Source organism: Streptomyces sp. UF-297, from assembly GCF_058245575.1.
Genome location: NZ_JBSIBZ010000003.1, coordinates 113,777 through 169,713, shown reverse-complemented (window position 1 = coordinate 169,713; position 55,937 = coordinate 113,777). Strand labels below are relative to the sequence as shown.

The window sequence follows — 55,937 nt, the reverse complement described above, 5'->3', positions numbered from 1 at the left end:
CTGCGTCTTGCCCATGCCCAGTGCGTACGCCGCCTCCTTCTGGCCGCGCTCCACGGAGTTGATGCCGGTACGGAAGACCTCGGCCAGCACCGAGCCGTTGTAGAGCGTGAGCCCGGCGACCAGGGCGTACAGCGGCTCGGCCTTCAGCGCCACATAGATGAAGAAGATCATGACCAGCACGGGCATCGCGCGGAAGAACTCCACCAGCAGCGTGCACACCCAGCGCACCGGCCGGTGATCGGAGAGCCGCCCGGCCGCCAGCACCGCGCCGAGCGCGAGCGAGAGCACCGCCGCGTACGCGAATGCCTTGAGCGTGTTGCCCAGTCCCCTGAGCAGCAGCTCCTGAATTCCCTTGTATTCGAAGGGAGTCCACTTCTGCGCGGTGAACTGGCCGGTGTCGAACAGGAGATAGACGATCCAGCCGACGATCGCGAGAATCGCGACACTCGCCGCGATCCCGTAGAGCCGGTGCCGCCGCCTGGTCCGCGGCCCCGGAATGTCATAGAGGGCAGTACCTGAAGTGCTCATGCTCCGGCCTCGCTACGCTCGGACGGGCATGCGCACCGTGCGCGCCTTCTACTGATTCGCTCGCTTCGCTCACTCATCGGGCCACTCCCCAGCGCTTCTCCAGCACGTTGAAAATCGCGCTGATGGTCAACGTCACGATCAGGTAGCCCACGGCGATCCAGATGAAGGACCAGATGATGCTGTAGCCCAGCTCGTTGAGCGTCTTGTAGGTGCCCAGCAGTTCCACGACGCTGAAGGAGCCGGCGATCGCGGAGTTCTTGGCGAGCGCGATCAGCGTGGAGCCGATGGGCGGGATCACCGAGCGGAAGGCCTGTGGCAGCACCACGTCGCCGAGGGTCTGGGCGAAGGTCATCCCCAGGCTCCGGGCCGCCTCGCCCTGCCCCACCGGCACGGTGTTGATGCCGCTGCGCACCGCCTCGCAGATGAAGGCGGAGGTGTAGCAGCCCAGCGCCAGGACGGCGAAGACCTGGAAGGGCAGAACGAGCCCGAAGCGCGGCAGCCCCAGCAGCACCGCGAAGAACAGCAGCGTCAGGGGCGTATTGCGCAGCACCGTCACCCATACGGTGCCGAAGACCCGCAGCGAGCCGACGGGCGCGACGCGGAAGGCCGCCATCAGGATCCCGAGGACGAGCGCGAGCAGCGAGGCGAGGACGGTGAGCTCGACGGTGCCGAGCAGTCCTTTGCCGTAGAGGGAGAAGTTGTCGAGGAGAACGTTCATCGCGGGCTTGTGACTCCTCAGCTCGCCGGGTAGCGGTCGATCGCGGGCGGCTGCGGGGCCGGTTCGCCGGACAGGCCCAGCGTCGCGTCGTAGGCCTTCTTCCAGTCGCCGTTCTTCTCGTGGGCGGCCAGGGCTTCGTCCAGGGCGAAGCGCAGCGCGTTGTCACCGCGCGGGACGCCGATGCCGTAGGGCTCCTTGGAGAAGGGCTTGCCCACCAGCTTCAGCTCGTCGGGCACCTTGGCCGCGTAGCCCAGCAGGATCGCGTCGTCGGTGGTGACCGCGTCGACCTGGTAGGTGAGGAGGTTGTCCACGCACACCGAGTAGGTGTCGTAGGCGACCAGGACGGCCTTGGGGTAGTCGGCCTTGATGCGCTGGTAGGGGGTGGATCCCGCGGCCGAGCAGACCCGCTTGCCGTCCAGGTCCTGGGGGCCCTTGATGTCGTCCTCGTCGTGCCGTACGAGCAGGCCCTGGCCCGCCATGTAGTACGGGCCGCCGAAGCCGACCAGCTTCTTGCGCTTGTCGTTGATGGTGTAGGTGCCGACGTAGTAGTCGATCTGGCCGTTCTGCAGGGCCGTCTCGCGGTTGGCGGACGCGATGGTCTTGAACGCGATGGTCTTCGGGTCGAAGCCGAGGGAGGCCGACATCATCTTGGCGATCTCGATGTCGAAGCCGGAGTAGGTGCCGGTGGCGGGGTCCTTCTCGCCCAGGTAGGGCTGGTCCTCCTTGGCGCCGACGACCAGCCGGCCGCGGCTCTTGGCCCGCTTCCACGTGCCGGAGTCGGGCAGTTCGAAGCCGGTGGCGACCTCGTACCTGGGGAGCTGGCTGCCCTTGGGGCCCTTGGCGGGCGGGCTGCCCTCCTTGCCGCAGGCGGCGGCGAGCAGGGCCAGACAGGTGACGGCGAGGGCCGCGAGGGAGCGTCGGGTCGTGTTCATGGCACCCCCTCAGTGCTTGAGGATCTTGGAGAGGAAGTCCTTGGCGCGGTCGCTCTCGGGCGCGGTGAAGAACTCCTCGGGGGTGCGGTCCTCCACGATGCGGCCGTCCGCCATGAAGACGACGCGGTTGGCGGCCGAGCGCGCGAAACCCATCTCGTGGGTGACCACGACCATCGTCATGCCGTCCCGGGCGAGCTGCTGCATGACCTCCAGCACCTCATTGATCATCTCCGGGTCGAGGGCCGAGGTGGGCTCGTCGAAGAGCAGTGCCAGGGGGTCCATGGCCAGGGCGCGGGCGATGGCCACCCGCTGCTGCTGACCGCCGGAGAGCTGGGCGGGGTACTTCTCCGCCTGGGAGGCCAGCCCCACCCGGTCCAGCAGTTCGCGGGCCCGCTGCTCGGCGTCCTCCTTCTTGCGCTTGCGCACCTTGACGGGCGCCAGCATCACGTTGGCCAGCACGGTCTTGTGCGCGAAGAGGTTGAAGGACTGGAAGACCATGCCCACTTCGGCCCGCAGCCTGGCCAGCGCGCGCCCCTCCTCGGGCAGCGGCCGGCCGTCCAGCGTGATGGTCCCCGACTCGATCGGCTCCAGGCGGTTGATGGTCCGGCACAGGGTGGATTTCCCGGAACCGGAGGGGCCGATGACCACTACCACCTCCCCGCGGCCGACGGTGAGGTCGATGTCCTGGAGGACATGCAGTTTCCCGTAGTGCTTGTTGACCCCGCGCAGTTCAATCAGCGCTTCACCGGCCATATGCAGCCCTGCCCACTCTCATCCGTACAGCGGAGAGTCCGCAAACTACCGGCGCGAAAGCGGCATTTCACCATTGACACGCGCAATAGCGACCTAAGCCGCTCTGGGCCTTGAGTGGCGGCGACATACGCACGTTCGATGGACCGTCAGATGTCCTAGGTACACAGAGAACGCCTGCGTACCTAGCCTGTCGGGCATGGGTGACAACAGGCCTGTCTTCCAGCGCATCGCCGACGATCTGCGCCGCCAGATCGACGAAGGGGCCCTCGCGGTGGGCTCACGGATCCCCTCCCGGTCCGAGCTGAAGCGGGCGTACGAGGCCAGCGACCAGACCGTGGACCGGGCGGTGCGGGTCCTGAAGGCCGCAGGCTACGCGGAAGGGCAGTTCGGGCGCGGGGTGTTCGTGACCGACCGGGCGCCGATCGGGACGCTGCTGCGCTCCACCGGCGCGGTGGACTCCCCCTTCGCCGCGCGTATCACCCTGGAGGGGTCGCCCGACGGTACGCCGCTGACGTGGGAGGCCTCCTCGGCCACCGAAGCGGCGCCGGAGCGGGTGGCCAAGCGGCTGGGCATCGCGCCGGGGGCGAGCGTGGTGTGCTCCAGCTACGAATATCTGGCCAACCGTCAGCCCGTACAACTGGCGACGAGTTGGGAGCCGCTGGTCATCACCGAGGGGACCGATGTCGTCTTCCCCGAGTGCGGGCCCTATGCCCGCAGGGGGGTGCGCGGGCGGATGGCCGCCATCGGAATCCGGGTGGTCAGGGCCGAGGAGCGGGTGGGGTCCCGGCCCGCTTCCAGCCCCGAGGCCGAGACGCTGGGCTGTTCGCCGGGGCAGTGCGTCACGGTCGTGGAGCGCACGCACTTCGACGCCGACGGGCGGGCCGTGGAGACTTCGGACATCGTCGTACGCGCCGACCGCTGGCGGCTGGAGTACGACATCGCGTTCGTCTAGCCCGCCGCGGCGGCGGGCCCCTGGGTCACTTCTCGGCGGCCTCCGCGTAGAGCTGGGAGAGTTCGGGGGCGCCGTTCTCCGCCCACTCGTGGCCCGCCGCCACCACATCGACCCGCCGGCCGGAGGCCAGCTTCACCACCGGCTGCCCGCCGGGCCACACCTGCCAGCGGGCCCCGGGAACCGTACGGACCAGGACCGTGCCCAGATACAGGCCGGCGTCGTTACCGAGCCACGGGAGGACCTCCTGGTCCTCGCGCCAGGCGGGCAGCAACTGGTCCAGCGCCTCCAACGACCGTACGGAGTCGTCCAGTTCCACTCCGGCGGTCTCGGCCTGGGCACGCAGCAGCTCGCACTCGGAGAGCAGTTCGGCGGTGCTCTCGTGGTCCTCGTCCAGGGGATTGGCACAACTCGCGGAAGGGCTGGATTCCGGGCGCTTGCGCCACTTGTCCAGGAAAGACAGGTTCATGTGGCGTAGCGTCCCATCCGGGTGGGGGCCCCTGCCACAGGCGCGCGGCGCAACCGTGACCCGCTTGTCGTCTTGACGCCCCCCGCCCGTCTCCCTACTTTCATGGCGCTTCGGTCGGATCGCAGTACTTCGCCCGATCCATGCTGATCTCCTGCCCGTTGACGCCATCGGAGGGAATCACCCATGCGTGTCAGCCCCTGGGCCACGGCCCTTGCCCTCACCCTCGCCGGCGCGGCCGTCCCCGCCGCCCCGGCACTCGCCGCACCCGTCCAACTCACCGGCGAACCCGTGCCGTTGGACAGACACTTCGACAACACCGCGGTCAGCGACGACTCCAGACCCGGCGAGGCGGACTTCGACGGCGCGGGCCGCTCGCTGTCCGCGCGGGACCTCGCTGCGGCCGGCTGGACGCCGGGGCGCGTTCTGGCCATCGACGCGGCGCGGCTGACCTGGCCGCGCCGGGCGGCCGGTGAAGCGGACAACGTACGGGCCAACGGCCAGGCCGTACGGGTCGGCGGGCGCGGCGAGGCGCTCTCCTTCCTGGTGGCGGGCACCGGAGGCCAGGCCTCGGGAGCGGGCACGGTGCGCTACCGGGACGGGTCGCACAGCAGCTTCACCCTGAGCGCGCCGGACTGGCGCACGGGACCGGCGGCCACCAGGGCCGTGACGCTGCCGCACATCAACACGCCCGGCGGGCAGCAGGCGGGGCGGGCCCGGCTGTACGCGGTCGGGGTGCCGCTGGTGGCGGGGCGGGAGGTGGCGTCCGTGGTCCTGCCCAGGGACCCGGGCCCGGGCGTCGATCTGCATGTCTTCGCGGTGGCGGTACGCAGCGCCGCGCCCGGCCGCACCGGCAGCTGGGCGGCCAGCACCTCGGGCTATACGGCGGTGGGGCCGTGGCGGGACCAGACGCTGCGGCTGGTGGTGCACTCCGGCGCCGGCGGTCCGCGCGCCCGCATCCGGCTGGAGAACACCTTCGCGGCGGCACCCGTCCGCATCGGGGCGGCGAGCCTGGCCGTCCAGGGACAGGGCGCGCGGGCTGCGGCCAAGCCGGTGCCGCTGACCTTCGGCGGCCGGGCGGGGACAACGATCCCCGCCGGGGCGCAGGCCTTCAGCGACCCGTCCGGCTTCACCGTGCCCGCCGGCACCAACCTGCTGGTGAGCATCCACCTGCCGGGCACGGTCACGGCCGCGCCGGTGCACAAGGAGGCCATCCAGCGCTCGTACCTGAGCGCGCCGGGCAGCGGGAACCGTACGGGTGAGCAGGGCGCCGCGGCCTACCCCGGGACACTGGGCACCTGGCCGCTGCTGACCGGGATCGACGTCCAGGGCGGGCCCGGGACGGTGGTGGCGCTCGGCGACTCGATCACCGACGGGGTCAAGTCCACCGTCGGCGCCAACCGCCGCTGGCCCGATCTGCTGGCCCGCCGCTTCCAGACCCAGCGCGCCCTGCCCCGCTACGGGGTGGTCAACCAGGGCATCTCCGCCAACCGCGTGGCCAGCGACCGCTATCCGGGCGAGGGCGTCAGCACGGACCTGGGCGGGGTGAGCGCCCAGCACCGTCTGGAGCGGGACGTTCTGGCGCAGACCGCGGCCCGTACGGTCGTGGTCTTCGAAGGCATCAACGACGTGCGCTGGGGCACCTCGGCGCAGGAGGTCGTCGCGGGGCTGCGGGCCATCGCGCGCCGGGCGCACGCGTACGGGCTGCGGGCGGTCGCCGCGACCATCGCGCCCTGCGAGGGCTACGGCGACTGCACGGCGGTGGCGCAGGAGCGGCGCGAGGCGGTGAACGCCTATCTGCGGTCCGGCGGCAGGCGGGACTTCGACGCCGTACTGGACTTCGACGCCGTACTGCGCGACCCGGCCCGCCCGCAGCGCATCCGGCCCGCCTACGACAGCGGCGACCACCTGCACCCCGGCGACGCGGGGCTGCGGGCGGTCGCCGCATCCATCGATCTGCGCAAGCTCGTACCGGCGCGGCACTGACCTCGGGGCCGGCCGGCCCTGATCCGCCGGGCAGGCCCCAAGCCCGCGCGGTCACACCTCCAGGTCGACGACCACCGGCGCGTGGTCCGAGGCGCCCTTGCCCTTGCGCTCCTCGCGGTCGACGTAGGAGTCGGTGACCGCCTTGGTGAAGGGCTCGTTGCCGTAGACCAGGTCGATGCGCATTCCGCGGTTCTTCGGGAAGCCGAGGTTGCGGTAGTCCCAGAAGGTGAAGGGCACGTCGTACTTCAGCGCCCGGGGGTACACCTCCGTCAGGCCCGTCTCCTGCAGGGCCGCGAGGGCGGCGCGCTCGGCCGGGGTGACATGGGTGGCGCCCTCGAACAGGGTGATGTCCCAGACGTCCTGGTCGGTGGGCGCGACGTTGTAGTCGCCGAGGACGGCGAAGGGGCGCGAGCCCTTGGCGTCCTCGGCGATCGCCGCCTTCAGCGCCTGGAACCACTGCAGCTTGTAGGCGTAGTGGGCGTGGTCGGGCTCGCGGCCGTTGGGCACGTACACCGACCAGAGGCGCACGCCGCCGCAGGTCGCCGAGACGGCCCGGGGCTCCTGGGCGCCGTCGTACTCCGGGCCGCCGGGCAGGCCCGCGACGACGTCCTCGAGGCCCACCTTGGACAGCAGCGCCACGCCGTTCCACCTGCCGGTGGCGTTCACCGCCGCCTCATAGCCCAGCTCGCGCAGCTCCTCGAAGGGGAACTGCTCCTGGGAGCACTTGGTCTCCTGGATGCACAGCACGTCCGTGCCGGTGCTCTCCAGCCAGGTCAGGAGCCTGGGAAGGCGGGCGGTGATCGAGTTGACGTTCCAGGTCGCGATGCGCATGCCGGTAAACCTACCGAACACCACTGACAGTCGGCCCACTCACCGCCGGTCCGGCCGCTCAGCCCAGCGTCGTGCCGGAGCCGGGGGCCAGCCGGCTGTGGTCGGTGCCGCCGAGGTTGCCGATCATGGTGTCGTAGAGGGGGCGGGCGTGGTCCTGGAGGAGGCTGTCGTGGATGTCGACGGCCCGGCGCGGCTTGACCTCGCGCAGGTAGTCGATGATCTCGCTGACCTTGTTCCAGGGGGCGTGGACGGGCAGCAGCAGGGTGTCGACGGCGCGGCCCTCGGGGACGGTCAGCGCGTCGCCGGGGTGGAAGACCGTACCGTCCACGAAATAGCCGACGTTGGTGATCCGCGGGATGTCGGGGTGGATGACGGCGTGCAGCTGGCCGTGCACCTCCACCTCGAAGCCGGCGGCGGTGAAGGTGTCGCCCTCGCCGACGGTGTGCACCCGGCCGGGGAAGGCCGCGGAGATCTGCTCGGCGACGGCGGCCAGCGTCCAGATCTCGGCGCCGGGGTTGGCCTCCATCCCGGCGCGCAGCCGGTCCTCGTGGAAGTGGTCGGCGTGCTCGTGGGTGACCAGGATCGCGTCCGCGCCGACGGCCGCGTCCTGCTCGCTGAAGACGCCCGGATCGATGACGAGCACCCGCCCGTCCTTCTCCATCCGGACACAGGCGTGGGTCTTCTTGGTGAGTTCCATGGGGCTCATCTTGCCGCCGCCCGGCGGCGTACACCCGGCCGGCCCGGCTACCCCTCCGGGGTCGTCTCCTCCTGGATGACGCGCTGGGCGACGGTGAAGGCGGAGCCGGCCGCGGGGACGCCGCAGTACACGGCCGTGTGCAGCAGCAGTTCCTTGATCTCGGCGGGGGTCAGGCCGTTGCGCAGCGCCGCCCGGGTGTGCAGGGCGACCTCCTCGCTGTGGCCGCGGGCGACCAGCGCGGTCAGCGTGATGATGCTGCGGGTACGGCGGTCGAGGCCGGGCCGGTTCCACAGCTCGCCCCACGCGTAGCGAGTGATGAACTCCTGGAAGTCGCCGGTGAAGTCGTCGGTGCCGGCCTCGACGCGGTCCACATGGGCGTCGCCCAGAACCTCGCGGCGGACCTTGATGCCCTGCTCGTAGGTGCCGTTGCGCACCATCTCCGGCTGGGCCGCGCCGGACTCTATGGCCGGGGGCGCGGCGGGCGGCGGGGGCGGCGCGGGCGCCAGCACCGGCTTGGGCGCCGCGGCGTTGATCGCGGCCGGTCCCGCGGCGCCGGGCTTGTCCTGCCAGGAGGTGGAGAAGTGCCGGATCAGCAGCTCGGTGACGGCGGCGGGCTGCTCCACGGGCGCGAGATGGGAGGTGCCGGGCACCATCGCGAGGCCCGCGTCGGGAATCCCCGCGACCAGGGCGCGGGCGTCGGTGGTCGGGGTGACCTGGTCCTCGGAGCCGACGACGACCAGGGTCGGGACCCCGATGCGGCCGAGCGAGGAGCGCGCGTCGAAGGCGGCCATCGCCTCGCAGGCGGCGATGTAGCAGCCGGGGTCGGTGGTGCGCACCATCTGGACGGCCCACTCGACGATGGCGGGCTGGGCTCCGGCGAAGCCCGGCGTGAACCAGCGCTCGGGCGCGGTGCGGGCGATCGGGTCGAGTCCGTTGGTACGGATGACCACACCGCGCTGGCGCCAGGTGTCGGCGGTGCCGTACCGGGGCGAGGAGGAGATCAGGGCGAGCGAGGTGACGCGCCCGGGGCGGGTGAGCGCGAGCTGGGCGCCGATCGCGCCGCCGATGTTGCAGCCCGCGTAGCCGAAGGTGTCCACGCCCAGCGCGTCCAGGGTGGCCACCAGGCGGTCGGCCAGCTCGGCGACGGAGGAGGCCGGGTGCGCGGGGGAACCGCCGTGGCCGGGCAGGTCGAAGCGGATGACGCGCCAGTGGCGGGTCAGCTCGGGTATCTGCCGATCCCACATGTGCCACGTCGTTCCGAGCGAGGCGCCCAGTACGAGTACGGGGGCGTCGTCGGGGCCGTCGATCCGGTGCTGCAGGGTCTTCTCGCTCACCCGGGCCACGCTACCGACCGAAGGGCCCGTTCCTGACACCCGGGTCAGGAGGAGCGGGGCCCGATGCCCGACTTGTTGAAACGTGTCAGACCTTGGCCGTGCCCCATTTCACAGATCAACTTCTCGGGCCGGCCGGTCGGTGCGCGCCTACTCTCAGAACGTGACGGTCGAGACGACATAGACCACGGGGTGGCCCGGTTCGTCGAAGTTGACGGTGATGTTCTGGGAGGGCTGCGGGGGCTTCTGCCGGTGGGTGGTGCCCGCCCAGCTGCCGCCGCTGGTGAAGTCCCAGCCGACCTGGGCGGCCTGGGACCGGGTGATGGTGACCTCGCCCTGCTTGAGCGCCGCGGGCGACTGGCCGTAGGTCTGCAGGAAGTGGTTCAGGCCCCAGTCGTTGGTCCTGAACTGCACGAACAGCGAGCTGGTCTTCCAGGAGTTGGTCTCGAAGTAGTACACCGGCGTCGACCCCTCGGGGACCGGGACGTTGTACGTGCGCATCTGGAGCTTGGAGGGGAAGTCGTTGTAGAGCCCGGTGGACGCGGCCTCCTCCTCCTTGTTCTGGCCGCCCTCGCGGCTCTGCTGGGCGGAGATGACGATGTAGCCGGCCGGGATCGCGATCAGCAGGAAGACGATGACCGCGGTGAGCCAGCGGCGCTTCTTGGACGCGGCGGGCCTGCCCGCGGCGGGCGAGGGGCGGGGGGTGCGGTCGTCGGTCACGTGCGGGGTTTCCAGATCGGTCATCGGCGGCCCGACCGCTCGTAGCGCTCATAGCGCTCGACGCGGCGGCGGTTGGCGCGGCGGAAGCGGCGGGCGACCAGGCGTGCCAGATCGGCGGCGCCGACCATCCCGGCCTCCGGGCCCAGCTGGGCCTTGGCGATACGGGCCTCGGGGCGGTAGCCGCGGCCGGTCAGGGTGCGGCGGAAGGCGTCCCTGGCGGGCCCGATCAGCAGGTCGTCGGCGGCGCTGACGCCACCGCCGATGACGAAGCAGGAGGGGTCCAGGGCGGCGGCGAGATTGGCGATGCCCACGCCGAGCCACTGGCCGATGTCCTGGAGGAGTTCGACGCACATCGCGTCGCCCTCCCGGGCCAGCTCGGTGATCAGCGGTCCGGTGATGTCGGGGATGCGGCCGCCGACCCGGTCGATGATGTTGTACGCGACCGGGGAGTCGGCCGCGGCCAGCTCCTTGGCCTCGCGCACCAGCGCGTTGCCCGAGCTGTACTGCTCCCAGCAGCCGCGGTTGCCGCACGGGCAGCGGTGGCCGCCCGGCACGACCTGCATATGGCCGAACTCGCCGGCCACGCCGTACTTGCCGCGCTTGACCGCGCCGTCCTCCAGGATGGCGCCGCCGATGCCCGTACCGAGCGTGATCATGACGAGGTGGTCCTCGCCGCGGCCCGCGCCGAAGCGCCACTCCGCCCAGGCGGCGGTGTTGGCGTCGTTGTCGACCATGACGGGGACGGCGAGGCGGCCCGCCAAGCGGTCCCGCAGCGGTTCGTTGCGCCAGTTCAGGTGGGGGGCGAACAGCACCCGGCTGCGGTCGGCGTCCACCCAGCCGGCCGCGCCGATGCCCACCGCGTGCACATCGTGCCGGTCGGAGAGGTCCAGCACCAGCTCGGTGATGGTGTCCTCGACGACCTTGGGGCTCTTGGACTTGTCGGGCGTCTCGGTGCGGAGCTTTTCCAGGATGGTGCCGTCCGCGTCGACGACGCCCGCCATGACCTTGGTGCCGCCGATGTCGATGCCGACGGTGGGGACGCGGGGGGCGGTCAGGTGCGAGCGGCGCTCGCGGGTGCCGACGGTGCGCAGCACGGTGGCTCTTGCCGAGCCACGATGCACCCGTTCGCGGTATGTGCTCATCGGTGTGCCCTCTCGCCGTGGCCGGCGCTGCGTGCGCGCAAGAGTCGTCTCGTCCCTGCGGGTCTCGGGAGGCCGGTGGCCTCGGCGTACGTGGTCGGGGTGCGGGCGCGGCCCGCCGTGCGATTGTGCATCACCCGCGCCGGGGCGCGCACCGCGGCACGGGGCGGCGCGACGCGGTGCGGGCTCCCGCTCAGCGGGTGGGGTGGCCGCCCAGGTGGTCGGGGGCGGGGGCGGCGGCCAGCTCGTGGCTGAGCTGTTCCAGCTCGCTGCCGCCCGCCATCTGGCGCGTCAGCTCCTCCAGGGTGATCTCGGACTTGGTGTGGCTGCCGGCCATCGCGCCGCGCTTGAGCAGGACGAAGCGGTTGCCGACCAGGTAGGCGTGGTGCGGGTTGTGCGTGATCAGGACCACGCCGAGCCCGGCGTCGCGGGCGGCGGCCACGTACTTCAGGACGACGCCGGACTGCTTGACGCCGAGCGCCGCGGTCGGCTCGTCCAGGACGAGGACCTTGGCGCCGAAGTAGACGGCGCGGGCGATGGCCACGCACTGGCGCTCGCCGCCGGAGAGGGTGCCGATGGGCTGGTCGACGTCGCGCAGGTCGATGCCCATGCGCAGCAGCTCGCTGCGGGTGGTCTCGCGCATCAGCTGGACGTCCAGGCGCTTGAAGGGGCCTGCGCCCTTGGTCGGCTCGGAGCCGAGGAAGAAGTTGCGCCAGACCGGCATGAGGGGGACGACGGCCAGGTCCTGGTAGACGGTGGCGATGCCGCGGGTCAGGGCCTCGCGCGGGGAGCCGAGGCGGGTGTCCTCGCCCTCGATGCGGAAGGTGCCCGCGTCGTGCTGGTGCAGCCCCGCGATGATCTTGATGAGGGTGGACTTGCCCGCGCCGTTGTCGCCCAGCACGCAGCTGATCTCCCCGGCGTGCACCTGGAGGGAGACGCCTTCCAGGGCGCGGATGTTGCCGTAGTACTTGCTGACGTCGTCCAGCTCGACCAGGGGTGCGTTCACCTGCTCGTCTCCGCCCTTGCCGGGGTGCTCCTCGCTCGTACGGTGCTGCTCGCTCACTTGCTGGCCTCCGCCCTCTTGCGGACCCAGGCGTTGAGCAGGGTGGCCAGCAGCAGCATCGCGCCGAGGAAGAACTTGAACCAGTCCGGGTTCCACTGGGCGTAGACGATGCCCTTGCTGGTCATGCCGAAGATGAACGCGCCGACCGCGGCGCCGATCGCCGAGCCGTAGCCGCCGGTCATCAGGCAGCCGCCGACGACGGCCGCGATGATGTAGAGGAGTTCGTTGCCCACGCCGTCGCCGGACTGGATGGCGTCGTAGGAGAACAGCAGGTGCTGGCCCGAGACCCAGGCGGCGAAGGCGACGCCCATGTAGAGGCCGATCTTGGTCTTCCGTACGGGGACGCCGACCGCGCGCGAGGCGTCCGCGTTGCCGCCCACCGCGAAGATCCAGTTGCCCGCGCGGGTGCGCAGCAGGATCCAGGTGGCCAGCGCCACCAGGGCGATCCACCACAGGATGGTGACCTGGACGTCCACCCCGCCGATGGTCAGGTGGGAGGCGAAGAGCACCCGGGCCGAGCCGAAGCCCTCCATGTCTGCGATGGTCTTGGTGGAGACCGTGCCGCTGATCAGCTTGGTGAAGCCGAGGTTCAGGCCCGTCAGCATGAAGAAGGTGGCCAGCGTGATGATGAAGCTGGGCAGCTTCGTGCGCGTCACCAGGAAGCCGTTGAAGAAGCCGATGGCGAGGGTGACCAGGAAGGACACCCCGACGCCGACCCAGGCGTTGGCCGTCATCTGGTAGCTGAACATCGAGGAGATCAGCGCCGAGCTGATCACCATGACGCCGGCCGAGAGGTCGAACTCGCCGCCGATCATCAGCAGCGCCACCGGCACGGCCATGATGCCGATGGTCGAGGCGGAGTACAGCACGGTGGACAGGCTCGCCGCGCGCAGGAACGGCTCGGCGACGATCGCGAAGAAGACGAAGACGGCGGCGGCGCCGACCACGGCGCCCAGTTCGGGGCGGCCCATCAGGCGGCGCACCACCGAGCGGTGCAGCAGCCGTTCGTCGGGCTCTTCCTCGGGTTTCTTGTCGATCGCGGGGGCGTTGGCGGTGCTCATCGGGTCCCCCGCTTCGTGTACGCCTCCAGGGCCGTGGCGTCCTTCTTGGTGATCACCTGGGGTCCGGTGAGCACGGGCCGGCCGCCGCCGAGCACATCGGCGTTGTACTTGTAGAGCCACAGCAGGTCCACGGCCTGGTAGCCCTGCAGGTAGGGCTGCTGGTCCACGGCGAAGCCGAGCGAGTCGTCCTTCAGGCCCCGGGCGACCTTGGCGTTGAGGTCGAAGGTGTCGATCTCGGCGTCGCTGCCCGCCTGCTCCTTGGCCTTGACGGCGGTGGGGGCGAAGGGCGCGCCGAGGGTGACGACGGCGTCGATGCTCTTGTCCGTCTGGAGCTTGGACTCGATGGTGGACTGGACCTCGGGCATGTTGGTGCCCTCCACGTACAGCTTCTGCATATCGCCCTTGAACGTCTTCTTCGCGCCGTCGCAGCGCTGCTCGTGGCCGACGTTGCCCTGCTCGTGCAGGACGCACAGCGCCTTCTTCTTGCCGCGCCGGTTCAGCTCGTCGCCGACGGCCTCGCCGGCGATCGTCTCGTCCTGGCCGATGTGGGTCAGCGCGCCGAAGTCCTTGGAGACCTCGGAGCCGGAGTTGACGGTGATCACCGGGATGCCGGCCTTCTCGGCCTTGGCGACGACGTCCTTGAGGGCGTCGGGCTTGGCGAGGGTGACGATCAGCCCGTCGACCTTGGCGTCGATGTAGGACTGCACCAGCTGGCTCTGCCGCTGGGCCTCCTTGTCATGGCCGTACACGAACTTGATGTTGTCCTTGGCGGCGGCCTGTTTCGCGCCGTTCTGGACGATGTCCCAGAACGTGTCGCCGTCGCCCGAGTGGGTGACCATCGCGAAGGTCCACCGGGGGGTGTCGACGGCGGCCTTCCCGCCGGCGGCCTTGGCGGCGCGCTCCTCCTCGGCGCGCTTGCCGCCCGTGCTGCTGCACCCCGCCAGGGACGCGCCGAGCAGAACTGCCAGCACGGCGCTCACGGCGCGTACCCCTGTCCGAACCCTTGCCACGAGGTCTTGCCCTTCTCGTTGCTGTCATGTGTGCACTCTGTGCTGCTTTGGCACGTACGGGCCGAAAATGATCGGTCCCGAACGCCCCAGTATCCGTCACGCCTGATCGTCGCGGACTCATCGGGTCCCGCGTCCGGTGTACTGCTCCAGCTCGGGCACGTCCTCGCCGGTGACGATGGCCGGGCCGGTCAGCACCGGCCTGCCGCCGCCCAGGACGTTGCCGTTGTACTGGTGCAGCCACAGCAGGTCCACGGCCTGGTAGCCCTGGAGGTAGGGCTGCTGGTCCACGGCGAAGCCGACGGAGCGGTCCTTCAGGAGCCTGACGACGGCCTGGTTGAGGTCGAAGGTGTCGATCTCGGCGGTGCTGCCCGCCTCCTGCCTGGCCTTGACGCTGACCGCGGCCATCGGGGCGCCGAGGGTGACCACGGCGTCGATCGCCGGGTCCGACTGGAGCTTGGCCTGGACGGAGGACTGGGAGGCGGGCGCGTCGGTGCCGTCGACGTGGAGGTTCTGCACGCTGCCGGAGAAGGCCTTCCGCACCCCGGCGCAGCGCTCCTCCAGCGACACATTGCCCTGCTCGTGCAGGACGCACAGCGCCTTTTTCCGGCCACGCGCGGTCAGCTCCTCGCCCACCGCCCGGCCCGCCACGGACTCGTCCTGGCCGATGTGGGTCAGCGCGCCCAGCTCCCTGGAGCGCCCGCCGCCGGAGTTTATGGTGATCACCGGGATGCCCCGGCCGACGGCTCTGCGCACCACCGCCTTCATCGCCTCGGGCTTGGCGAGGGTCACGATCAGCCCGTCGACGTCCTGGTCGATGTAGGACTGCACCAACTCGGCCTGTTTGCCGCCCTCTTTGTCGTTGGCGTACAGGAATTTCACGTTGTCCTTGGCGGCGGCCCGCTCGGCGCCGTTCTGGACGATGTCCCAGAAGGTGTCGCCCTCGCCGGAGTGGCTGACCATGCCGATGGTCAGGCGGCCGGTGCCCGCTCCCGTGCCGCCGCCGGGCACATCGGGCGGGTCCTCGGCCTCCTTGCCGCCGGAGCCGCTGCACCCGGCCGCGAGGGCGATCAGGACCGTGAGGGCTGCTGCTGTACGGGCTGTACGACGACGCATCGCAAACCGCCTTTGCTCCCCCGCCGCCCTAGTGCGGCTGGAGGAGTTCTAGCGGTGCGCGCCGAGCCCCGTCAATGCTTTGTCCGAACATTCTGACCCGGCGTGCGCCGGGGCGTGCGACGGATGGCACAAGGGCGCAAGGCTGCCTCAGGGGCGTACGAGCAGCTGGAACTCGAAGGCGTAGCGCGAGGCGCGGTAGACGTGCGAGCCGAACTCCACCGCCCGGCCCGTGTCGTCGAAGGTGGTGCGCTGCATCGTGAGCAGCGGGGCACCCTCGGGCTCGCCCAGCCGCTCGCCCTCCTCGGTGGTGGCGGCGCGGGCGCCGACCGCCTGGCGGGCGCTGTGCAGGGTGATGCCGGCCGCGCGCATCAGGCGGTACAGGCCGGTCTTCTCCAGCTCGCCGGTCTTCAGCTCCAGCAGGCCGGCGGGGAGGTGGTTGCGCAGGTGGGCGACGGGTTCGCCGTGGGCCAGACGCAGCCGCTCCACCAGCACCACCTCGGCGCCCTCGGCCAGGCCCAGGGCCGCGGCGATCTCGGCGGTGGCCTCGGTGGTGGTGTTCAGCAGGACGCGGGTGGCCGGCTTCTGCCCGGCCGCCTCCAGGTCGTCGTAGAGGCTGCTCAGCTCCAGGGGGCGCTTGACCTGGCTGTGCACGACCTGGGTGCCGATGCCGCGGCGCCGTACCAACAGGCCCTTGTCGACCAGCGACTGGATGGCCTGGCGGACGGTCGGGCGGGACAGGCCGAGCCGTCCGGCCAGCTCGATCTCGTTGCCGAGCAGGCTGCCGGGAGCCAGCTCGCCGTGCTCGATGGCGGCCTCCAGCTGCTGGGACAGCTGGAAGTACAGCGGGACCGGGCTGCTGCGGTCCACGCTGAAGCGGACCGGGCTCTGGGTGCCCTCGGAGTCTGTAGCGCGTTTCCCCACGGTGGCGAGCGTATCCGGCCCGGCACATGACGGGAAGTCCAGAGGTCACATTGTCCTGACAAGGGGGGACGGAAGGGGTCCGGCGGCCCGCCGCGCGGCCACCGGCGCCCGGATCACACCTCCCCGGCGTCGTGGACCAGGAGAGCGATCTGCACCCGGTTGTTCAGGTCCAGCTTGGCCAGGATGCGCGAGACATTGGTCTTGACCGTCGGCACGCTCATGAACAGCTGCGCCGCGATCTCGGCGTTGGACCTCCCCTGCCCGATGGCGAGCGCCACCTCCCGCTCCCGGCTGCCCAGCGCGGCCAGGCGCCCGCGGGCCCCCTCGGCCCGGCCGGCCTGGCCCTGTCCGCCGGAGACCTGGGCGATCAGCTGCCGGGTGACGGCCGGGGAGAGCACGGGCTCACCGGCGGCCACCTTGCGCACCGCCTCGACGATCTCCCCCGGCGGGGTGTGCTTCAGTACGAACCCGGCCGCGCCCGCGCGCAGCGCCCGCAGCACGTACTCGTCGGTGTGGAAGGTGGTCAGCACGATGACCTCGGGCGGGTGCGGCAGCGCGCGCAGCGCCTCGGTGGCCGCCAGTCCGTCCACCGTGGGCATCCGGATGTCCATCAGGACGACATCGGGCCGGTGCCGCAGGACCAGCGGCTCCACCTCGCCGCCGTCGCCCGCCTCCGCGACGATTTCGAGATCGGGCGCGCCGCCGAGCATCAGCCGCAGCCCGCCGCGCACCAGCGGGTCGTCGTCGACGAGGAGCACACGGAGGGTGCAGGGGGTGCTCGGGGTGCGGGGGTCGTTCACCGGGGTTCCTCTGAGGGGCTTGTGCGGTCGAGGGGTGGGTCACCTTATCGGCCGGGCCCAAAGGGCGGTGCGCCCTCGGGGAGTTCGCGCCGTCCGGTCCACGGCAGCCAGGCCGTCAGTTGGAAGCCGTCGGCGCCGGGGCCGTACTCCAGGCGCCCGCCGGCCAGCCTGGCCCGCTCGGCGAGACCGATGAGCCCCTGCCCCGTACCCGGAATGGCCGCTTCCACGGCAGTGGCCGGCGCGGTGTTGCGCACCTGGACCTCGATCCCCTGCCCCGGGCCGCCGCCGACCGTGACCGCCACCGCCGCGTCGGGCGCGTGCTTGCGGGCGTTGGTCAGGCCCTCCTGCACGATCCGGTAGACGGTGCGCCCGGTGGCCGCCGGGACCTGGTGCCCGCCCTCGACCGCGAGGTCCAGCTCCACCCGCATCCCCGCCTCGCGCGAGGCGCCGACCAGTTGGGGCAGCTCGGCCAGGGTGGGCTGCGGGCGCTCCGGGGCGGCGCCCGCGGCGGGCGGCCGCAGCACGCCGATGATCTCGTGCAGGTCCTCCAGCGCCTGGTGCGCGCTGTCCCGGATCACGCCCGCGGCGCGCTGGACCTCGGCGGACGGGGCGCCCGGGTTGAACTCCAGCGCGCCCGCGTGGACGCTCAGCAGCGACAGCCGGTGCGCCAGCACGTCGTGCATCTCGCGCGCGATCTCCTCCCGCGCCCTGCGCTGCGCCGCGGCCTCCGCCTGCTCGGCCCGCTCGCGCAGTTCCTCGATGAGCGCCTGGCGGGAGCGTACGTACAGCCCCCAGCCGAAGGCCCCGGCGATGAGCGCGAAGTAGGTGATCGCCGAGCCGGTGGCGGGGTGGTCGGGGTCGGGGGAGCCGAGCAGGAAGACCGGGAGCGGGGCCGCCGCCAGGGCCGCGACCCACCCCGCGGTGCGCGGCGGCCGGTGCGCGGCGACGGTGAACAGGGCCACCATGATCGCCCCGGTGACGAAGTGCGAGAAGGCCCCGGCGATCAGCAGCACCACCGCGAGCTGGACGGGCCAGCGCCGCCGCAGGAACACCGTCACGCACGCCAGGCCCCCCGTCAGCTGGTCGAGGAAGAGCATCTGGGCGGAGAGTTCCCTCCCCGCCAGCACGGCGTCGGAGGTGACCACCGAGAAGGCCGCCGCGAAGAGGAAAAAGCCGAGGTCGGCCAGGCGGTCGCGGGTGGTGACGGCAGGGCTCATGAGCGGCCAATGTACGGGGCCGCCGGGCGCGCCGCCCAGGCCCGCACGGGCTCTCGATACCTTCGGCGGACAGCGGGCCCGGCAGCTGACATCTTTGGTCGCCCCATCGCCTCCCGACGGCGCATACCGGCCCCGACCCGCGCTGCCTAGCCTCGAAGCATGAAGAGTCTGCTCGGCGTCCTCAGCTTCGTCCTGACCCTCGGAGGCCTCAGCGGCCTGCTCCACGAGTGGTTCGGCTTCTTCCGCCTCTTCGGCTTCCTGCGCTACCTGAGCCCGGCGGGCTACGAGGTCTACACCTACGCCGTACTCACCGCACTGGGCGTGGGCCTGGCCCTCGCGAGCGGCTCCCTCAAGAAGGGGCCGTCCGCGCGCTAGCCGTATCGCCCGGTGAGGCCGGGGACGCGACCCGGGCCTCGTCGATGACCTCGTCCAACACGTCGCGGGAGCGCATCAGCTCGCGGATCGTCGCGTCGATCCGCTCCCGCTCGACCAGCAGTTCCCCGACGAGCCGCGGGGAGGCGGTGACCACTGCCCCGTACTCGCGCATACAGGGCAGCAGTTGGGCGATCTTGGAGCTGCACAGCCCGGCCGCGAAGAGCTCCTGGATACGGATCACCCGCTCCACGCTCGGCTCCGGGAACTCCCGGTGCCCGCCCGCCGTCCGCCCGGCGTGCAGCAGCCCCTGCTTCTCGTAGTAGCGCAGCGAGCGCTCGCTCACCCCCGTACGGCGTGACAATTCACCGATGCGCACAGCCTGCCCCTCTCCCCCGCCGCCTTGACTCGGCGGCGGCGCCGCGGACTTGAACCTGACACCAGTGTCAGACTCTACGGTCCTTGCATGACAGACCACAGCCTCCTCCTGGCCCCCTACTCCTCCGCCTCCCTCACCACCCCCAACCGCATCGTCATGGCCCCCATGACCCGCTTTCGCAGCGACGAACACGCCGTACCGCAGCCGTTCGTGGCCGACTACTACGCACAGCGCGCCTCGGCCGGACTGATCGTCAGCGAGGGCATCTGGCCGTCCTTACGCGGCCAGAGCGACCGGCGCATCCCCGGGCTGAAGACCGCGGAGCAGGTGGCGGGCTGGCGTACCGTCACCGAGGCCGTGCACGCGGCGGGCGGCCGGATCTTCGCGCAGCTGATGCACGGCGGGCGCACCGCGCTGCCCGCGCACCGCACCGACGGCGGGCAGCCGCTGGCGCCGTCCCCCGTGCCCGCACCGCGGCGCCGCTCCGGCGACGGGCCCGTCGTGCCGCGCGAGATGACCCGCCAGGACATCCGCACCGCCCTGGACGACTTCGCCGCGGGCGCGCGCAACGCCCTGCTGGCGGGCTTCGACGGGGTCGAGATCCACGGCGCCAACAGCTATCTGCTCCACCAGTTCCTGGCCGACGACACCAATGTGCGCACCGACGAGTACGGCGGGGACGTGCCGGGCCGGATCCGCTTCCCCGTGGAGGCCGTGCGCGCGGTGGTGGACGAAATAGGCGCCGGGCGCACGGCGTTGCGGCTCTCGCCCGGCAATCCGCAGTTCGGGATGGCGGAGGCCGACCCCGCGCCGGTCTACCGCGCGCTGCTGGACGCACTCGACCCGCTCGGCCTGGCCTACCTCCACCTGACCGAGGGCACCCCCGACTACCCCGCGCTGGCCGATCTGCGCCCGCGCCGGCACGGCACCCTGATCGCCAACGTCGGCGAGAACGGGGCCGCGACCACGCGCGAGGCGGGCGAGGCCGTACTGCGCTCGGGCCGCGCCGACCTGGTCTCCTACGGCCGTGCCTTCCTCGCCAACCCCGACCTGCCGCACCGCTTCGCCACCGGCGCCCCACTGGCCGCGCACGACCCCGAACTCCTTTACACCCACGGCCCGCAGGGCTACAGCCACTACCCGGCGCTCACCGCCGCCGAGATCCGCTGACTCCCCGGCCGCGCACTACTTCATCCAGGCGTCCTCGTACTTCTTGTACGTGCCGTCGTGCGTGGCGAGGTGGACGAACTGGTCGACGTACTCCTTGAACTGCGCATCCGCGCGGGGCACGGCGTAAGCCTTCTCCGAGAAGGTGAAGGGCTTTTCGGGGTGCACGGCGCACAACTGCGGGTGGATCTTCGCCTGGTAGCGGGTCTCGCTCGCGTCGGTCATCATCACATCCGCGCGGCCCGCGACGATCTCGCCGAAGATGGTGGTGTTGTCCGGGTGCGTGAGCAGGGACGCCTTCTTGATGACGGAGCGGGCGAACTGCTCGTTCGTACCGCCGGGGTTGACGATGACGCGGGTGCCGGTCCGGTCGATCTGCTCCAGCGTGCGGTATCTGTCCTTGTCGGCGCAGCGCACGATCGGCGTCTTGCCGTCGGTGCGGGTCGGTTCGCTGAACGCGGCCTTGCGGGCCCGCTGGAGGGTGATCGAGACGCCGCCCATGGCGATGTCGCAGCGCCCCGCGGAGAGGTCCCGCACCAGCTTCGCCCAGGTCGTGGGGACGTACACGGGCCTGGCGTCCAGGCTGGACGCCAGGTCGCGCGCCATGTCGATATCCACGCCTCGGTAGCGGCCGGTCTTCGGGTCGCGGTGGGTGAAGGGGCGGTAGTCGCCGGTGGTGCACACCCGCAGGGTGCCGCGCTCGGGGACGGTGTCCAGGAGGGTACGGGTGTGCCGCGCGGCAGGTGCGGGAGCCGACGTGTCCGTCGAGGCGGCGGGGGCGGCCGCGGTGACGGCGAGGGTGCAGGCGAGGGCGGACAGCGCGACGGCGCGACGGGCGGGACGGGTGTCGGTCATGACGGCTCCTCTGCTCGGGCGGGGCCGTCCGCCGCTGGTCGCGTGCGGACGGCCGCGCGGGCGCAGAGTACTCGCCGGGCACCGCGGCCCCGAGGGCGTGTCCGTGAAGTCCCGCCTGCCGCGCGGCACCTGGCAGGCCCCCGGCCCGTACCGGGTCGTGGGCCGCGGGCGGTGAGGGGGTGTCAGGACCAGCGCACCGGCAGGTGGTGCATCCCGCGGATGAGCAGGCCCGAGCGCCAGGCCAGGTCTTCGGGGGCGGTGTCCAGCGCGAGGTCGGGGCAGCGTTCCAGCAGGCTGCGGACGGCGATACGGCCCTCCAGGCGGGCCAGCGGGGCGCCCAGGCAGAAGTGGATGCCGTGGCCGAAGGCGAGGTGGCCGCGGGCGTCGCGGGTGATGTCGAAGTCGTCGGGGGCGGGGAAGCGCTCGGGGTCGCGGGCCGCGGCGGCGAGCACGACCACGACGGGCTGCTTGGCGGGCAGGAGGGTGCCGCCGATCTCCATCTCCTCGCCGGTGAAGCGCCAGGTGGCCGCCTCGATCGGCCCGTCGTAGCGCAGCATCTCCTCCACGGCGCCGTCCAGGAGGCCGAAGTCGGCGCGCAGCGCGGCGAGTTGACCGGGGTGGGCGAGCAGGGCCCGTACGCCGTTGGAGATCAGGCTGACCGTGGTCTCGTGGCCGGCGACCAGCAGCAGGAAGGCCATGCCGATCAGTTCGTCGGGGGCCAGCCGGTCGCCGTCCTCGTCGGTGGTGCGCACCAGGGCGCTGAGCAGGTCCTCGCCGGGCGAGCGGCGCTTGTGCGCGATCAGGCCTTCGAGGTACGCGGCCATCGCCTGTGCCGCGGCCTGCGAGGCCTCGGGGCCGGTCGGCGCGACGATCTCGTTGGACCAGGCGCGGAACTCCGCGCGCTCCATCGCGGGCACGCCCAGCAGCTCGCAGATGACCGTGAGCGGGAGGGGGAAGGCCAGCGCCTCGATGAGATCGGCGCGGCCGTCGGGGGCGGCGAGCATGGCGTCGAGGAGTTCGTCGGTGATCTGCTGCACCCGGGGGCGCAGCTCCTCCACCCGGCGCATGGTGAACTCCCTGGCCACCAGCTTGCGCAGCCGGGTGTGCTGGGGAGGGTCGGTGTCCAGCATGTTGGTGAACAGCGGGGAGCCCTCGCCCTCGTCCGGCCACAGGCCGACGGCGCGCCAGTCCTTGTTGAGCCGGGGGTCGGCGAGCGCGGCCCTGGCCTCGGCGTGGCCGACGACCAGCCACGCCTCGACGCCTTCGGGGACGCGCACCTTGTGCACCGGGCCCCGGGCGCGCAGCTCGGCGTAGTACGGATACGGATTCGTGGTGAAGTCCGTTCCGTACGCGCCCAGATCGATGATGTCCGGCATGTGCTGTCCGTCCCTCCGGCTGCCCGCTCGCTGAGAGCCCGTGTCCCGACCCCGGCTCTGAGGGGTGCCGATCACGCCCCCGATCACGGTAAGCGGCGTCCGGCGGGCCCGGCATCGGCCTCAAGGACGAGGCGAACCGTACGGGGAGTCGGGTGCGTCACTTCTGTCATGGATGGGTCACGGATGCTGTTGCGGGATGCGCGGGAGACGGACCTCGACGCGATCGTCGAGCTGCACACGCTGGCGCGTACCGCCTACTACACGGCCGGCGGCGTCCCCCGCGCGCAGCTGGCCGATCCCGCCGAGCACGCGGCACGGCGCACGGACTGGGCGCGGGCCCTGCGGGCGGCGGACCGGGTGGTGCTGTGCGCGGTACCGGCCGCGGCGGACTGCGGTACCGGCGCGGCGGCGCCGGTGGGTGTCCTGTCGATGGGGCCGCCGGAGCACGCGGACATCGACGGGGCGGTGTACGGGCAGCTCTACCAGTTCCATGTGGCGCCGCAGAGCTGGGGGCTGGGGGCCGGGAGCGCGCTGCACTCGGCTTTCGTGGCGCGGCTGCGCGCGGCCGGTCTGTCCGGTGGCGTACTGGAGGCCTGGGAGAACAACACCCGTGCGCACGGCTTCTACGCCCGCCGCGGATGGCGGCCGGACGGCTTTTCCACCCCGGGGCCGCTGCGGCGGGACTATCTGCGGATGCGGCTGGCGGTGGAGTAGCGGGGCGGCGGGCGGAGTGCGGTGGACAGTGGGCCCGCCGCCGAACTGAGCACGCCCCGCCGCCCGCCGCTCGTCGCGGGCCCGGAGGCCGGGGCGCCCGGAGAAGTCCCGCCCCCGGGCGCCCGGCCTCTCAGTCCTCGTACAGTCCCGCGCCACCGGCGTCGGCGGACTGGGCGGGTGCGGCGTCGGCGAGGCGGGCCAGGAGGTCGGCGGCCCGCTTGGCGACCGTCTCGCGATCGCCCTCCGACAGGGCCGAGCCCATGCCGACGGCGACGGCGCCCGCGGCGATCCACTCCGGCGCGGACTCGACCGTGACCCCGCCCGTGGGCAGCACGGGCGCCTGCGGAAGGGCGGCCCGTACGTCCTTGATCCAGCCGGGCTGGTGGGCCGAGGCGGGGAAGAGCTTGAGCGCGTCCGCCCCCAGCTCCATGGCGCGCACCATCTCGGTGGGGGTGGCCACGCCGGGGAAGACGGGGATGCCGTAGCGGTGGCCCGTACGGATGACCTCGGCGTCCAGGCTGGGCGAGACCAGGAAGCGGGCGCCGGCCTCCACCGCCATACGGGCGGAGACCGCGTCCAGGACCGTGCCGGCGCCGATCACGGCGTCATCGCCCAGCTCGCGGCTGAGGGTCGTGACGGCCTCCAGCGCGAAGGGCGTGGTCAGGGATATCTCCAGGCTGGTGATCCCGGCCGACAGCAGGGTGTCCGCTGTGGCGCTCGCCTCGTCATAGGTGTCACTGCGGACGATGGCGAAGACGCGCTGCGCCAGTGCGGCCCGGGTGATCTCCCAGCGGTACACGGCAGTTCGCCGCCCTTCCTTCACTCGGTCGGTCAAGGTCGCCTCGCCGTGCCCCGCTCGAAGCCGAGCCCCACGGACGGCACAGCGCCTCTCGGGGCGTGCTGCGCCGCAGGTGACCGCCTCTTGGCCCCTTTGCCGCCGATGCCCGCCCATTCGTCGTTTCTACCGAAACGCTACCTGGAACCACTGACAATTCCCCCGCCGGGGTGCGCCCCTGCTGCCGTCGTACGCCGGGAAGTGCGCCGGCGGCCGGTCCGCGGGGCAGAGCGGCGCGGGGCCGCGCCGGCCGCATCACCCCCACGCTCCGTGGCCCGCGTCACGCCGCTCGCCCCCCAGCGCGTGCCCGCAGAATCTCTCCCCAGGTGACCATCGTCCCCCAACGGGCCTCCCGTACGGGCGAGTTCGGCCAGAGAAACCGCAAAGACGAAAGGGGCGGAGGGGGAGGGCGAGGGGCGGGAAAGGGCCGGGACACGCCGACGGCGGCCGGGGGAAGGCCCCCCGGCCGCCGCGATGGGTCAACCGGCGCTTCAGCAGCCGCGGTCGACGAGGTCGAAGGACTTGTAGTGGTCGGCGGTGTAGTAGTCCTCCTGCTTCTTCTCCCCGGTGACGGTGCGGCGGGCGCCGCGGTCCGGGGAGCCCGGGGTGATCACGGTGTACTCGTGGTAGTAGCCGCTGGACTGCTTCGGCAGGATGCCCTCGCGGTTGGAGAAGACGGTGCCGTCCTTCGGGTACGGGTAGGGGCCGCCCTTGGCTATCAGGTCCAGGGTGTCGTGGGCCTGCGCGGGGAGCTTGGAGTAACAGATCCGGCCGACGTCCGCGGCGTGCACGGTCGCGCGGTACGCGGTGGCGGCCGTGGTGGCGTGGGTGGCGGAGGGCGTGGCCGCGACGGCCGGGCCGCCGACGAGGAGGGCGGAGGTGAGAGCGCCCAGGGCGCCGATCCTGGTGATGCGTGGGGGGATTCTCATGGCCCCCAGCATGACGCGCGTAGACATGCTCCTGTCAATGCTAAGAGGCGGAAGTTTCCCAGGAGTTCACAAGGCGAGCGAGGGCACACCCGGCCCGCACGGCAGAAATTACCTCTGAGGCAAAACTTTTGCCTCAGAGGCGAAGTCTGGCTCTACTGGACCCATGACCGAGCCCTCTGCCGACCGGCCGGACGAGCTGCCGGACGCCCTGCCCGAAGGGCCGCCCGACGAGCTGCCGTCCGTGGCACCCCGGCTGCGTGACCTGCGGCGCCGCAGCGGCCTGACCCTGGAGGCCGCGGCCCGCCGGGTCGGGCTGTCGCCCGCGCACCTGTCCCGCCTGGAGACGGGGCGCCGCCAGCCCTCGCTGCCGATGCTGCTCGCTTTGGCACGTATGTACGGAACAACGGTATCGGACCTGCTCGGCGAGACCGCGCCCGAGCACGATCCGATCGTGCGGGCCGGGCGCACCGAGGCCTCGCAGGCGGGCGGCTGGACGTACTGGACCGTGGGCGGCGCGGGGCGGGCGATGCAGGCCCTGCGGGTACGGGTGCCGCACCGCGCGCAGGGCGATCTGGTGCGGGTGCACCCCGGTGAGGAATGGCTCTACGTCCTCGAAGGCCGGCTGCGGCTCACGCTCGGCGAGACCGTGCACGTCCTGGACCCCGGGGACGCGGCGCACTTCGACTCGCTGGTCCCGCACCGCATCGCGGCCGCGTCCCCCGGCGGCACGGAGCTGCTGTTCGTCCACACGCTGCTGCAGAGCGGCGCGGCCGAGCTGTGTCTGGGAGATCCGTCCGCGCGGCGCGGCCTGTGACGCTCCGGCCCGCCCCGGCCAGCTGCCCCGTTTTCGGCCCGCCCGGTGCGGGCCCGTCCGATCCGCTTCGTCAGGAAGGACCCACCGCCGTGTCCGAGACCGCACCCGAGAACCCCACCCCCGCCCCCGCCGAGAAGGGCTCGGGGGGCGTCGAGGACAAGGCCCCGCGCGGGGTGTACGTCCGCGTCTTCATCTACGTCGTGGCCACCCACGTCCTGCTGGCGTTCATGAGCCTGCTCATCATCATCGCCAAGTCGCGCTGACGGGCCGGGCCGCCCCGACCCCGACCGCCCGGCCCGTCCATCTTTCCGTCGCGAAAGTCCATTGCGCCCCGCCCGTCCCGGGTGAACCCTGCTGCCGCACGCTGTCCGCACTCCTGAACTCCTGAGCACTCCCGCGCACCTGGCTGTACGAGGAGGAACGAAGGATGCACCGCACGCGCCCGGCTGCCGTCGCCGCGCTGGCCCTGGCACTCACCCTCGCCCCACTTTCCGCAGCGTCCCTGCCGGCCGCGGCCGCCGCCCCGCACGGCGGCCGGCCGCCGGGGGACGCCGGCGCCCGGGCCAGACCCGCGGCCCAGAGCCCCCTGACCCCCACCCCCCGGTCGATGAGCGCGCGCACCGACCGGGTCACCCTCACCCCGACCGTCACCGTCGTGGCCGGGCCCGGGGCCGACCGTCCGGCGCTCATGGTCGTCGAGCGCGCGCTGAGGGCGGCCGGCGCCGAGCGGGTCGTACGCGCCGAGCGGGCCGGCGGCACCAAAGGTCTGACCGTGTACGTGGACGGGGCCGGTGCGGCCCGCGCGCTCGCGGAGCTGGGCGCCGAGGGGAGCGCCGGGCTGCCCGCCGAGGGGTACGCGCTCGGCATCGGCGCGGACCGGCGCGGCGTCGGCACCATCGCGCTGGCCGGTGCGGACGCGCGCGGCACGTACTACGCCGCCCAGTCGCTGCGGCAGTTGCTGCCGCACCGTGAGCGGCCCGGACAGCGGGTGCGCGGCACGGTCGTACGCGACTGGCCAGGCACCGCGCTGCGCGGGGTGATCGAGGGGTTCTACGGCACCCCCTGGTCGCACGCCGCCCGCCTGGACCAGCTCGACTTCTACGGCGAGCACAAGATGAACCTCTACGTCTACTCGCCCAAGGACGACCCGTATCTGCGCGAGAAGTGGCGCGAGCCCTATCCATCCCAACAGCTGAGCCAACTCAAGGAGTTGACGGACCGTGCGCGGGCGCGGCACGTGGAGTTCAGCTACGCCCTCTCCCCCGGGCTGTCCGTCTGCTACAGCTCCCCCGCCGACCTCGAAGCGCTGACGGACAAGTTCCAGTCGCTGTGGGACATCGGTGTGCGCACCTTCGCCGTGCCGCTGGACGACATCAGCTACACCGACTGGAACTGCGCGGCGGACAAGGAGAAGTTCGGTACGGGAGGGGGCGCGGCCGGCGCCGCGCAGGCCCACCTCCTCAACCGCGTCAACCGCGACTTCATCGCCACGCACCCGGGCGCCCGGCCGCTGCAGATGGTGCCGACCGAGTACTACGACGTGAAGCCCTCGCCGTACAAGAAGGCCCTGGCCACACAGTTGGACAAGAACGTGCTGGTGGAGTGGACGGGGATCGGGGTGATCGCGCCGACGATGAGCGTGGCGGAGGCCGAGGCGGCCCGCGAGGTCTTCGGCCACCCGATCCTGACCTGGGACAACTACCCCGTCAACGACTACGTCACCAACCGGCTGCTGCTGGGGCCCTTCAACGGCCGCCAGCGGGGCCTGCCCGGACGGCTGGCCGGGATCACCGCCAACCCGATGATCCAGCCCGCCGCCTCGAAGATCGCGCTGTTCACGGTCGCCGACTACGCCTGGAACGACGGCGCCTATGACGCCCGTACGTCCTGGGACGCGGCGCTGCGGGAACTGACGGGCGGCGACGGGCGGACCGCCCGCGCGCTGCGCGCCTTCGCCGATGTGAACTACGGCTCCTTGCTCAACCCGAAGCAGGCACCCGAACTGGCCGCCACTGTCGAGGAGTTCTGGAAGGACGGGCCCCGTGCACGGAACACCGCGAGCGGGCACCGGCTGGCGGCAGCGCTGCGCTCCCTCCAGGAGGCCCCCGGCGTACTGCGCGACCGCCTCGCCGACCGCGGCTTCGTCCAGGACAGCGGCCCGTGGCTGGACGCCACCCGGGCGTGGGGCGCGGCCGCGCGTACGGCCCTGCGGATGGTGGTGGCGGCGCGCGCCGGTGAGCAGCACCAGGCGTGGCAACTGCGGCAACGGCTGCCGGAGTTGGTGCGGACGGCCACTTCGTACATCTATGTGGACCTGAACGGCAAGAAGATCCCCGTGGTCGTCGGGGACGGGGTGCTGGACGCCTTCGTGGACGACGCCGTCGCCGAGCACGACCGGACGCTGGGCGCACCGGGCCGCCCCAAGGGCCTTACAGACCTGGGCAGTTACCAGGACAACGGCATCTCCCGGATGACCGACGGCGACGACTCCACCTGCTTCTGGAGCGGCGCGGCGCCCAGGCCCGGTACGTACATCGGCCTCGACCTGCGCGCCGAGCGGCCGCTGGGGGACGTCACGCTGTCCATGGGCAAGAGCGGCAGCCCGCGGGACTTCCTCCAGCACGGCGTGCTGGAGTACTCGGCCGACGGGCGGAGCTGGACGCGGCTCGCGCGGTTCGACGAAACGGCCGAGGTGCGGGCGACGCCGCCCGCCGGTGTCCGGGCCCGCTATGTCCGGGCCAGGGTCACCCAGGAGCAGCAGAACTGGCTGGCGGTACGGGAGTTCACCGTCGCCGCGGCAAACGGCCCCCAGGTGAGCGGGGAGCCCGCGGCGGCGCAGGGCAGCGCGCTGCGGCTGGCCGCCGACGGCGATCCGGGCACCGCCTACCGCGGCTCGCGCGCCGCGCGCCCCGGGGAGTTCCTCCAGGTCACTCCGGCCGGGCCGCGGCCCGCAGGGTCGGTGACCGTGCTGCGCCCCGACGCGGCGTCGGGGCAGCGCGCCGAGGTCCAGGTGCGCGGGGCGAACGGGCAGTGGCGCGGCGTCGGCGAGCTGCGCGGCGCGTACACCCGCCTGCCCGTCACCGGTGACGCGGCCCGCCACGGAACCGGCGCGGTGCGCCTGGTCTGGCGGGGCGGGACGCAGGCGCCCGTGGTCAGCGAGGTGCTGGTGCGCTGACGGGACGGCGCGGGCCCGGTGCGAGCGCGCGCCGGGCCCGCGTACCGGTCACCTGCGAACGCCCGCAGGTCACTTCGCGGCCCACACCCCGGCCGACTCCCGCACGAAGGCGCCGAAGTCGCGCGGCGCACGGCCCAGTACGCGCCGTATGTCCTCGTTCACCTCGGCGTCCTTGCCCTCCTGTACGACGCCGAACCACAGCGCCAGCACCTCGGCGGCCTCGGCCGGTACGCCCTGCCCGGTGAGCAGGCCGACGTACTTTGGGCCGGAGACGGGCACGTACCGGATGTCGCGCCCGGTGACCCGCCCGATCTCCGCCGCGGCCTCGCCGAAGGTCAGCGCCCGGGGGCCGGTGAGCCGGTAGACCTGCCCGGCGTGCCGCTCGTCCTCCTCGGTGAGGACGGCGGCGGCGACCTCGGCGATGTCGCGGACGTCGACGAACGCGGTCCTGCCCTGGCCGGTGGGCAGCCGCAGTTCCCCGGCGTCGACCGGGTCGCGCAAGAACGCCTCCTCGCTGAAGTTCTGCGCGAACCAGCTGGGCCGCAGCACCGTCCACTGCGCGCCCGACTCCCGCACCGGAACCTCGGTGTTCAGCCCCGGCAGCGCGTCCGGCGCCCCGGCCGAGAGCAGCACCAGCCGCTCCACGCCCCGCTGCACCGCGTACCGGGTGAAGGCGCGCGCTCTGCCGACCGCGTCGGGCTGCAGCGAGTCGACGACATAAGCGGCGCGCACCCCCTGCACCGCCGCCTCCCAGGTGGACTCGTCGTACCAGTCGAAGCGGGTGGGCGCGGTGCGCGAGGCGGGCCGCGGCACCGCGCCGCGCCGCTCCAGCGCCTCCACCACCCGGCGGCCCGTCTTGCCCGTACCGCCCAGAACCAAGATCTCGTTGTCTGCCATGCCCCGAAGTCAAGCGCCCCCGGACGAGACGAGCCATGGCCGAAACGCTCCCGCGCATGTCCCTGCGTCTGAGCGCGCGCCGCCCGCGCCGCCGTGGGTACGCCTACAGGTACTCGCCGTTCAGTGCGCTCCCGACCGCCACGGAGGCCCTCCCATGACGCAGTCCGCCGCCGAAGTCCTCAAGACAGCCGCCCGGCGGCTGTCCCCCGGCCCCGACGCCAATCCCCTGCTCCCGCGCATCGCCGCGGGCCGCGAACCCCGCGCCGTCTTCGCCGCCTTCGCCCTGGAACAGCACCACATCATCGCCTCCGACCTGCGCAGCTTCCGCCACCTCGCGCAGCGCGCGGGCGAGAGTCCGCCGGTCGCGGCCTTCTTCGCCTCCCTGGCCCAGGGCGAGGTCCTCGCTCTGGAGAAGCTCTCCGCGCTGTCCGCCGCCTGCGGCCTGACGGACGAGGACGTGTCCGCGTACGAGCCGCGTCCCGGCTGCCAGGCCTATCCCGCCTTCGCGGCCTGGCTCGCGCTGGGCGCCGAGCCCGCCGACGCCGTCATCGCGCTGACGGCCAACTTCGCCGCCTGGGGCGGCTATTGCCGCACCGTCGCCCGCGCCATGCGGGAGCACTACGCCTTCCCCGACGCGGCCTGCGCCTTCTTCGACTTCTTCGCCGCTGCGGCCCCCGACCTCGCCGACCAGGCCCGCGCCGCCGTCCAGCACGGCCTGGACACCGGCCTGATCACCCTGCCCCTGGCCCACCGCTACGGCCGCCTCCTGCAGGCGTACGAGCAGTTGTTCTGGACCACGCTGGCGGCTCCGAGCCCCGAAAGGGGCGCGGGGAACCGCGCGGCAGCCCCCCACCGGCCCGCGGATTCCTGACCGCACTTCCGACGGAGAGTCCGCAGCGGGGCCGGGCCCGGCTCAGCCCTGACGTTCCAGCAACCGCCCCGCCGGCTCCGCGAGCCGCCCGGCGTCATTGATCTTCCGCCCCCGCAGCCACGTGGAGCGCACCACGCCGTACAGCGTCTTCCCCGCGTACGCGGTGATCTTGTTGCGGTGCTGCAGCGCGGCCGCATCGACCGTGAAGCTCTCCTCGGGCGCCAGGACCGCGAAGTCCGCGTCCCGGCCCGGCTCGATGGCGCCCTTGGCCGACAGGCCCGCCAGCGCGGCCGGGGCGGTGGACATCCAGCGCGCCACGTCCGCCAGCGCGTACCCGCGCCCGCGGGCCGCGGTCCAGATGGCGGGCAGGCCCAGTTGGAGGGAGGAGATGCCGCCCCAGGCGCTGGCGAAGTCGGGGGTCTTCAGGTCGGCGGTGGAGGGCGAGTGGTCCGAGACGACGCAGTCGATGGTGCCGTCGGCCAGGCCCTGCCACAGCGCGTCCTGGTTGGCCGCCTCGCGGATCGGCGGGCAGCACTTGAACTCGGTGGCGCCGTCGGGGATTTCCTCGGCGGTCAGGGTCAGGAAGTGCGGGCAGGTCTCGACCGTGATCCGTACGCCCTCGCGCTTGGCTGCGGCGATCAGCGGCAGCGCGTCGGCGGAGGACAGATGCAGGACGTGCACCCGCGCGGAGAGCTTCTTGGCGAGCGCGATCAGCCCGGCGATGGCGTCGTTCTCGCAGCTGCGCGGGCGCGAGGCGAGGAAGTCGGCGTAGCGCGGCCCGGACGCCTGGGGAGCGGCCTGGAGGTGCTGGGGGTCCTCGGCGTGCACGATCAGCAGGCCGTCGAAGCCCGCTATCTCGCCGAGAGCGGCGGCCAGTTGCTCCTGGTCCAGCTCGGGGAACTCCTCCACGCCCGAGGGCGACAGGAAGCACTTGAAGCCGAACACCCCGGCGTCGTGCAGCGGCCGCAGGTCCTTGACGTTGCCCGGTATCGCGCCGCCCCAGAAGCCGGTGTCGATGTGGGCCTTGGCGCGGGCCACGTCCTGCTTGGTGCGCAGGTTCGCCTCGGTGGTGGTGGGCGGGAGGCTGTTGAGCGGCATGTCCACCAGGGTGGTGATGCCGCCGGCCGCCGCCGCGCGGGTGGCGGTCCAAAAGCCCTCCCACTCGGTGCGGCCCGGGTCGTTCACGTGGACGTGGGTGTCGACGAGGCCGGGCAGCAGGGCGTGCTCGCCGAGGTCGGCCAGCTGCGCCCCGGCGGGGATCTCGGCGTCGTACGGGAGCACTGCCGCGATCCGTCCGTCCGCGACGGCGACGGATGCCGCGCGCTCCCCTTGCGGTGTGATGACGCGCGTGGAGCGCAGCACCAGCTCGACGGCCTTTTCTGCGTCGGACACCCGGTCCCCTCCTCGTATCTCCCCACGGGCGCACCGGGCCGCCGCGCCTTCGCACCACGGGCCGCCGCACTTCCGCACTACGGAATTCAACGAACTGTTGAATGAGTTTTCACTCCGCGCCCTGACCCGTCAAGACCCCTCAGCGGTTTGGAGGTTTCCACGGATCGGTAGGCAACTTTCGCAGTTCAGAACGTAGCTCCGGCCACTGGCGCCGCCGGGGCCGCGCCGGCAACGCGCCCCCGGCACCGGCAAACACACGCTGACCGGCGGGAACGACTGTGCGATAGGCCGTGTGCCGCACAGGACGGACCGGTAGGCTGCTCCGGTCGGCCCGGCCTGAGCAGACCCGAACCGGACCCGACATCACCAGCCCCGAAAGGAACGCGACGTGCCGCCGTCCAGCGCCAGCACCTCCGCCGCCGCAGCCAAGCCCGCAGGGGGCAGCGGCGGCGTCCAGTCCCTCGAGCGCGCCTTCGACCTGCTGGAGCGGATGGCCGACGCCGGTGGCGAGGTGGGTCTGAGCGAGCTCTCCAGCAGCAGCGGACTGCCGCTGCCCACCATCCACCGGCTGATGCGCACGCTCGTGGCCTGCGGCTACGTCCGCCAGCAGCCCAACCGCCGCTATGCGCTGGGCCCCCGTCTGATCCGGCTGGGCGAGAGCGCGTCCCGGCTGCTGGGCACCTGGGCCCGGCCGTATCTGGCGCGCCTGGTCGCGGAGACCGGCGAGACCGCCAACATGGCCCTGCTGGACGGCGACGAGATCGTGTACGTGGCGCAGGTCCCCTCGCCGCACGCCATGCGGATGTTCACCGAGGTCGGCCGCCGCGTACTGCCGCACTCCACCGGCGTGGGCAAGGCCCTGCTGGCCGGGCACCCGCCGGAGGAGGTCCGCGCGCTGCTCGGGCGTACGGGCATGCCGGCCGCCACCGAGAAGACGATCACCGAGCCCGACGTCTTCCTGGACGCCCTGGAAGAGGTCCGCCGGCTCGGCTACGCCGTGGACGACAACGAGCAGGAGATCGGCGTGCGCTGCCTGGCGGTGCCGGTGCCGGACTCCCCCACGGCCGCGGCGATCTCCATCTCCGGGCCCACGGGCCGGGTGACCGACGCCGCCACGGACAAGATCGTGCCCGTGCTCCAGGAAGTCGCCAGGGAGCTGTCGGCGGCGCTGGCCAGCCAGAATCCGGCCTGAGCGGGCGGGCCCGCCGGGGCGGATCAGTGACGCGCCCCCGGCAGGTCCCCGAACAGGTCGATCACCTTGCGCACTTCTGTGAGCGCGGATGCCAGCGCGCTGACCGAACCGACCGCACCCGCGATCAGAAGCAGCGAACGGCGTAACCGCGGCACCTCGGGGACGCCGCCGCGCACCATGGCGTCCAGGGCGGCCAGTTCCTCCTCGGCAACGGCGCGGTCGGGCAACTCGGCCGGGTGGCCCGCCAGTTCACGGCGGAGCCGGGACACCGCACTGCGCAGCGCCTCGGCACGCGGATCGTCCTCGATCCCGGTCACTCGCCTCTGCCCCTGCCATTGCTCCACAACTACGGCACCCTCCACGGCCGTTGACTCGCTTCGCAACGCACTTCTCCTTTACCCGGAGTGTGGCCCACTGCGCGACCGCGGATCAGTTAACGCCACCCTGTGCTGTGCGCGCCATACAGAGAGCGAAATTCGGACCGATGGATGACAGGTAATGTCCACCAGGACGGCCAACCCCGGACGTACCTGTCCGGAGTGCGTACCCTGCGGCCATCAGGTCCGTACCAGAGCCGGGGCCGGTGCGGGCGGAATCCCACGCGCCGCTTCTTGCACCGGACACCGCTGCTCACAAAGACCGGATCGACGGCGCTCCGTCGGCCCCGCGCGCGCCGCTCCATGGGGTAAGCAAGGCGCATGACGTCCGCATCAGACGACCCACACAGCCCCCGCGCCCCCTACGCCACACATGGCTCATATACCCCGCCCCCGTCCCGCCGGGCCCCCGTCGCCGGGCTGCTGCTGGCCGCCGGCGGCGGGCGGCGGCTGGGCGGGCGCCCCAAGGCCCTGCTGGAGTTCCGCGGCCGCCCGCTGGTGGAGCACGCGGCGCGGGTGCTGCGCGAGGGCGGCTGCGGCCCGGTGCACATCGTGCTCGGCGCCGCCGCAGGAGACGTACGGCAGCGGGCCGACCTGTCGGCGTACGAGGTGACCGAGAACTCCGACTGGGCGCGGGGCATGGGCACTTCGCTGCGGGCGGGGCTGGCGTCACTGGCCGGTTCGGGGGCCGGCGCGGCGGTGGTCTGCCTGGTGGACCAGCCCGGCATCGGCCCGGCGGCCGTCGCCCGCCTGGTGGCCGCGTACGGGGGCGGGGCGGAGCTGGCAGCGGCGGCGTACGGGGGCGGGCGCGGGCATCCGGTGCTCTTCGGCGCCGGGCACTGGGCGGCGGTCGCGGCCGACTCCGAGGGGGACCGCGGGGCGCGCGCCTACCTGGCGCGGCACGCGGCGGAGCTGGCCTTGGTGGAGTGCGCGGACGTGGCCGAGCCGTACGACATCGACACCCCCGAGGACCTCTTCCGCCTGGAGCGGTGAGCACCCGTGCGGAACGGGACGGCAGCGGGGAGACATCAGGGTGCGCCCCCGGATGGCACTGCGCGTCATTCGATCACCGCTTGTGTCGACGAAGAGAATCTCGATGTCAACAAACCATTGAACTTCCGCGATAAGGAAACTACTCTCCACTGGTCAGAAGCGTCCTGAACCCCAGACGGCGCCCGCGACCGCATCCCGGAACCGGCGGCACCCCGTGCCGCACCGTGTGTCCCGGCGGCCGCCAGGCACCGCCGCTGAATGGAGTGACAGCCCATGTCCGCACCAGCGCCGTCCCCGCTGGCCATCGTCGACGCCCGGCCCCTGCCCCGTCAGGACGAGGTCCTCACCGAAGCGGCCCTCGCCTTCGTGGCCGAACTCCACCGCCGCTTCACGCCCCGCCGCAACGAGCTGCTGGCCCGCCGCGCCGAGCGCCGCGCCGAGATCGCCCGCACCAGCTCGCTGGACTTCCTCCCGGAGACCGCGGCCGTCCGCGCGGACGACAGCTGGCGGGTGGCCCCGGCCCCCGCGGCACTGGAGGACCGGCGGGTGGAGATCACCGGCCCCACCGACCGCAAGATGACCATCAACGCCCTCAACTCCGGCGCCAAGGTCTGGCTCGCGGACTTCGAGGACGCCTCCGCACCGACCTGGGAGAACGTCGTCCTGGGCCAGCTCAACCTGATCGACGCCTACCAGCGCAGGATCGACTTCACCGACGAGAGCACGGGCAAGTCCTACGCCCTCAAGGACGCCGCCGAGCTGGCCACGGTCGTGACCCGGCCGCGCGGCTGGCACCTCGACGAGCGCCACCTCCAGCTCGACGGGCAGCCCGTGCCCGGCGCCCTGGTCGACTTCGGCCTGTACTTCTTCCACAACGCCCAGCGCCTGCTGGACCTCGGCAAGGGCCCGTACTTCTACCTGCCCAAGACGGAGTCGTACCTGGAGGCCCGCCTCTGGAACGAGATCTTCGTCTTCGCCCAGGACTACGTCGGCATCCCCCAGGGCACCATCCGCGCCACCGTCCTGATCGAGACCATCACCGCCGCGTACGAGATGGAGGAGATCCTCTACGAGCTGCGCGACCACGCCTCGGGCCTGAACGCCGGCCGCTGGGACTACCTCTTCTCCATCGTCAAGAACTTCCGTGACGGCGGCGCCAAGTTCGTCCTCCCCGACCGCAACGCGGTCACCATGACGGCCCCCTTCATGCGCGCCTACACCGAACTCCTGGTCCGCACCTGCCACAAGCGCGGCGCACACGCCATCGGCGGCATGGCGGCCTTCATCCCCTCCCGGCGCGACGCCGAGGTCAACAAGGTCGCCTTCGAGAAGGTCAAGGCCGACAAGGACCGCGAGGCCGGCGACGGCTTCGACGGCTCCTGGGTCGCCCACCCCGACCTCGTCCCGATCGCCATGGCCTCCTTCGACGCGGTGCTGGGCGAGCGGCCGAACCAGAAGGACCGGCTCCGCGAAGACGTCTCCGTGGCAGCCGGTGACCTCATCGCCATCGACTCCCTGGACGCCAAGCCCACCTACGAAGGCCTGCGCAACGCCGTCCAGGTCGGCATCCGCTACATCGAGGCCTGGCTGCGGGGCCTGGGCGCCGTCGCCATCTTCAACCTGATGGAGGACGCCGCCACCGCCGAGATCTCCCGCTCCCAGATCTGGCAGTGGATCAACGCCGGCGTCGTCTTCGAGAACGGCGAGCGCGCCACACCGGAGCTGGCCCGCAAGGTCGCCGCCGAGGAACTGACCGCCATCCGCGAGGAGATCGGCCCCGACGCCTTCGCCACCGGCAACTGGCAGCAGGCCCACGACCTCCTCCTCAAGGTCTCCCTCGACACCGACTACGCCGACTTCCTGACCCTGCCGGCCTACGAGCAACTGACGGGCTGAGACGCGCTCCACCCCTGCGCCCGCTGGCGCCCCCGGCACGCCACGGCATCGGGGGCGCCAGCGCGGGCACTGCTGCGGTACCAACCCGGATGCCAAGCTGCATGAGCTGGCCGGTGACCGGCAGGGGCGCTGGTCGGCGCCTAACGGATCACCACGGTGCGCTGTGCCGAGAAGTCTCCCCAGGTACCGTCGGGGAGCTTTGCGCGGATCTTCAGGGAGTGGCGGGTGCCTGGGGCGTCGAGGACGGTGAAGGTGTACGTCGCGCGGCCGGAGGGAGGTTCGGCGCCCCAGACGATCGTGGTGGCGAACTTCCCGTTCAGATACAGCTGATGCTCCTTGACCGGGGCGCCCAGCTCCGGCGGCTGCCAGGACAGCTCGATGCTGCGGGCGCCGCCCTTGGAGCGGGCCGTCGCGGTCAGGCCGGTGGGTGCGGTGTTCGGGCCGGCTCCCGGCGCGATGGCTGTGGTCAGGTCGAGGACGGCACTGTGCGGCGAGGAGTTGTCGGCCGCGTCGCGGGCGCGCACGGTGAAGGAGTAGATCGTGCCGGGCCGCAGCCCTGCGAGGTATGCGCCGCTCTGGGCGCCGGAGACGGTGTGGATCCGGGAGCCGGCCTGGTAGATGTCGTACGCGGTCACGGCCTGGTTGTCGGTGGACCGGCGCCACTGCAGGGTGACACCGGCCTTCGCCTTGTCCGCCCGCCCGGTCAGCTCCTGCGGCGTGGAGGGCGGCCGACGGTCCTCTCCGACGGCGCGCAGCGTGGTGGCGGAGACGGCCGCGCTCGCCACGGAGCGGTTGCCTGCTGCGTCGAGGGCGCGCACGGTGAAGGTGTATGAGGAGCCGGGCCGCAGGCCCACGATATCGACCATGAGGGTGCCGCCCGCCGCCTTCTTCACGACCTTGTCCTTCTCGTACACCTCGTAGCCGGTGACACCCCGGTTGTCGGTGGCCGCACTCCACATCACATGCACGGTGGACGAGCTGCCGGACTGCGCGGTGACCCCGGTGGGTCTCGAAGGACCCTCGGTGTCGCCCGCTTCGCCCGCACACCCGGCGAGCAGCAGGGAGAGCAGCGTGACGGCGGAGGCCGAAGCGGCTACAGGGGCGGGGCATTTCATGTCGCGACCTCCGGCTGACAGCAATGGTCCAGACCTGTATGGCACACCGCTGCGGCCCGCTTCAAGAGAACGGCACGCCCCAGTGGAACCGGACAGCACCCACGCGATCGCCGCACCCGGACCCAGCAGGCGATGGCGCCGGGTGAGAACCGCCCCAGCACCACGAACGCACAGATCGGGGCGAAGCCTCACCAGCACCTTGCCGGGCCGCCGAGTACGATCTCGGCCATGCCGTCGATCCCCCCGCAGAAGTTCGCACCAAATGACGAAAGTGCTATACGCGCGAACTCGCCGCAAACTAGGATCGAAACTGACGTAGCGGGCAGCGGGCAGCGGGCAGCGGGCAGCGGGCAGCGGGCAGCGGGCCGGAGGTCCGGGCGGGGCAGTCGGGCGGCCGTCAAGACGGTGTTGTTCGCGCCCCGTTCGGCTGTGGCCCTGCACCGGCTCCTGGACACCCTCCCCGTCTTCGCCGGTGACGAGCGCATACGCCGCAGCTTCACCCTCGTACCCGGCTCCGAGTTCGGCGCCGAGGCGCTCGCCGCGCTGGACTCGGCGGGGGCTCGCGTGGTGCCCTGGCAGCAGGCCCGCGGCACGGCGTACGACCTCACTCTCGCGGCCAGCCCCAAGGGCGAACTGCACCGGCTCCGCGGCCCCCTCGCCCTGCTGCCGCACGGGGCGGGCTTCAACAAGACGGTCGCAGGGGAGGGTTCGGACGACTCCGCCTCCGGCCTGGACCCCGCCCACCTGCTGCGCGACGGCCGCGCCCTGGCCTCCCTCTACGCCCTCGCCCACCCCAGCCAGGTCGCACGGCTCGCCGCGCTGTGCCCGCCGGCCGCCCAACACGCCGTCGTCGTGGGCGACCCCACCCTGGACCGGCTGCTGGCCTCCCGCGGCCGGCGCGAGAGCTACCGCGCCGCGCTCGACACCGGCGACCGCCGGCTGATCGCCCTCACCTCCACCTGGGGCCCGCAGTCCCTGCTCGCCCGGCACCCTTCACTCCCCGCCCACCTGGCAGCCCATCTCCCCCTGGACTCCTACCAGTTGGCGCTGATCCTGCACCCCAACGAGCACAGTGCGGCAGGCCGCCACGAGCTGCGCGAACGCCTCGCCCCGGCCCTCGCGTCCGGCATGCTCCTGACGCGCCCGTACGAGGAATGGGCCGCACTCCTCGTCGCCGCCGACGCCGTCATCACCGACCACGGCTCGACGGCCCTGTACGCAGCCGCTCTGGACCGCCCCCTGCTGGCCGCGCGCGACGGCGGAGACGAACTTCTACCCGGCTCTCCGATGTCCCAACTCCTGTCCTCGATACCGCAGTTGCCCGATCCCACCGCCTTCGAGACGGCCCTCGACAGCGACAGCCAGAGCGCCATCGGCAGGGCTGTCGAGCGAGCCCTCGACGGCGCCCTGACCACGCACCGTCCGGGCGCCACCCGCGCCCTCGCCGAGCCCGCCTTCGCCGAGCAGGGGCGCGCGCTGCACCGCCTGCGCGAGGAGCTGTACGCACACCTCGGCCTCACCCCACCCGGCACGCCCGTCGAGCCCCGCCTCCTCCCGCCGCCGCGTCGGCCTGCGGACCACCTCACCGCCTTCGCCGTACGCGCCCACATGGACGACGACCACATCCGCATCGACCGCCACCCGGCCCACGTGAGCACTCCCGCTCACCACATGGCGGCCGAGGAGAACGCGGCCGCGATCCGCCACACCCACAGCGCCGCACTCCTCTTCCGCCGCGCCCGCGCCGAACCCGGCACCGCCGCATGGACCGCCGCGGGCTGGACTGCCCACGCCCTCGCCACCTACCCCGGCTGCCGCACCGCCGCCGCGATCCTCTCCCCCACCGTGTGCGTACTGCGCCGCCTCGACACCCCTCTCCTGACGGCCCGCATCGAACCCCACGAGGACTCCGGCCGCGTCTTCCGCCCCGATCCGTCCGCCGCCCTCTCCGCCCTGCACGCCCGCCTCTCCACCACCCCCACCCCGCCCCACACCCTCAACTGCACCCTGGGCCACCGCACTTACCGCATCCACCTCACCCCCAGCACGGCCGCCGAGGCCTCCCACGAGCTCTGAGCCGGACTCAGGAACCCGGCAAACTGCGCGACCACCCCCACCGGCCTGCGACCTCACGAGCGCCACACCCGGCAACCCCGGCCGCTAGGCGCGCCCTTCCGAAAGATCCTCCTCCCGGCCCCCGCCCTCCCGCTCCCGGATCGCGCGGGCCGCCTCGCGACAGGCGGCCGCCGTCTCGCCGTCCGTGGCCTCGGACACTTCGGCGAGGGCTTCCAGCACGCGCACCTCGTCGAACGTGGATCCCCGGCGGCGCGCCCCGGCGAGAGCGGCCTCGTACAGCCGCGCCGCCTCATCCGGACGGCCCGTGCGCCGCAGCACCTGCCCCAGCTCGAATCCGCTGCGCGCGGTCATACGCTCGCGCCCCTGCTCCCCGGCCATCGCATGCGCCGCCTCCAACTCGGCCACCGCGTGGTCGAGTTCGCCGAGCGCGGCGTGCGCCTGCCCCAGCAGATACGTCAGCAGCAGCACCCCGTACGCGTTGCCGATCTCGCCGTGGATGCGCCGGGACTCCTCGAAGTCTGGTACGGCGGCGGCCCATTGACCGCGTACCGTGCACAGCTTGCCGCGGAATTCCAGGGCCGAGGCGCGCAGTTTGCGCTCCTGCGGCGCGCCCCCGAGCAGCTCCGTGGCGCGTACCGCCGCCACCAGCTCCCGCTCCGCCTCCTCGTGGCGTCCCTGCTCCCACAGCGGCCGGGCGAGCTGGCAGCGCATGCGGACCGTGGCGGGCAGGTGCTCGGCGCGCTGTGCGGCATCCCGTCCCGCGCGGAAGGCGTCGATGGCCTCGGCCGGGCGCGGGTGATCGAGCATATGTGTCCACAGCGGCTCGCACAGGCCCCAGGCGTCGCCGTCCAGCTCCTCCTCATAAGCGATCCGTACGCAGGCGTACAGGGCGTGCCGCTCGGCCTCAAGCCATCGCAGCGCCTCGCCCTTCCCCTCGAACGCGACGTCCTCGACGCCTGGTACGGCGGGCACCGGCCCGGCGAAGGTCATCCGCTCCCCGGCCGCCAGCACGTCCGCGCGCTGCGCCTGCCTCCGGTACCAGCGCACGATCCGCTGCCGCGCCTGCGCCGCCTCCCCTTCCGCGCCCTCGGCCCTGGCCCGCCGCGCCGCATGCCCGCGTACCAACGCGTGCATCCGCGCCCGCCATTGGCCGCCTTCGCCCCCACCCGGCTCCAGCAGTCCGGCGTTCTCCAGCTCCTCCAGCGCGTCCTCGGCCGCCTCCCGCCCGTCCCCGAGCAGCGCGGCGGCGCCCGGGGGCGCGACGTCCGGGCCCGGGTGCACCGCGAGCAGCCGGTACAGCCTGCGGGCCTCCCCGCCGAGGTCCTCGTACGCCGCGTCCCATACCGCCTCGATACCCGGCACCCCCTTCTCGCGCAGCTCGACGGCGAGTTGGCCGACCAGCCGGGCCATGTCGCGCCGCCGGTGCCTGCGCACCCATTGGCCGGCGACCCTCAGTGCCGCGGGCAACCCTGCGCAGATCCGGGCGAGTTCCGCCAGCGCCTCGGGCTCGGCGTCCGGCCGGGAGTCGTCCACGATGCGTGCCAGCAGCCGTACGGCGTGCTCCTGCGCGAGCGGGGCCAGCGGGACTTCTACGACGGCGCCGTCCTCCAGGTCGTACAGCCGCCCCTGCCCGGCGACGATCGCCACGCTTCCGGCCGAGGCGGGCAGCAGCGGCACGGCCTCCGCCCCGTACCGCACATTGTCGAGCACGACCACCAGCCGTCGGCCCCGCGTCCGGTCCCAGTACTGTCTGCTGCGCCCGGCGAACGACGCCGCCACCCACTCCGGACCGACCCCGAGCCCCCGCAATAACTCCCCCAGCACCTCGGCGACTTCGACTCCCCCGTCCCGCCGCACATCATCCAGATCGACGTACAGCACCCCGTCGGGGCAGCGCTCCTCCAGAGCCCTGGCCAGCCGGAACCCCAGCGCCGTCTTCCCCACCCCGCCCAGCCCGCTGAGCGCGACCACCAACGGCCCGTCCCGCCCCGCCCACTCCCGGGCGGCCCGGAACACCCGCGCCTGCTCCTCCTCCCGATCCTCGAAGTGCCCCACCTCCGGCGGCACCTGCCACGGCACCACCACCTCCTCCCCACCCCCATACACATTCAGCTCCCCCACCTGCCCAACCTGCACCAACTGCCCCACCCGGGCCCGCCCACCCACACTGTTGCGCACCTCATCACCCACGGGGCAACTCTAGGCGGGGCCGGGCCTTGCCGTTCGATATATCGGCCGCATCGACGGGCACCAGGCGTACGGATCGAGCCAAAGGCTCATATCCGGCCGTACAGGCAAATCCGTTTTGCCGCCATTCACTTGTCCGATAGCGTTGAGGCGCGCCGCGCGCCCTCCCCCAGAGGGTGTACGAGTCGCGGGTTTTCGGACTGGTGGATCCATGCCACATGGTGGCCTCACCTTCGTGAGGGCGGACTCCCGGTGGGGAATTCCCTGCCATTCCGACTCCTCAAGGAGATGCCTGGCATGAGCCCCGTCGAGTACACGCCCCCGCGCCGCACCTGGATCCGGGACATCGCTGTCGGTCTGGCCGTCAGCCTTGGCTCCGACGTGGTGCGGGGCTTGGTGCACGTAGCGGTTCGCCTCTTCGGCTGATGCCGTCGGGTGGCGGGTCCTGGGGACCCGCCAATTTCTTCGTGCGCAGCCGGCTCATGCCTTCCTGATGCGTTGGGCCCGCTGCGTTCGAGGTCGCGGCGGGCTAGTGTACGAAGCAGTCATCGCGGCCCGCCGGGCTTCCCCACGGGACATGCCCCCACCCGCACGAAATCTGTCGTGCCTGTGGGGAATTCCTTGTTACTTCGCAAGACGGCCGCCGAACTGGGCCCGCTCATCAAGCCCGTAGGACGCGATCAGCTGCCGCTCACCGAGCGTCTGGTCAATGAATACGTCCAGTCCCACCCCGCCAAGAAGCAACCTGGTAAAGGACTGATCGCGTCGTGGGAGAACAGTCTCCCGGACGTCATAGAGGCGCTCCTCACCTGTGGTCTGGGCGAGGTGGAAGTACTGATCGAGTACTCCACGCCGGGAATGGCGGGTGACGCGGATGTGATCCTGGCCGGACGGCATCCGCAGACCAAGGACCTTTCGTACGTCGTCGTGGAACTCAAGCAGTGGCGCAAGGCCGTGGTCTCACCGACCAATCCGATCGCGGTGGATGCCGGCTACGACAAACCCAAACTCCATCCGGTGCGACAGGTGCAGCGATACTGCGAATACCTGGTACAGCATCTTGCCCCGCTGAACGGGCACGCCGACCGGATCGCCGGTGTCGCACTGCTGCACAACGCCCGCCGCGAGGTCGCCTCGCTCTTCGACCTGAAGCCCTGCCGACACGGACGCCTGTACACCCGGGACCAGCTCGATCTGTTCAGAGGCTTCCTCACCACGCGTCTGGAGGCGGGGGCGTCGGGGAGTCGCGCCGCGGATGTGCTGTGCCAGGCACAGGAGTACCAAACACCCTCCTCCAGCGAGGCTTTCAGCCGTGTCGGCAGTGCGCACCCGGTCTTCGCTCTCCAAAAGGAACAGGAGATCGCCTTCCAGGAGGTCTACCAGAAGGTTCTCGCCGGTGACGCCGGGAGCAGCCGCAAGAAGGTCGTCATCATCCAGGGCGGACCGGGCAGCGGCAAGACCGCTGTCGCCGTGGAACTGCTGCGGGTGCTGAAGCAGGAAGGGCGCAATGTTGTGCACGCCAGCGGCTCCCGCTCGTTCACCAGCAACCTGCGCCGTGCCGCCGTCGCAGCCGCTCGGCGCGGGAACAAGGGCACCATGGAAAGGCAGGCCCGCAAGGACTACCGGTACTTCCAGCAGTTCGGCCACCTTGAGGAAAACTCCCTGGAAGTGCTCATTTGTGACGAAGCCCATCGGGTGCGCCGCAGATCCGACGGGCGAGACGTCAAGCGGTGGGTCAAGGAACTCGACCGCCCTCAGGCCGACGAACTCATCCACGCCGCCGAGGTGCCCGTCTTCCTGCTGGACGACTGGCAGTCGTTGCGCCCGGACGAAGTGGGGACGGTGGCGTATCTCAAGGAGCGTGCCGAGGCATGCGGGTGCACCACTGAGGTCATCGAGCTGCCGGGGATGTTCCGCGCCGAGGGCAGCGTCGCCTTCCGTGAGTGGGTGACACAGTTGCTCAGCCTCAGGACAACCGATGCGCCAGTGTGGGTACCTGACGGTCGGTTCGATGTGCGGCTGGCGGAGAGCCCCGAAGAAATGGAGACGTTCCTCGAGCAGCGGATACGCGAGGAGAGCGCCCAGGCGCGCATGACGGCCGGCTTCTGCTGGGAGTGGAAGACGCCCAAGAACGGCGAGTTGCTGGTAGAGGTCCAGATCGGCGACTGGCACCGCCCGTGGAACGCTAAGGAGGGGGTTCAGGTCGACGATGTGCCCGAGACGAGCCAGTGGGCGACCGACCCACGCGGTTTCGGACAGATCGGCTGTATCTATACCGCGCAGAACTTCGAGTTCGACTGGGCAGGCGTCATCATCGGACCCGACCTGGTGTGGCGTGACGGCGGATTCATCACCGACCGCACCAAGACCTTCGACGGAAAACTCAAGGTCTCGACCGTGAGCGACGAGCAGGTGAACCGGCTGATTCGGCACGCCTACCACGTACTGCTGACCCGAGCCCGGCGCGGCATCGTCGTGTACTCACAGGACACCCTGACCCGGAACGCTCTGCGTGGACTGATTTCCGGAACGGTCGCCGACTCCCCGCTGGCCAGGCCGAAGAGGAAGCGGAAGCCCGCTCCCCCGCCCACGGAGAAGGAACAGGCCGTCTCGGAACAGCTCGCGATAGAATTCGACTGATCGTCACTGCGGCCCGCCGGGCTTCCGCTCCGCGCCAGCGGAGTCTCGAAGGACATGCCCCCACCCGCACGAGTTACTTCGTGCTGCCTGGGGGCATTCCTTGCTGTTCCGTGATTCCGTGTCAGCGGTCGCTGCCGAGATTCTGTCCGGCTCCCTGTATTTCCGACTCACGGAGCAGTTCGTGCACGTGCACGGCCACAAGCCGGGTGCCTCGGAGGTGCGGTCCTGGGAGCGCAGCATTCCGGCGCTGGTCAACGCGCTGGGGGATGCCGGGCTGGGGCAGGTCGAGGTGATGCTGGAGTACGGGCTGCCGCTCAACAGCAAGCGGGCGGATGCCGTGCTCGCGGGTGTGCACCCCACGACGGGCGAACCGTCGTACATCGTCGTGGAGCTGAAGCAGTGGAGCCAGGCGGAGCCGGAGGACGGTGAGCCTCTGCTGTGCCGCGTGGACGCGTACACCCGGCCTGTGCTCAATCCCATCGAGCAGGTGCGCGGGTACTGCGACTACCTCCTGTCCTTCAACGGTGCTCTGGACGGGCACGCGGACCGCATCGCCGGAGTCGCCTATCTGCACAATGCGACGGAGTTCGGTATCGGCGGGCTGTACGAGGTGGCACAGGATGCCCGTGGACGGCTCTTCAGCGGGGAACGCCGCGGGGAGTTCATCGACTTTCTCGCTTCTCGGCTGGCTCCGGCACCGGGCGCGGCTGCTGCCGATGCGCTGCTGGCGGGGAAGGTACGGCCGTCCAAGCAGCTCATCTCTTTGGCGGCTCAGGAGGTGCGCGAGCGGGAGCAGTTCGTGCTGCTGGACGAACAGCGGGTGGCGTACGAAGTGGTTCTGACGGCGGTCCGGAAGGCGAAGGAGGCCGATCACAAGGAAGTGGTGGTGGTCACCGGCGGTCCGGGCACCGGCAAGAGCGTCATCGCGCTGTCGCTGCTGGGGGAGCTCTACCGACGCGGCGTCCCCGCACTGCACGCGACCGGATCCAGCGCCTTCACCAAGACGATGCGCAAGGTGGCCGGGGCGCGAAAGCGTGAAGTCCAGGATCTCTTCAAGTACTTCAACAGCTTCATGGTGGCGGAGAAGAATGCCCTCGACGTGCTGATCTGCGACGAGGCCCATCGCATTCGTAGAACGTCGGCCAATCGCTACACCCCTGCCAATCAGCGCACCGAGAAAGCGCAGGTCGAGGAACTCATCGATGCCGCTCGGGTACCCGTCTTCCTCCTCGATGAGCATCAGGTGGTGCGGCCGGGGGAAATGGGAACCGTCGAGGAGATCAAGGCCGCCGCCTCGGCCAAGGGGCTCAGTTGCCGTGTCGTGCCGCTGGACAGCCAGTTCCGCTGCGGAGGCAGTGATGCGTTTCTGCGCTGGGTGGTCCGGCTGCTCGGCCTCGAACCCGGCGGGGAGGTCGTGTGGGAACCCGACGGGAAGGTCGGCCTGGAAGTGGTCGACAGCCCCGAGGAATTGGAGGAGTTCCTTCTCGCACGCCGCAACGAGGGATACGGCGCACGGATGTCCGCCGGCTACTGCTGGACGTGGACGACGAAGGTCCCGTCCGGGCAGGCGCTCCCGGCTGACGTCGTGATCGGCGACTGGGCCCGGCCGTGGAACGTATACGGCGAACGCGCGGTGGCCGGCGCGCCCCCGGCCGCGCTGTGGGCAACCGACCCGGCGGGGTTCGGGCAGGTCGGCTGCGTCTACACCGCCCAGGGGTTCGAGTACGACTGGAGCGGCGTGATCCTCGGGCCCGACCTCGTGTGGCGCGACGATCGCTGGGTCACCGACCGCACGGCATCCAAGGATCCGGTGTTCAAGAAGTCCACCCCGGACGCCGACGTGGACCGGCTGATCCGCAACACGTACAAGGTGCTGCTGACGCGCGGCATGGTCGGTACGGTGATCTACTCCACGGACGCCGAGACCCGCGCGAAGCTGCGCCAGTTGGTCCACGGGACCAGCGCACGGCAGCCCGTGGCCTGAGCGCCCGTCCCGCTCGGGTCACAGCGTGGCCGCAGCATTCCGGCTGATGTCGCAGCGGCCGCTGTTCCGCCACGGGCCGGGCTCCGTTGACCACGGCTGCCAGGGTCTCAAGGCCCCTCTCCCATTCTCGCGGGCTAGGTGAGAACCGCCCCCAGGGCCACGAAGGCGCAGATGAGGGTGAAGAGGATGGTCAGGAGGGGCCAGGCGAAGCGGAGGTAGGTGTTGTAGCCGACCTTGGCCAGGGAGACGCCGCCCATGATGACGGCGGTGGTGGGGACCCAGAGGTTCATCCAGCCGCTGGCGGCCTGCCAGGCGGTGACGACGACGGCGCGGGAGACGCCCGCGAAGTCGGCGAGGGGGGCCAGGATGGGCATGGCGAGGGTGGCGTGGCCCGAGGTGGAAGGGATGAGGAAGGCGAGGGGGAGGTTGACGAGGAAGACCATGATGCCGAAGAGGGCGGAGGGGGTGCCCGAGACGACGCCTTCGATGGAGTGCAGAACGGTGTCAGTGATCTTGGAGTTGTTCATGATCGTGGTGACGCCGCGGGCGAGGACGATGACCAGGGCCGGGGAGATGAAGTCGGCCACGCCTTGGACGAAGGTGGCGCTGAGTGTGCGTTCGTTCATCCGCGCGATGACGCCGACCAGGACGGCTGCGACGAGGAACATGGCGGCCAACTGCGGGAAGGACCAGTCCAGTTCGAAGGCGTACGGGGCGGCGTCGCTGTCGCCGGTCAGGGCGCTCGACCAGGGGATGACCGAGAAGATCATGAAGGTGAAGACCAGGGCGACGGTCACCAGGACCGCCTTGTGCAGGCCGGTGAGCGGCGGCGGTTCGGCGGCGTCCTCGCGGGAGCGGGCGTGGTCTCGGTCGCCGGGGAGGAAGCCGACCAGGGAGCGGTCGGGGTCCGCCTGGACGCGGCGGCCGTAGCGGACGACGTAGGCGATGGTGACGGCGGTCAGGACCAGCCACATCGCCACCCGCAGCACGATGCCGTCGCCGAGGGAGACCTCGGCCGCCGAGGAGGCGACGCCGGTGGCGAAGGGGTTGACGGTGGAGCACAGGACGCCGATGCCGGCGCCGAGGATGATGGCGGCGGTGGCGACCATGCGGTCGTAGCCGAGCGCGAGCATGAGGGGGACGACCAGGCCGTAGAAGCCGAGCGTCTCCTCGGCGAAGCCCTCCACGGTGCCCAGGAGGGAGAAGACGGCCATGATGCCGATGATCAGCAGCGCGCCGCGGTCGCGGAGGCGGTGGGCGAGGCGGCCGATGCCGCGGTCCAGGGCGCCGGTGGAGAAGACGACGGTGATGAACGCGCCGATGGCCAGGACGAACAGGAAGACGCCCGCGCTGCCGTAGAGCTCGCCGCTGAGCGTCGGGCCGACCTGCCCTGTCTTGGCGTCCTGGACTCCGTACAGGCCGTTGACCGGGGAGAGGAAGAGGTCGTTGAGGCGGTCCAGGAAGGAGCGGGAGGACTCCTCGCGGTGGTAGGTGCCCTGGATGGGGGTGCCGGAGCCGTCGCGGTCGTAGGAGCCGGCGGGGATGACGAAGGCCAGGACCCAGACGGCGAGGGTGACCAGGGCCAGGACGGTCAGCGCGCTGGGGAAGGTGAACTTGCCCTTGGGGGAAGGGGCTTGGGGTTCGGCGTCGGTCTGCTGGTCCGTCATGAGGTGCCTCCGGGGCGGTGGGCGGCGGCGTACTCGTGCAGGAAGGCGGCCTCGGCCAGGACCGCGGCGCGCAGTTCGGACAGCAGCACGCGTTCGTTGGGGCCGTGCAGGTTGCAGAGGTTGTCCTCGGCGCCGAAGAGGAGGATCTCGGCGCCCGGTACGGCCCTGGCCAGGCCGTTGACCAGGGGGATGGAGCCGCCGGTGGCGGCGTGCGCGGGCTCGGCGCCCCAGGCTCTGCGCAGGGCGGTACGGGCCGCGCGGTAGGCCGGGCCGCCGGTGTCCGCCTCGAAGCCGGGGCCCGCGTCGCCGGGGGTGACGGTCAGCGCGATGCCGTACGGACGCAGCTTCTCCAGGTGGGCCACGAGCGCGGACAGGGCCTCGCCCGGGTCCTGTTGGGGGTGTACGCGCAGGTTGAGTTTGGCGCGGGCCCAGGGGACGACGGCAGAGGCGGCGTGCTCGACGGAGGGCGCGTCCAGGCCGATGACGGTGATGGCCGGGCCGCTCCACAGGCGCTCGCCCAGGCCGCCGGAGCCGATCAGCGGCATGCCGGGGCGGACCCCGGCCAGCTCCCTGAACTCCTGGTCGGTGAAGGTGGTTCCCTCCCACGGCTCGCGGCGCAGGCCCTCGACGGCGACGTCGCCGTGGACGTCGTGGAGGGTGGCCAGGGCCTTGAGGAGGGCGAGCAGCGCGTCGGGGGCGGCGCCGCCGTACTCGCCGCTGTGCACGGCGGCGTCCAGAGTGCGGACCTCGACGGTCAGTTCGGCGGCGCCGCGCAGGGCGGTGGTGAGGGTGGGGGTGCCGGGGCGGATGTTGCCGGTGTCGGCGATGACCATCGCGTCGCAGGCGAAGCGGTCGGGGTCGGTGGGCGGGTAGTCGTCGAAGGCGCTGCCGTACTCCTCCTGCCCCTCGAAGACGATCTTGATGCCGACCGGCGGGCGGCCCCGGTACGCGCGCAGGGCGCCGATGTGGACCAGGAGGTTGGACTTGTCGTCGGCGATGCCGCGGGCGCGGATGGCCGGTCCGTACTCCGGGTCCTGGAAGTCGGTGGGCTCGAAGGGCGGGGAGGCCCACAGCGCCTCGTCGCCGGGCGGCTGGACGTCGTAGTGGGCGTAGAGGAGGACGGTGGGGGCGCCCGGGTGCGGGGGCGGGATCTCGCCGGTGATGATGGGGGCCGTGTCGGGGAGGGCGAGTTCGCCGATCTGCTCGACACCGGCGTCCCGCAGGAGTTCGACGACCGCGTCGCGGGCGGCGAGGACAGGCTCGGGCGGGAAGCCGGGGAAGGCGATCGAGGGGATCGCCGCCAGGCGCCTGAGGTCGGCGCACAGGCCGTCCATCAGCGCGTCGACCGTGGCCGCGAGCCCGTCGCCGCCCGCGCTGTTGCCGCCCTCGTCGCCCGCTCCCGCGCCGCCGCCCGCCGGGCCGTTGACTGCCAGGTCCACCGCGGAACCCCTTTCCGTGCCGTGTGCCGCCGCCGCTACAGCGGTTGCTCTTGCTGTTGCTGTTGCTGTTGATTTGTTTGCTGTCGATCTGTTCGCTGTCGACATGCCGGTTGCCTCGTGACGATCATGCAGCATATAGGGCAAATCAGGGCACGCTTCGGCAAGCGGGGCGGAGGGGGAGGGAGGCCCGGCCCGGACCGGACGGGGTCGCGACTCGCGAGAACACGACGGGCGGACCGAGGGGCTGGGCAGCGTCGGGGCATACGGGGTGCGGGAGGTGACGGGTCGTCGGAGAACGGCCGCGCACCGGGACGGGCGGGGCTTGGCGATCCCCGGAGCAACGTCGAGACGTACGAGGTGCAGGTGGCGACGGTCCGCCGGAGCGCCCCGCCCACCGGGACAGGCGGGGCACGGCGACGTCCGGAGCAGCATCGAGACGTACGAGGTGCAGGTGGCGACGGTCCGCCGGAGCGCGCCCCCGCCAGGACGAGGGGCGCGGCGGCGCCCCAAGCAGCGTCGGGGCGTACGAGGGGCAGGAAGTGACGGTCTGTTGGGGGCAGGCAGAAAGCCCGAGTGCTCGGAGGTACGTGTGAGGGCGCGGGGAGGCAGGGGTCCCGAGTTACGTGGGTGGGCCGCCCATGGTGAGGGCGGCGCGGAGGGCCGCGTCGCGTAAGGGGGTCAGGTGGCGGGTGTGGGCCATGCGGTTCATCAGGCGTGCGGTGCGCGCGAGTTTGTGGGTGGTGGGGCGGCGGGTGGTGTCGTAGGAGTGCAGTGCGGCCGGGACGGTGGGCTCGGTCAGCAGGGCGCGGGCCAGGGTCACGCCGTCCACCAGCGCCTCGCAGGCGCCGCGCCCGAGGTCGGGGGTCATGGCGCGGGCGGCGTCCCCGATGAGGGCGATACGGCCCTTGACGTACGAGGGGAGCGGCGGGGCCAGGCGGTACAGGTCGTGCCGGAGCACGGTGGCCTGCCCGTCGGCGCCGATACGGTCCAGGACGCCGCGCACCTCGGCGTGCCAGTGCCCGAACCGCGTGCGCAGCTCGGCGACTTCGCCGTCGGGCGCGCTGAGCCCGCTGGGCACCCAGGCGCAGGCGAACCAGTTGGTGCGCCCGCCCTCCTGCGGGGTGATGCCGAAGCGCAGGCCCTCGCCCCAGGTCTCGGTGACGGCTCCGGTCCCGCCCGGGACCGTGCCGCGCCAGGAGGTGGCGCCCACGTACACCGCGCGGTGGGCGGGGCCGAACAGGGCGGTGCGAGCCGGGCTGTTGATCCCGTCGGCGGCGATGGCCACGTCGTACGCGGCGGCCCGCTCGCGGATGTCCTCGACGGGTTCGCCGAAGCGGACGGTGCCCGGCGGGACGGCGTCGTACAGACAGCGCAGCAGCGCGGGGCGGGACAGGAGGCGGACGGCGTCGCCGGTACGGCGCACCATGCCCGCGGTGTCCAGGGTGGCGATGCGGCTGCCGTCGGGGCGCAGGAAGGCGCCGCCGGTCTGCGGCCGCCCCAGGGCGCGTACCTGCGCGCCCACGCCGAGGGCGTCCAGGGCACGCAGCGCGGAGGGCCACATGCCCAGCGCGGTGCCGGCGGCGGGGAGTGCGGCGGACCGTTCGAGGACGTCGACGGACCAGCCGCCCCGGCCCAGCAGGGCGGCGGTGGCCAGACCGCCGATGCCGCCGCCGATGACGACCGCCGTGGGCTTCATGGACCCACGGTACTATGTTTGTAGTATTCGGGCGCCGGGCGGTCCGCCGGAGAGTGCGGTACCTGGACGGGCGGCGAGCGGCACAACGGGGCGAAGGGACGGGCACGGTGGCACGGCGGCGGGATCAGGTGCTGGACGCGGCGATCGGGGTGCTGGGGGCCGAGGGCGCGCGGCGCCTGACGTACCAGGCCGTCGACGCCGCGGCGGAGGTGCCCTCGGGCACCACCTCCAACTACTTCCGCAACCGCGCCGCGCTCATCGACGGCATCGTGGACCACCTCCAGACACTGGACCGCCGCGACTGGGAGTCCTTCGCCGAGCGCACCGCCCCGGCCGACGCCGGTGAACTGGCCGACGCCATGGGCCGTTTCGTACGCCACTCGCTGGGGCCGGGCCGGGCCCGTACCGCCGCGCGCTTCGCACTCTTCCTGGAGTCCGCCGCCCGCCCGGAGCTGCGTCCGCCGCTGGCCCGGGGGCGGGCGGCGGTCCTCGCGTGGGGTACGCAGTGGATCGCCCGCTTCGGGTCCGGCGCGCCGGAGCGGGACTGCGCGATGCTGCTGGACTATCTGGACGGGCTGGTCCTGCACCAACTCGCCTTCCCCGAGGAAGACTTCGCACCGGAGGCGGGCATCCGCGCGCTGCTGGACGGACTGCTGCGCGCGGGCTGAGCGCTCCGAGGTGAGCGCAGTGGTGGCAACGCGGGCCGATGGAGACCGACCGCGGCAACGCGGGCCGGTGGAGACCGACCGTGACAACGCGAGCCGGTGGAGACCGACCGTGACAACGCGAGCCGGTGGGGGCTAGCCGCGCCCGCACGGCGGCGCCGCATGCCTTCATGGCCCCGCGTCCCTACGGGGTCCGGAGGCCCGCGGACTTCGACGAGCCCGCTCGAAGGGGCTGTGCGTGCGGACGGAAAGGGCAGCGGTGGGGCTGCGGGCGCGTCGTGGCCGGTCGCGCGGTTCCCCGCGCCCCTTCACAAAGGGCACGACCCCGTCCGGCGGAATTCGCTGGCCGCCGGGGGCCGCCTGTGGTGGGGTGACGCAGATGACCACACATGACGGCAAGGCGCAGTCGGCGGATGAGGTGGCGAAGCGGGCCGCCGCGTACCGGATCGCGTACGACGAACAGATGCGGGGGCGCGGCTTCGCGCCCGGCCAGGAGGGCGTCGAGCGGGTCGGGCCCGTGGTGCGCCACAGCCTGAGCGGGCAGGGCGGCATCGTCCTGTACCGCGATCTGGGCGGCCTGGAGGGGGACGCGCTGGATGCCTTCATCGCCGCCCAGCGCGATCACTTCGCCGCCCTGGGACAGGAGGTGGAGTGGAAGTACCACGGGCACGACCGCCCCGCCGATCTGCCGGAGCGGCTGCGGGCGGCGGGATTCGTCCCCGGCGAGCGCGAGACCATCATGATCGGTGAGGCGGCCGAGGTCGCCGCCGAGCCGGGCGCCGAGCCGCCGCTGCCCGAGGGGGTGAAGCTGCGCGAGGTCACCGGGCGGGCGGACTTCGAGCGGATCCGTGAGCTGTCGGAGACGGTCTGGGGCGAGGACGCCGGGTGGCTGCCGCCCGCCATGCAGGAGTGGGTCTCGGGGCCCGGCGACCCGTGCACGGTGGTCGTCGCCGAGTCGCTGGCGGACGAGGTGGTCTGCGCCGCCTGGGTCCGCTTCCACACGGGCACGGACTTCGCCTCCCTGTGGGGCGGCTCCACGCTCCCCAACTGGCGCGGCCGGGGCCTGTATCGCGCCTTGGTCGCGCACCGGGCCGCGCTGGCCGTCGCGCGCGGCTTCCGGTACGTACAGGTCGACGCGCTGGACACCAGCCGGCCGATCCTGAACCGGCTGGGGCTGGTGGCGTCGGCCACGACCACGCCGTATGTCTGGCGGCCGGGGGGCACGGCCTAGGACCTGTCGGCAAAGTCCCGTCTGTCGGACGCCGCCAGGCAGACGGGACTTTGACGACAGGCCTGGCCCTCCCGACCCCCTCGTCACGGATTGAGCAACGGCCCCTCCCCCATCGGGTTGAGCAGGTCCGCGCGGCCCTCGAAGGCGTACAGGAGCAGGTCGGGCATGGTGAAGACGCCGGGGCGGCGGGAGGGCAGCCAGGGGCGCCACTGGGGGTCGCGCACGAGGGAGTGGAGGCTGCCCTCCATCGCCCGGTGGAAGACCTCGGCGACGAGCCGGCCGCCGACGCCGGTGAGGCGGCCGGGGCGGGCCGGGTTGACCTCGGCCTCGCGCAGTACGTAGAACCACAGCGGCGTGTGGGTGGCCAGTTCGGTGCGCTGGTCCGCGGTCAGGCCGTCCAGCGTGGCGCCGTTGCCGTCGCCGCGCAGGATCTCCGCGTCGGTGAGCGGTTCGAGGTCCATCTCCTTGGCCATCTGGGGGCCGGTGGCCAGCTCGACCATCGCGGCGCGGGTGAGGTTGCGGAAGGCCAGATTGCGGTGGATGGGCTGCGCCACCGGGCGGCCGCGGCCCGCGAAGGTGCCCGCGGGGAGCGTGGCGAGCGGGTCCACGAGCCGGGTGTCCAGCCGCTTGGCGAGGTTGAAGTCCTCGGCGGGTACGGCCAGATCGGGGCGGCCGGCCGCCGCGAAGTCGAACAGCCGGCGGTAGTCGGTGATCCAGTTGCCGGGCAGGCGCAGGTTGTCGCCAGAGTGGACATCGTCCAGGTCCGCGAGGTCGTCGGGGCCGGGTGAGAGGTTGCCCGAGGTGCCGCTGAAGCGGAACAGCGCGCCGAGCCGGGCGGCGCCGCCGGGCCCGCCGTGGGAGTTGAAGAAGCGGTTCCACTGGTACTCGCCGCGGATCATGCTGTGGCCCAGCCGGTAGGCGGCGACGGAGAATTCGATGGGCATGGTGGCGTGGCCGCCCGCGCCCGGCTGGACGTGGCGGCGGCCTTCGGTGAAGACGTCCTCGACGATCGCGGGGTCCACGATGCGCGGCAGGAAGTCCGTGCGCAGCATCCACTGGTAGTGCTTGACGACCTGCTCGCGGGTGGCGCGGAACAGCAGCCGCGCGGGCACGCCGCGGCGCGCCAGCTCCTGGTGCAGCCGGTTGTGGAAGCGGATGAACGCCAGGTGGAGCTGGCCGACGGCGAGGTTCTCGTCGTTGCGGGCGTCGGGGATGAGCGCCGCGCGCCGCTCGGCCCGGGTGCCGCCGACGCCCGCGCGCGGCAGGTCGAAGCCCACCTGGTCCTTGTTGGCGGCGGGTACGTCCGGCGGTACGGGCACGCCGAGCGTGGCGCCGACCTTCAGGCGGCCGTCGTGCTCGTAGAAGGGGCGGCTGCTGGAGTGGCCGGGCCCCAGGCCGTACAGCGAGTCCAGGTCGAGGGCCGGCGAGCGGCCCTGGAGGAGATCCTCCACCGGGACCGGATCGCCCAGGCCCACCTGGGTGGCGTCCATGGTCAGGTCGTGGTCGACGAACTGGCCGAGGTAGGTGTAACCGGCCGGGACGGCGCCGCCCTTGTCCGCGTCGGAGTCCGGGGCGGGGCCGACGGCCTCCGAGGTCATGGCGCGGGCCAGGTCGGCCCGCAGCCGTGCGCTGATCTGTACGCCCTTGGTCCGGCTCAACCTGGAGAAGCGGAAGCTCAGTTGCTGCTCCGCCACGGTCGGGATCCGCCGGGAGGTGCGCTCCCCGTCGGATTCCAGGACCCGCCAGTCGTTGACGACGAAGAAGCTCTCACGATGGTGCCGGCGCATGGTGGTTCCCCCGTTTTCCTGCTTCCCCCGTAAGCCGCCGCCGGTCCCCCTGTGGCGCACGGCTGCTGTCCCCCGAGGGGTCCGAGCCCCCGCACGGACTCCCTCACAGTGTCAAACGCCGTGTGCCGTAAGGCGGTTGCCTGCTCCTGACGGGTATACGTCAACCCTTGCGTCTGGTAGGAAAGCTTCCTAACGATTGGGGAACCCCCCACGGCCCACTCCCTAGCTGGAGGACCCATGCCTGCCCGATCGCAAGGCCCGGCCATACGCAGGCCCGCCACCCGTCTCGCCCTGGCCCTGACCGTGGTGGCCGGGCTCGCCGTACCGGCAACGGCCCTGCCCGCAACGGCCGTTGCTACCCAGCCCACCCCGGCGCAGAACACCCCGGCGCAGAACACCCCGGCGCAGAACACCCCGGCCCAGGACACCCCGGCGCAGCCCGCCGCGGGCACCGTGCGCGCCGCGGCCGGGCTCGACGACCCGGCGAAGAAGGAGATCGCGATGAAGCTGGTCTCCAGCGCCGAGAACTCCGACCTGAACTGGAAGGACCAGTACAAGTACATCGAGGACATCAAGGACGGCCGCGGCTACACCGCGGGCATCGTCGGCTTCTGCTCCGGTACGGGCGACATGCTGGACCTGGTGGAGCTCTACGCCCAGCGCAAGCCCGGCAACATCCTGGCGAAGTACCTGCCCGCGCTGCGCAAGGTCAACGGCTCCGACTCGCACGAGGGCCTGGACCCCCACTACACCAAGGACTGGGAGAAGGCCGCCAAGGACCCCGTCTTCCAGCAGGCGCAGAACGACGAGCGGGACCGGGTCTACTTCGACCCCGCGGTCAAGCGGGGCAAGGCCGACAAGGTCGGTGTGCTGGGCCAGTTCGCGTACTACGACGCGATCGTGATGCACGGGGACGGCAGCGATCGCACCAGCTTCACCAACATCCGCCAGCGGGCGCTGGCCAAGGCCAAGCCGCCGGCC

51 protein-coding genes (2 of these 51 running past the window's edge) are annotated in these 55,937 nt (G+C 72.0%); 20 read left to right on the top strand and 31 right to left on the bottom strand.

The genetic code is table 11. The annotated features are described in order from the left end of the window. The 4 genes from AC4IJH_RS03710 to AC4IJH_RS03695 all read right to left on the bottom strand — a co-directional run. Positions 1 to 528: the 5' portion of an amino acid ABC transporter permease gene (locus AC4IJH_RS03710; protein ID WP_490850007.1), read on the bottom strand. Its footprint begins 339 nt before the window's first position; 528 of the gene's 867 nt are visible here — the first part of the coding sequence; its start codon is at positions 526 to 528; the stop codon falls past the left edge of the window. Positions 529 to 601: 73 nt separating this feature from the next. Then, positions 602 to 1,246 (bottom strand): amino acid ABC transporter permease, encoded by a 645-nt coding sequence (locus AC4IJH_RS03705; RefSeq protein WP_490850006.1) that lies wholly within the window; start codon positions 1,244 to 1,246, stop codon positions 602 to 604. A gap of 17 nt (positions 1,247 to 1,263) precedes the next feature. Beyond that, positions 1,264 to 2,178 carry a glutamate ABC transporter substrate-binding protein gene (locus AC4IJH_RS03700; RefSeq protein ID WP_490850005.1) on the bottom strand — a complete coding sequence of 305 codons (915 nt, stop codon included), beginning with the start codon at positions 2,176 to 2,178 and terminating at the stop codon, positions 1,264 to 1,266. 9 nt (positions 2,179 to 2,187) lie between these two features. After that, on the bottom strand, positions 2,188 to 2,931 hold the full coding sequence (locus AC4IJH_RS03695) for an amino acid ABC transporter ATP-binding protein (protein WP_490850004.1): 744 nt from the start codon (positions 2,929 to 2,931) through the stop codon (positions 2,188 to 2,190). A gap of 196 nt (positions 2,932 to 3,127) precedes the next feature. Between AC4IJH_RS03695 and AC4IJH_RS03690 the strand changes: the two genes are divergently transcribed. Then, positions 3,128 to 3,883 (top strand): GntR family transcriptional regulator, encoded by a 756-nt coding sequence (locus AC4IJH_RS03690; protein WP_490850003.1) that lies wholly within the window; start codon positions 3,128 to 3,130, stop codon positions 3,881 to 3,883. A gap of 25 nt (positions 3,884 to 3,908) precedes the next feature. Here AC4IJH_RS03690 and AC4IJH_RS03685 read toward each other — a convergent pair whose 3' ends face one another. After that, the gene (locus AC4IJH_RS03685) at positions 3,909 to 4,349 is read right to left on the bottom strand and encodes a DUF6278 family protein (RefSeq protein ID WP_490850002.1); all 441 of its coding nucleotides are present in this window, start codon (positions 4,347 to 4,349) and stop codon (positions 3,909 to 3,911) included. A 183-nt stretch (positions 4,350 to 4,532) separates the two neighbouring features. Between AC4IJH_RS03685 and AC4IJH_RS03680 the strand changes: the two genes are divergently transcribed. Next, positions 4,533 to 6,332 carry an SGNH/GDSL hydrolase family protein gene (locus tag AC4IJH_RS03680; protein ID WP_490850001.1) on the top strand — a complete coding sequence of 600 codons (1,800 nt, stop codon included), beginning with the start codon at positions 4,533 to 4,535 and terminating at the stop codon, positions 6,330 to 6,332. Positions 6,333 to 6,383: 51 nt separating this feature from the next. On the opposite strand, the gene AC4IJH_RS03675 is transcribed toward AC4IJH_RS03680, so the two are convergent. The 12 genes from AC4IJH_RS03675 to AC4IJH_RS03620 all read right to left on the bottom strand — a co-directional run bounded on the left by AC4IJH_RS03675 (position 6,384) and on the right by AC4IJH_RS03620 (position 18,235). After that, on the bottom strand, positions 6,384 to 7,163 hold the full coding sequence (locus tag AC4IJH_RS03675; protein ID WP_490850000.1) for an exodeoxyribonuclease III: 780 nt from the start codon (positions 7,161 to 7,163) through the stop codon (positions 6,384 to 6,386). A gap of 58 nt (positions 7,164 to 7,221) precedes the next feature. Next, positions 7,222 to 7,860 (bottom strand): MBL fold metallo-hydrolase, encoded by a 639-nt coding sequence (locus tag AC4IJH_RS03670; protein WP_490849999.1) that lies wholly within the window; start codon positions 7,858 to 7,860, stop codon positions 7,222 to 7,224. 47 nt (positions 7,861 to 7,907) lie between these two features. Then, positions 7,908 to 9,194 carry a bifunctional 3-oxoadipate enol-lactonase/4-carboxymuconolactone decarboxylase PcaDC gene (gene pcaDC, locus AC4IJH_RS03665; RefSeq protein ID WP_490849998.1) on the bottom strand — a complete coding sequence of 429 codons (1,287 nt, stop codon included), beginning with the start codon at positions 9,192 to 9,194 and terminating at the stop codon, positions 7,908 to 7,910. Positions 9,195 to 9,347: 153 nt separating this feature from the next. Continuing rightward, positions 9,348 to 9,935: a hypothetical protein gene (locus AC4IJH_RS03660; protein ID WP_490849997.1), complete on the bottom strand. Its 588-nt coding sequence runs from the start codon at positions 9,933 to 9,935 to the stop codon at positions 9,348 to 9,350. After that, positions 9,932 to 11,053 (bottom strand): ROK family glucokinase, encoded by a 1,122-nt coding sequence (locus AC4IJH_RS03655; protein WP_490849996.1) that lies wholly within the window; start codon positions 11,051 to 11,053, stop codon positions 9,932 to 9,934. The genes AC4IJH_RS03660 and AC4IJH_RS03655 overlap by 4 nt, the downstream gene beginning before the upstream one ends. Positions 11,054 to 11,243: 190 nt before the next feature. Next, a complete protein-coding gene (locus tag AC4IJH_RS03650) occupies positions 11,244 to 12,056 on the bottom strand; it encodes an ATP-binding cassette domain-containing protein (RefSeq protein WP_490850045.1) in 813 nt (270 codons plus the stop codon). Positions 12,057 to 12,109: 53 nt separating this feature from the next. Further along, on the bottom strand, positions 12,110 to 13,174 hold the full coding sequence (locus AC4IJH_RS03645; protein WP_490849995.1) for an ABC transporter permease: 1,065 nt from the start codon (positions 13,172 to 13,174) through the stop codon (positions 12,110 to 12,112). Continuing rightward, complete coding sequence (locus tag AC4IJH_RS03640; RefSeq protein WP_490849994.1) at positions 13,171 to 14,184, bottom strand: sugar ABC transporter substrate-binding protein; 1,014 nt, start codon at positions 14,182 to 14,184, stop codon at positions 13,171 to 13,173. Before AC4IJH_RS03640 ends, AC4IJH_RS03645 begins: the two co-directional genes overlap by 4 nt. A gap of 117 nt (positions 14,185 to 14,301) precedes the next feature. Then, positions 14,302 to 15,297, bottom strand: a complete 996-nt coding sequence (locus AC4IJH_RS03635; protein ID WP_490849993.1) for a sugar ABC transporter substrate-binding protein — start codon at positions 15,295 to 15,297, stop codon at positions 14,302 to 14,304. 147 nt (positions 15,298 to 15,444) lie between these two features. Then, positions 15,445 to 16,164 (bottom strand): GntR family transcriptional regulator, encoded by a 720-nt coding sequence (locus AC4IJH_RS03630; protein ID WP_490850044.1) that lies wholly within the window; start codon positions 16,162 to 16,164, stop codon positions 15,445 to 15,447. Positions 16,165 to 16,331: 167 nt separating this feature from the next. After that, positions 16,332 to 17,018: a response regulator transcription factor gene (locus AC4IJH_RS03625; RefSeq protein WP_490849992.1), complete on the bottom strand. Its 687-nt coding sequence runs from the start codon at positions 17,016 to 17,018 to the stop codon at positions 16,332 to 16,334. A 44-nt stretch (positions 17,019 to 17,062) separates the two neighbouring features. Continuing rightward, positions 17,063 to 18,235, bottom strand: a complete 1,173-nt coding sequence (locus tag AC4IJH_RS03620) for a sensor histidine kinase (protein ID WP_490849991.1) — start codon at positions 18,233 to 18,235, stop codon at positions 17,063 to 17,065. A gap of 159 nt (positions 18,236 to 18,394) precedes the next feature. Here AC4IJH_RS03620 and AC4IJH_RS03615 point away from each other — a divergent pair, with 159 nt between their 5' ends. Next, entirely contained in the window at positions 18,395 to 18,610 is a 216-nt protein-coding gene (locus AC4IJH_RS03615; RefSeq protein ID WP_490849990.1) for a hypothetical protein, read from the top strand. On the opposite strand, the gene AC4IJH_RS03610 is transcribed toward AC4IJH_RS03615, so the two are convergent. Then, complete coding sequence (locus AC4IJH_RS03610) at positions 18,585 to 18,986, bottom strand: MerR family transcriptional regulator (protein WP_490849989.1); 402 nt, start codon at positions 18,984 to 18,986, stop codon at positions 18,585 to 18,587. The two genes, AC4IJH_RS03615 and AC4IJH_RS03610, sit on opposite strands and share 26 nt — an antisense overlap. Positions 18,987 to 19,073: 87 nt before the next feature. Here AC4IJH_RS03610 and AC4IJH_RS03605 point away from each other — a divergent pair, with 87 nt between their 5' ends. Continuing rightward, on the top strand, positions 19,074 to 20,156 hold the full coding sequence (locus AC4IJH_RS03605) for an alkene reductase (protein ID WP_490849988.1): 1,083 nt from the start codon (positions 19,074 to 19,076) through the stop codon (positions 20,154 to 20,156). A 15-nt stretch (positions 20,157 to 20,171) separates the two neighbouring features. Here AC4IJH_RS03605 and AC4IJH_RS03600 read toward each other — a convergent pair whose 3' ends face one another. Then, a complete protein-coding gene (locus tag AC4IJH_RS03600; protein WP_490849987.1) occupies positions 20,172 to 21,008 on the bottom strand; it encodes a transporter substrate-binding domain-containing protein in 837 nt (278 codons plus the stop codon). Here AC4IJH_RS03600 and AC4IJH_RS03595 point away from each other — a divergent pair. Next, a complete protein-coding gene (locus tag AC4IJH_RS03595) occupies positions 21,007 to 21,183 on the top strand; it encodes a hypothetical protein (protein WP_490849986.1) in 177 nt (58 codons plus the stop codon). The genes AC4IJH_RS03600 and AC4IJH_RS03595 overlap by 2 nt on opposite strands. A gap of 7 nt (positions 21,184 to 21,190) precedes the next feature. On the opposite strand, the gene AC4IJH_RS03590 is transcribed toward AC4IJH_RS03595, so the two are convergent. After that, the gene (locus AC4IJH_RS03590; RefSeq protein WP_490849985.1) at positions 21,191 to 22,384 is read right to left on the bottom strand and encodes a cytochrome P450 family protein; all 1,194 of its coding nucleotides are present in this window, start codon (positions 22,382 to 22,384) and stop codon (positions 21,191 to 21,193) included. A 183-nt stretch (positions 22,385 to 22,567) separates the two neighbouring features. Here AC4IJH_RS03590 and AC4IJH_RS03585 point away from each other — a divergent pair, with 183 nt between their 5' ends. After that, a complete protein-coding gene (locus AC4IJH_RS03585; RefSeq protein WP_490849984.1) occupies positions 22,568 to 23,098 on the top strand; it encodes a GNAT family N-acetyltransferase in 531 nt (176 codons plus the stop codon). A 130-nt stretch (positions 23,099 to 23,228) separates the two neighbouring features. Here AC4IJH_RS03585 and AC4IJH_RS03580 read toward each other — a convergent pair whose 3' ends face one another. Continuing rightward, positions 23,229 to 23,897 carry a bifunctional 4-hydroxy-2-oxoglutarate aldolase/2-dehydro-3-deoxy-phosphogluconate aldolase gene (locus AC4IJH_RS03580; protein ID WP_490850043.1) on the bottom strand — a complete coding sequence of 223 codons (669 nt, stop codon included), beginning with the start codon at positions 23,895 to 23,897 and terminating at the stop codon, positions 23,229 to 23,231. A 527-nt stretch (positions 23,898 to 24,424) separates the two neighbouring features. Beyond that, positions 24,425 to 24,862 (bottom strand): ribonuclease domain-containing protein, encoded by a 438-nt coding sequence (locus tag AC4IJH_RS03575; protein WP_490849983.1) that lies wholly within the window; start codon positions 24,860 to 24,862, stop codon positions 24,425 to 24,427. A 163-nt stretch (positions 24,863 to 25,025) separates the two neighbouring features. On the opposite strand from AC4IJH_RS03575, the gene AC4IJH_RS03570 reads away from it, so the two are divergent. The 3 genes from AC4IJH_RS03570 to AC4IJH_RS03560 all read left to right on the top strand — a co-directional run bounded on the left by AC4IJH_RS03570 (position 25,026) and on the right by AC4IJH_RS03560 (position 28,851). Next, a complete protein-coding gene (locus tag AC4IJH_RS03570) occupies positions 25,026 to 25,676 on the top strand; it encodes a helix-turn-helix domain-containing protein (RefSeq protein ID WP_490849982.1) in 651 nt (216 codons plus the stop codon). Positions 25,677 to 25,765: 89 nt separating this feature from the next. Beyond that, the gene (locus AC4IJH_RS03565) at positions 25,766 to 25,939 is read left to right on the top strand and encodes a DUF6126 family protein (RefSeq protein WP_490849981.1); all 174 of its coding nucleotides are present in this window, start codon (positions 25,766 to 25,768) and stop codon (positions 25,937 to 25,939) included. A gap of 164 nt (positions 25,940 to 26,103) precedes the next feature. Next, positions 26,104 to 28,851 carry a glycoside hydrolase family 84 protein gene (locus AC4IJH_RS03560; protein WP_490849980.1) on the top strand — a complete coding sequence of 916 codons (2,748 nt, stop codon included), beginning with the start codon at positions 26,104 to 26,106 and terminating at the stop codon, positions 28,849 to 28,851. Between the two features lie 69 nt (positions 28,852 to 28,920). On the opposite strand, the gene AC4IJH_RS03555 is transcribed toward AC4IJH_RS03560, so the two are convergent. Then, complete coding sequence (locus tag AC4IJH_RS03555) at positions 28,921 to 29,748, bottom strand: NAD(P)H-binding protein (protein ID WP_490849979.1); 828 nt, start codon at positions 29,746 to 29,748, stop codon at positions 28,921 to 28,923. Between the two features lie 154 nt (positions 29,749 to 29,902). Here AC4IJH_RS03555 and AC4IJH_RS03550 point away from each other — a divergent pair, with 154 nt between their 5' ends. Then, the gene (locus AC4IJH_RS03550) at positions 29,903 to 30,619 is read left to right on the top strand and encodes a thiaminase II/PqqC family protein (protein ID WP_490849978.1); all 717 of its coding nucleotides are present in this window, start codon (positions 29,903 to 29,905) and stop codon (positions 30,617 to 30,619) included. Between the two features lie 42 nt (positions 30,620 to 30,661). On the opposite strand, the gene allB is transcribed toward AC4IJH_RS03550, so the two are convergent. Next, on the bottom strand, positions 30,662 to 32,011 hold the full coding sequence (gene allB, locus AC4IJH_RS03545; protein WP_490849977.1) for an allantoinase AllB: 1,350 nt from the start codon (positions 32,009 to 32,011) through the stop codon (positions 30,662 to 30,664). Between the two features lie 388 nt (positions 32,012 to 32,399). Here allB and AC4IJH_RS03540 point away from each other — a divergent pair, with 388 nt between their 5' ends. Further along, complete coding sequence (locus AC4IJH_RS03540) at positions 32,400 to 33,203, top strand: IclR family transcriptional regulator (RefSeq protein ID WP_490849976.1); 804 nt, start codon at positions 32,400 to 32,402, stop codon at positions 33,201 to 33,203. 23 nt (positions 33,204 to 33,226) lie between these two features. On the opposite strand, the gene AC4IJH_RS03535 is transcribed toward AC4IJH_RS03540, so the two are convergent. Further along, positions 33,227 to 33,520 carry a DUF5955 family protein gene (locus AC4IJH_RS03535; RefSeq protein ID WP_490849975.1) on the bottom strand — a complete coding sequence of 98 codons (294 nt, stop codon included), beginning with the start codon at positions 33,518 to 33,520 and terminating at the stop codon, positions 33,227 to 33,229. Between the two features lie 480 nt (positions 33,521 to 34,000). Between AC4IJH_RS03535 and AC4IJH_RS03530 the strand changes: the two genes are divergently transcribed. Next, positions 34,001 to 34,573: a nucleotidyltransferase family protein gene (locus AC4IJH_RS03530; RefSeq protein WP_490850042.1), complete on the top strand. Its 573-nt coding sequence runs from the start codon at positions 34,001 to 34,003 to the stop codon at positions 34,571 to 34,573. A gap of 273 nt (positions 34,574 to 34,846) precedes the next feature. Beyond that, a complete protein-coding gene (gene aceB, locus AC4IJH_RS03525) occupies positions 34,847 to 36,469 on the top strand; it encodes a malate synthase A (protein ID WP_490849974.1) in 1,623 nt (540 codons plus the stop codon). A gap of 140 nt (positions 36,470 to 36,609) precedes the next feature. On the opposite strand, the gene AC4IJH_RS03520 is transcribed toward aceB, so the two are convergent. Beyond that, positions 36,610 to 37,584 (bottom strand): fibronectin type III domain-containing protein, encoded by a 975-nt coding sequence (locus tag AC4IJH_RS03520; protein ID WP_490849973.1) that lies wholly within the window; start codon positions 37,582 to 37,584, stop codon positions 36,610 to 36,612. Positions 37,585 to 38,013: 429 nt separating this feature from the next. Between AC4IJH_RS03520 and AC4IJH_RS03515 the strand changes: the two genes are divergently transcribed. Next, positions 38,014 to 39,660 (top strand): translation initiation factor 2, encoded by a 1,647-nt coding sequence (locus tag AC4IJH_RS03515; protein ID WP_490849972.1) that lies wholly within the window; start codon positions 38,014 to 38,016, stop codon positions 39,658 to 39,660. 84 nt (positions 39,661 to 39,744) lie between these two features. Here AC4IJH_RS03515 and AC4IJH_RS03510 read toward each other — a convergent pair whose 3' ends face one another. Then, positions 39,745 to 41,739, bottom strand: coding sequence for a hypothetical protein (locus AC4IJH_RS03510; RefSeq protein WP_490849971.1), 1,995 nt, complete (start codon positions 41,737 to 41,739; stop codon positions 39,745 to 39,747). Positions 41,740 to 42,144: 405 nt separating this feature from the next. On the opposite strand from AC4IJH_RS03510, the gene AC4IJH_RS03505 reads away from it, so the two are divergent. The 3 genes from AC4IJH_RS03505 (at position 42,145) to AC4IJH_RS03495 (ending at position 46,471) form a co-directional block, all read left to right on the top strand. After that, positions 42,145 to 42,273, top strand: coding sequence for a DUF6408 family protein (locus tag AC4IJH_RS03505; RefSeq protein WP_490849970.1), 129 nt, complete (start codon positions 42,145 to 42,147; stop codon positions 42,271 to 42,273). Between the two features lie 195 nt (positions 42,274 to 42,468). Then, positions 42,469 to 44,487 carry a DNA/RNA helicase domain-containing protein gene (locus tag AC4IJH_RS03500; protein WP_490849969.1) on the top strand — a complete coding sequence of 673 codons (2,019 nt, stop codon included), beginning with the start codon at positions 42,469 to 42,471 and terminating at the stop codon, positions 44,485 to 44,487. A gap of 100 nt (positions 44,488 to 44,587) precedes the next feature. Further along, positions 44,588 to 46,471 carry a DNA/RNA helicase domain-containing protein gene (locus tag AC4IJH_RS03495; protein WP_490849968.1) on the top strand — a complete coding sequence of 628 codons (1,884 nt, stop codon included), beginning with the start codon at positions 44,588 to 44,590 and terminating at the stop codon, positions 46,469 to 46,471. Between the two features lie 134 nt (positions 46,472 to 46,605). Here the strand turns inward: AC4IJH_RS03495 and AC4IJH_RS03490 are convergent, their stop codons facing one another. The 3 genes from AC4IJH_RS03490 to AC4IJH_RS03480 form a co-directional block, all read right to left on the bottom strand. Further along, the gene (locus tag AC4IJH_RS03490) at positions 46,606 to 48,138 is read right to left on the bottom strand and encodes a YfcC family protein (protein ID WP_490849967.1); all 1,533 of its coding nucleotides are present in this window, start codon (positions 48,136 to 48,138) and stop codon (positions 46,606 to 46,608) included. After that, positions 48,135 to 49,472, bottom strand: a complete 1,338-nt coding sequence (locus AC4IJH_RS03485) for a M20/M25/M40 family metallo-hydrolase (protein ID WP_490850041.1) — start codon at positions 49,470 to 49,472, stop codon at positions 48,135 to 48,137. Before AC4IJH_RS03485 ends, AC4IJH_RS03490 begins: the two co-directional genes overlap by 4 nt. A gap of 724 nt (positions 49,473 to 50,196) precedes the next feature. Next, positions 50,197 to 51,273 (bottom strand): FAD-dependent monooxygenase, encoded by a 1,077-nt coding sequence (locus AC4IJH_RS03480; RefSeq protein WP_490849966.1) that lies wholly within the window; start codon positions 51,271 to 51,273, stop codon positions 50,197 to 50,199. Positions 51,274 to 51,380: 107 nt separating this feature from the next. On the opposite strand from AC4IJH_RS03480, the gene AC4IJH_RS03475 reads away from it, so the two are divergent. Then, a complete protein-coding gene (locus tag AC4IJH_RS03475) occupies positions 51,381 to 51,941 on the top strand; it encodes a TetR/AcrR family transcriptional regulator (protein WP_490849965.1) in 561 nt (186 codons plus the stop codon). A 376-nt stretch (positions 51,942 to 52,317) separates the two neighbouring features. Beyond that, entirely contained in the window at positions 52,318 to 53,169 is an 852-nt protein-coding gene (locus tag AC4IJH_RS03470; protein WP_490849964.1) for a GNAT family N-acetyltransferase, read from the top strand. Between the two features lie 83 nt (positions 53,170 to 53,252). Here AC4IJH_RS03470 and AC4IJH_RS03465 read toward each other — a convergent pair whose 3' ends face one another. Continuing rightward, positions 53,253 to 54,956, bottom strand: coding sequence for a peroxidase family protein (locus tag AC4IJH_RS03465; RefSeq protein WP_490849963.1), 1,704 nt, complete (start codon positions 54,954 to 54,956; stop codon positions 53,253 to 53,255). Between the two features lie 237 nt (positions 54,957 to 55,193). Here AC4IJH_RS03465 and AC4IJH_RS03460 point away from each other — a divergent pair, with 237 nt between their 5' ends. After that, on the top strand, positions 55,194 to 55,937 hold the 5' portion of the coding sequence (locus AC4IJH_RS03460; protein ID WP_490849962.1) for a chitosanase. It continues 192 nt past the right edge of the window; the window shows 744 of its 936 coding nt (coding positions 1–744); its start codon is at positions 55,194 to 55,196; its stop codon lies beyond the right edge, outside the window.

Excerpts from the sequence above, each read along its gene's own strand:
- AC4IJH_RS03705 (WP_490850006.1), bottom strand. The coding sequence starts at position 1,246 with ATGAACGTTCTCCTCGACAACTTCTCCCTCTACGGCAAAGGACTGCTC.
- AC4IJH_RS03700 (WP_490850005.1), bottom strand. The coding sequence starts at position 2,178 with ATGAACACGACCCGACGCTCCCTCGCGGCCCTCGCCGTCACCTGTCTG.
- AC4IJH_RS03695 (WP_490850004.1), bottom strand. The coding sequence starts at position 2,931 with ATGGCCGGTGAAGCGCTGATTGAACTGCGCGGGGTCAACAAGCACTAC.
- AC4IJH_RS03690 (WP_490850003.1), top strand. The coding sequence starts at position 3,128 with ATGGGTGACAACAGGCCTGTCTTCCAGCGCATCGCCGACGATCTGCGC.
- AC4IJH_RS03685 (WP_490850002.1), bottom strand. The coding sequence starts at position 4,349 with ATGAACCTGTCTTTCCTGGACAAGTGGCGCAAGCGCCCGGAATCCAGC.
- AC4IJH_RS03680 (WP_490850001.1), top strand. The coding sequence starts at position 4,533 with ATGCGTGTCAGCCCCTGGGCCACGGCCCTTGCCCTCACCCTCGCCGGC.
- AC4IJH_RS03675 (WP_490850000.1), bottom strand. The coding sequence starts at position 7,163 with ATGCGCATCGCGACCTGGAACGTCAACTCGATCACCGCCCGCCTTCCC.
- AC4IJH_RS03670 (WP_490849999.1), bottom strand. The coding sequence starts at position 7,860 with ATGGAACTCACCAAGAAGACCCACGCCTGTGTCCGGATGGAGAAGGAC.
- AC4IJH_RS03660 (WP_490849997.1), bottom strand. The coding sequence starts at position 9,935 with ATGACCGATCTGGAAACCCCGCACGTGACCGACGACCGCACCCCCCGC.
- AC4IJH_RS03655 (WP_490849996.1), bottom strand. The coding sequence starts at position 11,053 with ATGAGCACATACCGCGAACGGGTGCATCGTGGCTCGGCAAGAGCCACC.
- AC4IJH_RS03645 (WP_490849995.1), bottom strand. The coding sequence starts at position 13,174 with ATGAGCACCGCCAACGCCCCCGCGATCGACAAGAAACCCGAGGAAGAG.
- AC4IJH_RS03635 (WP_490849993.1), bottom strand. The coding sequence starts at position 15,297 with ATGCGTCGTCGTACAGCCCGTACAGCAGCAGCCCTCACGGTCCTGATC.
- AC4IJH_RS03620 (WP_490849991.1), bottom strand. The coding sequence starts at position 18,235 with ATGAGCCCTGCCGTCACCACCCGCGACCGCCTGGCCGACCTCGGCTTT.
- AC4IJH_RS03615 (WP_490849990.1), top strand. The coding sequence starts at position 18,395 with ATGAAGAGTCTGCTCGGCGTCCTCAGCTTCGTCCTGACCCTCGGAGGC.
- AC4IJH_RS03605 (WP_490849988.1), top strand. The coding sequence starts at position 19,074 with ATGACAGACCACAGCCTCCTCCTGGCCCCCTACTCCTCCGCCTCCCTC.
- AC4IJH_RS03595 (WP_490849986.1), top strand. The coding sequence starts at position 21,007 with ATGACGGCTCCTCTGCTCGGGCGGGGCCGTCCGCCGCTGGTCGCGTGC.
- AC4IJH_RS03600 (WP_490849987.1), bottom strand. The coding sequence starts at position 21,008 with ATGACCGACACCCGTCCCGCCCGTCGCGCCGTCGCGCTGTCCGCCCTC.
- AC4IJH_RS03590 (WP_490849985.1), bottom strand. The coding sequence starts at position 22,384 with ATGCCGGACATCATCGATCTGGGCGCGTACGGAACGGACTTCACCACG.
- AC4IJH_RS03585 (WP_490849984.1), top strand. The coding sequence starts at position 22,568 with ATGCTGTTGCGGGATGCGCGGGAGACGGACCTCGACGCGATCGTCGAG.
- AC4IJH_RS03575 (WP_490849983.1), bottom strand. The coding sequence starts at position 24,862 with ATGAGAATCCCCCCACGCATCACCAGGATCGGCGCCCTGGGCGCTCTC.
- AC4IJH_RS03570 (WP_490849982.1), top strand. The coding sequence starts at position 25,026 with ATGACCGAGCCCTCTGCCGACCGGCCGGACGAGCTGCCGGACGCCCTG.
- AC4IJH_RS03560 (WP_490849980.1), top strand. The coding sequence starts at position 26,104 with ATGCACCGCACGCGCCCGGCTGCCGTCGCCGCGCTGGCCCTGGCACTC.
- AC4IJH_RS03555 (WP_490849979.1), bottom strand. The coding sequence starts at position 29,748 with ATGGCAGACAACGAGATCTTGGTTCTGGGCGGTACGGGCAAGACGGGC.
- AC4IJH_RS03550 (WP_490849978.1), top strand. The coding sequence starts at position 29,903 with ATGACGCAGTCCGCCGCCGAAGTCCTCAAGACAGCCGCCCGGCGGCTG.
- aceB (WP_490849974.1), top strand. The coding sequence starts at position 34,847 with ATGTCCGCACCAGCGCCGTCCCCGCTGGCCATCGTCGACGCCCGGCCC.
- AC4IJH_RS03520 (WP_490849973.1), bottom strand. The coding sequence starts at position 37,584 with ATGAAATGCCCCGCCCCTGTAGCCGCTTCGGCCTCCGCCGTCACGCTG.
- AC4IJH_RS03505 (WP_490849970.1), top strand. The coding sequence starts at position 42,145 with ATGAGCCCCGTCGAGTACACGCCCCCGCGCCGCACCTGGATCCGGGAC.
- AC4IJH_RS03490 (WP_490849967.1), bottom strand. The coding sequence starts at position 48,138 with ATGACGGACCAGCAGACCGACGCCGAACCCCAAGCCCCTTCCCCCAAG.
- AC4IJH_RS03485 (WP_490850041.1), bottom strand. The coding sequence starts at position 49,472 with ATGGACGGCCTGTGCGCCGACCTCAGGCGCCTGGCGGCGATCCCCTCG.
- AC4IJH_RS03480 (WP_490849966.1), bottom strand. The coding sequence starts at position 51,273 with ATGAAGCCCACGGCGGTCGTCATCGGCGGCGGCATCGGCGGTCTGGCC.
- AC4IJH_RS03470 (WP_490849964.1), top strand. The coding sequence starts at position 52,318 with ATGACCACACATGACGGCAAGGCGCAGTCGGCGGATGAGGTGGCGAAG.
- AC4IJH_RS03465 (WP_490849963.1), bottom strand. The coding sequence starts at position 54,956 with ATGCGCCGGCACCATCGTGAGAGCTTCTTCGTCGTCAACGACTGGCGG.